The 57,671-nt window shown below is 40.8% G+C and carries 50 protein-coding genes (2 of these 50 running past the window's edge); 40 read left to right on the top strand and 10 right to left on the bottom strand.

Features of this window, described 5'->3' with window-relative positions; translation table 11 throughout:
- Both IGJ15_RS02310 and IGJ15_RS02315 read right to left on the bottom strand, forming a co-directional pair.
- A protein-coding gene (locus tag IGJ15_RS02310) for a rolling circle replication-associated protein (protein WP_430599247.1) crosses the window boundary here: on the bottom strand, positions 1-527 show its 5' portion. It extends 316 nt beyond the left edge of the window; only the first 527 of its 843 coding nucleotides appear in the window; the start codon lies at positions 525-527; its stop codon lies off the left edge, out of view.
- Positions 528-732: 205 nt separating this feature from the next.
- Positions 733-1,083, bottom strand: coding sequence for a hypothetical protein (locus IGJ15_RS02315; protein WP_430599248.1), 351 nt, complete (start codon positions 1,081-1,083; stop codon positions 733-735).
- 175 nt (positions 1,084-1,258) lie between these two features.
- Between IGJ15_RS02315 and IGJ15_RS02320 the strand changes: the two genes are divergently transcribed.
- The 11 genes from IGJ15_RS02320 to IGJ15_RS02370 all read left to right on the top strand — a co-directional run bounded on the left by IGJ15_RS02320 (position 1,259) and on the right by IGJ15_RS02370 (position 16,880).
- Positions 1,259-2,122, top strand: a complete 864-nt coding sequence (locus IGJ15_RS02320) for a helix-turn-helix domain-containing protein (RefSeq protein WP_231437929.1) — start codon at positions 1,259-1,261, stop codon at positions 2,120-2,122.
- A 527-nt stretch (positions 2,123-2,649) separates the two neighbouring features.
- Positions 2,650-5,304, top strand: a complete 2,655-nt coding sequence (locus tag IGJ15_RS02325) for a LysM peptidoglycan-binding domain-containing protein (RefSeq protein WP_430599249.1) — start codon at positions 2,650-2,652, stop codon at positions 5,302-5,304.
- A 1-nt stretch (position 5,305) separates the two neighbouring features.
- Positions 5,306-5,815, top strand: a complete 510-nt coding sequence (locus tag IGJ15_RS02330) for a hypothetical protein (protein WP_010709793.1) — start codon at positions 5,306-5,308, stop codon at positions 5,813-5,815.
- Positions 5,816-6,454: 639 nt separating this feature from the next.
- On the top strand, positions 6,455-7,078 hold the full coding sequence (locus tag IGJ15_RS02335) for a DUF3267 domain-containing protein (protein ID WP_010709792.1): 624 nt from the start codon (positions 6,455-6,457) through the stop codon (positions 7,076-7,078).
- A gap of 150 nt (positions 7,079-7,228) precedes the next feature.
- A complete protein-coding gene (locus IGJ15_RS02340) occupies positions 7,229-7,729 on the top strand; it encodes a hypothetical protein (RefSeq protein ID WP_430599250.1) in 501 nt (166 codons plus the stop codon).
- A 680-nt stretch (positions 7,730-8,409) separates the two neighbouring features.
- Positions 8,410-9,705, top strand: a complete 1,296-nt coding sequence (dcm, locus tag IGJ15_RS02345) for a DNA (cytosine-5-)-methyltransferase (RefSeq protein ID WP_430599251.1) — start codon at positions 8,410-8,412, stop codon at positions 9,703-9,705.
- Positions 9,706-9,816: 111 nt separating this feature from the next.
- Complete coding sequence (locus IGJ15_RS02350) at positions 9,817-10,647, top strand: Eco47II family restriction endonuclease (RefSeq protein WP_430599253.1); 831 nt, start codon at positions 9,817-9,819, stop codon at positions 10,645-10,647.
- Positions 10,648-11,169: 522 nt separating this feature from the next.
- Positions 11,170-13,242, top strand: coding sequence for an AAA family ATPase (locus tag IGJ15_RS02355; RefSeq protein WP_430599255.1), 2,073 nt, complete (start codon positions 11,170-11,172; stop codon positions 13,240-13,242).
- Entirely contained in the window at positions 13,235-15,103 is a 1,869-nt protein-coding gene (locus IGJ15_RS02360) for a UvrD-helicase domain-containing protein (RefSeq protein ID WP_430599257.1), read from the top strand. The genes IGJ15_RS02355 and IGJ15_RS02360 overlap by 8 nt, the downstream gene beginning before the upstream one ends.
- 677 nt (positions 15,104-15,780) lie before the next feature.
- A complete protein-coding gene (locus tag IGJ15_RS02365; protein ID WP_010749962.1) occupies positions 15,781-16,407 on the top strand; it encodes a restriction endonuclease in 627 nt (208 codons plus the stop codon).
- A gap of 227 nt (positions 16,408-16,634) precedes the next feature.
- A complete protein-coding gene (locus IGJ15_RS02370) occupies positions 16,635-16,880 on the top strand; it encodes a hypothetical protein (RefSeq protein ID WP_016608418.1) in 246 nt (81 codons plus the stop codon).
- 27 nt (positions 16,881-16,907) lie between these two features.
- On the opposite strand, the gene IGJ15_RS02375 is transcribed toward IGJ15_RS02370, so the two are convergent.
- A complete protein-coding gene (locus tag IGJ15_RS02375) occupies positions 16,908-17,681 on the bottom strand; it encodes a MurR/RpiR family transcriptional regulator (protein WP_010749961.1) in 774 nt (257 codons plus the stop codon).
- Between the two features lie 179 nt (positions 17,682-17,860).
- Here IGJ15_RS02375 and IGJ15_RS02380 point away from each other — a divergent pair, with 179 nt between their 5' ends.
- The 4 genes from IGJ15_RS02380 to IGJ15_RS02395 all read left to right on the top strand — a co-directional run bounded on the left by IGJ15_RS02380 (position 17,861) and on the right by IGJ15_RS02395 (position 22,495).
- Complete coding sequence (locus IGJ15_RS02380; RefSeq protein ID WP_430599258.1) at positions 17,861-19,432, top strand: alpha-glucoside-specific PTS transporter subunit IIBC; 1,572 nt, start codon at positions 17,861-17,863, stop codon at positions 19,430-19,432.
- 28 nt (positions 19,433-19,460) lie between these two features.
- Complete coding sequence (locus IGJ15_RS02385; RefSeq protein ID WP_010749959.1) at positions 19,461-20,792, top strand: 6-phospho-alpha-glucosidase; 1,332 nt, start codon at positions 19,461-19,463, stop codon at positions 20,790-20,792.
- Between the two features lie 64 nt (positions 20,793-20,856).
- The gene (locus tag IGJ15_RS02390) at positions 20,857-22,023 is read left to right on the top strand and encodes an MFS transporter (RefSeq protein WP_010749958.1); all 1,167 of its coding nucleotides are present in this window, start codon (positions 20,857-20,859) and stop codon (positions 22,021-22,023) included.
- A 13-nt stretch (positions 22,024-22,036) separates the two neighbouring features.
- On the top strand, positions 22,037-22,495 hold the full coding sequence (locus IGJ15_RS02395) for a PTS sugar transporter subunit IIA (protein ID WP_081116043.1): 459 nt from the start codon (positions 22,037-22,039) through the stop codon (positions 22,493-22,495).
- A gap of 55 nt (positions 22,496-22,550) precedes the next feature.
- On the opposite strand, the gene IGJ15_RS02400 is transcribed toward IGJ15_RS02395, so the two are convergent.
- From IGJ15_RS02400 to IGJ15_RS02410, 3 genes are read right to left on the bottom strand one after another with little or no spacing between them, the layout of a single operon-like run.
- A complete protein-coding gene (locus IGJ15_RS02400; RefSeq protein ID WP_005228413.1) occupies positions 22,551-23,324 on the bottom strand; it encodes an ABC transporter permease in 774 nt (257 codons plus the stop codon).
- A 5-nt stretch (positions 23,325-23,329) separates the two neighbouring features.
- Positions 23,330-24,133 (bottom strand): ABC transporter permease, encoded by an 804-nt coding sequence (locus IGJ15_RS02405; RefSeq protein ID WP_010749956.1) that lies wholly within the window; start codon positions 24,131-24,133, stop codon positions 23,330-23,332.
- On the bottom strand, positions 24,130-25,104 hold the full coding sequence (locus IGJ15_RS02410; protein ID WP_005234036.1) for an ABC transporter ATP-binding protein: 975 nt from the start codon (positions 25,102-25,104) through the stop codon (positions 24,130-24,132). Before IGJ15_RS02410 ends, IGJ15_RS02405 begins: the two co-directional genes overlap by 4 nt.
- Positions 25,105-25,500: 396 nt before the next feature.
- Here IGJ15_RS02410 and IGJ15_RS02415 point away from each other — a divergent pair, with 396 nt between their 5' ends.
- On the top strand, positions 25,501-26,169 hold the full coding sequence (locus tag IGJ15_RS02415) for a CPBP family intramembrane glutamic endopeptidase (RefSeq protein WP_010749955.1): 669 nt from the start codon (positions 25,501-25,503) through the stop codon (positions 26,167-26,169).
- Between the two features lie 47 nt (positions 26,170-26,216).
- On the opposite strand, the gene IGJ15_RS02420 is transcribed toward IGJ15_RS02415, so the two are convergent.
- Entirely contained in the window at positions 26,217-27,008 is a 792-nt protein-coding gene (locus IGJ15_RS02420; protein WP_010749954.1) for a helix-turn-helix domain-containing protein, read from the bottom strand.
- 235 nt (positions 27,009-27,243) lie between these two features.
- Between IGJ15_RS02420 and IGJ15_RS02425 the strand changes: the two genes are divergently transcribed.
- The 3 genes from IGJ15_RS02425 to IGJ15_RS02435 all read left to right on the top strand — a co-directional run bounded on the left by IGJ15_RS02425 (position 27,244) and on the right by IGJ15_RS02435 (position 30,032).
- The gene (locus IGJ15_RS02425; protein WP_010749953.1) at positions 27,244-28,257 is read left to right on the top strand and encodes an acyltransferase family protein; all 1,014 of its coding nucleotides are present in this window, start codon (positions 27,244-27,246) and stop codon (positions 28,255-28,257) included.
- Positions 28,258-28,435: 178 nt separating this feature from the next.
- The gene (locus tag IGJ15_RS02430; protein ID WP_081116047.1) at positions 28,436-29,500 is read left to right on the top strand and encodes a DUF1002 domain-containing protein; all 1,065 of its coding nucleotides are present in this window, start codon (positions 28,436-28,438) and stop codon (positions 29,498-29,500) included.
- Positions 29,501-29,660: 160 nt separating this feature from the next.
- Positions 29,661-30,032, top strand: coding sequence for a YccF domain-containing protein (locus IGJ15_RS02435; protein WP_010749951.1), 372 nt, complete (start codon positions 29,661-29,663; stop codon positions 30,030-30,032).
- Positions 30,033-30,277: 245 nt separating this feature from the next.
- Here the strand turns inward: IGJ15_RS02435 and IGJ15_RS02440 are convergent, their stop codons facing one another.
- A complete protein-coding gene (locus IGJ15_RS02440) occupies positions 30,278-31,129 on the bottom strand; it encodes a MurR/RpiR family transcriptional regulator (protein ID WP_005228428.1) in 852 nt (283 codons plus the stop codon).
- A 152-nt stretch (positions 31,130-31,281) separates the two neighbouring features.
- Here IGJ15_RS02440 and gnd point away from each other — a divergent pair, with 152 nt between their 5' ends.
- From gnd to IGJ15_RS02495, 11 genes are all read left to right on the top strand, one after another.
- Complete coding sequence (gene gnd / locus IGJ15_RS02445; RefSeq protein ID WP_005228429.1) at positions 31,282-32,181, top strand: phosphogluconate dehydrogenase (NAD(+)-dependent, decarboxylating); 900 nt, start codon at positions 31,282-31,284, stop codon at positions 32,179-32,181.
- Between the two features lie 11 nt (positions 32,182-32,192).
- Positions 32,193-33,194 carry a D-isomer specific 2-hydroxyacid dehydrogenase family protein gene (locus tag IGJ15_RS02450; protein ID WP_010749950.1) on the top strand — a complete coding sequence of 334 codons (1,002 nt, stop codon included), beginning with the start codon at positions 32,193-32,195 and terminating at the stop codon, positions 33,192-33,194.
- Between the two features lie 15 nt (positions 33,195-33,209).
- Complete coding sequence (locus tag IGJ15_RS02455) at positions 33,210-34,313, top strand: iron-containing alcohol dehydrogenase family protein (RefSeq protein ID WP_005228431.1); 1,104 nt, start codon at positions 33,210-33,212, stop codon at positions 34,311-34,313.
- 11 nt (positions 34,314-34,324) lie between these two features.
- Positions 34,325-35,158 (top strand): PTS mannose/fructose/sorbose/N-acetylgalactosamine transporter subunit IIC, encoded by an 834-nt coding sequence (locus IGJ15_RS02460; protein WP_005228432.1) that lies wholly within the window; start codon positions 34,325-34,327, stop codon positions 35,156-35,158.
- 19 nt (positions 35,159-35,177) lie between these two features.
- Entirely contained in the window at positions 35,178-36,035 is an 858-nt protein-coding gene (locus IGJ15_RS02465; protein WP_010749949.1) for a PTS system mannose/fructose/sorbose family transporter subunit IID, read from the top strand.
- An 18-nt stretch (positions 36,036-36,053) separates the two neighbouring features.
- A complete protein-coding gene (locus IGJ15_RS02470) occupies positions 36,054-36,560 on the top strand; it encodes a PTS system mannose/fructose/N-acetylgalactosamine-transporter subunit IIB (RefSeq protein WP_010749948.1) in 507 nt (168 codons plus the stop codon).
- 102 nt (positions 36,561-36,662) lie between these two features.
- Entirely contained in the window at positions 36,663-37,538 is an 876-nt protein-coding gene (locus tag IGJ15_RS02475; protein WP_010749947.1) for a hypothetical protein, read from the top strand.
- Between the two features lie 24 nt (positions 37,539-37,562).
- Positions 37,563-38,018: a PTS sugar transporter subunit IIA gene (locus IGJ15_RS02480; RefSeq protein ID WP_010749946.1), complete on the top strand. Its 456-nt coding sequence runs from the start codon at positions 37,563-37,565 to the stop codon at positions 38,016-38,018.
- 20 nt (positions 38,019-38,038) lie between these two features.
- Positions 38,039-39,136, top strand: coding sequence for a mannonate dehydratase (gene uxuA / locus IGJ15_RS02485; protein WP_010749945.1), 1,098 nt, complete (start codon positions 38,039-38,041; stop codon positions 39,134-39,136).
- Positions 39,133-39,750, top strand: a complete 618-nt coding sequence (locus IGJ15_RS02490) for a bifunctional 4-hydroxy-2-oxoglutarate aldolase/2-dehydro-3-deoxy-phosphogluconate aldolase (RefSeq protein WP_010749944.1) — start codon at positions 39,133-39,135, stop codon at positions 39,748-39,750. The genes uxuA and IGJ15_RS02490 overlap by 4 nt, the downstream gene beginning before the upstream one ends.
- A gap of 96 nt (positions 39,751-39,846) precedes the next feature.
- Entirely contained in the window at positions 39,847-40,569 is a 723-nt protein-coding gene (locus IGJ15_RS02495) for an HAD family hydrolase (RefSeq protein WP_010749943.1), read from the top strand.
- 206 nt (positions 40,570-40,775) lie between these two features.
- Here the strand turns inward: IGJ15_RS02495 and IGJ15_RS02500 are convergent, their stop codons facing one another.
- Positions 40,776-41,939: an ROK family transcriptional regulator gene (locus IGJ15_RS02500; protein ID WP_010749942.1), complete on the bottom strand. Its 1,164-nt coding sequence runs from the start codon at positions 41,937-41,939 to the stop codon at positions 40,776-40,778.
- A 250-nt stretch (positions 41,940-42,189) separates the two neighbouring features.
- On the opposite strand from IGJ15_RS02500, the gene xylB reads away from it, so the two are divergent.
- From xylB to IGJ15_RS02550, 10 genes are all read left to right on the top strand, one after another.
- Positions 42,190-43,686 carry a xylulokinase gene (gene xylB, locus IGJ15_RS02505; RefSeq protein ID WP_430599261.1) on the top strand — a complete coding sequence of 499 codons (1,497 nt, stop codon included), beginning with the start codon at positions 42,190-42,192 and terminating at the stop codon, positions 43,684-43,686.
- 117 nt (positions 43,687-43,803) lie between these two features.
- The gene (gene xylA / locus IGJ15_RS02510; RefSeq protein WP_008380597.1) at positions 43,804-45,111 is read left to right on the top strand and encodes a xylose isomerase; all 1,308 of its coding nucleotides are present in this window, start codon (positions 43,804-43,806) and stop codon (positions 45,109-45,111) included.
- 141 nt (positions 45,112-45,252) lie between these two features.
- Positions 45,253-46,719 (top strand): glycoside hydrolase family 1 protein, encoded by a 1,467-nt coding sequence (locus IGJ15_RS02515; RefSeq protein WP_010749940.1) that lies wholly within the window; start codon positions 45,253-45,255, stop codon positions 46,717-46,719.
- 36 nt (positions 46,720-46,755) lie between these two features.
- Entirely contained in the window at positions 46,756-48,162 is a 1,407-nt protein-coding gene (locus IGJ15_RS02520) for a response regulator (protein ID WP_010749939.1), read from the top strand.
- A 361-nt stretch (positions 48,163-48,523) separates the two neighbouring features.
- Positions 48,524-49,354, top strand: a complete 831-nt coding sequence (licT, locus tag IGJ15_RS02525; protein WP_010749938.1) for a BglG family transcription antiterminator LicT — start codon at positions 48,524-48,526, stop codon at positions 49,352-49,354.
- Between the two features lie 111 nt (positions 49,355-49,465).
- Positions 49,466-51,316 carry a beta-glucoside-specific PTS transporter subunit IIABC gene (locus IGJ15_RS02530; RefSeq protein WP_010749937.1) on the top strand — a complete coding sequence of 617 codons (1,851 nt, stop codon included), beginning with the start codon at positions 49,466-49,468 and terminating at the stop codon, positions 51,314-51,316.
- Between the two features lie 10 nt (positions 51,317-51,326).
- On the top strand, positions 51,327-52,754 hold the full coding sequence (locus tag IGJ15_RS02535) for a 6-phospho-beta-glucosidase (protein WP_010749936.1): 1,428 nt from the start codon (positions 51,327-51,329) through the stop codon (positions 52,752-52,754).
- A 144-nt stretch (positions 52,755-52,898) separates the two neighbouring features.
- Complete coding sequence (locus tag IGJ15_RS02540) at positions 52,899-53,798, top strand: ROK family protein (RefSeq protein ID WP_005228453.1); 900 nt, start codon at positions 52,899-52,901, stop codon at positions 53,796-53,798.
- Positions 53,795-56,065, top strand: a complete 2,271-nt coding sequence (gene yicI / locus IGJ15_RS02545) for an alpha-xylosidase (protein ID WP_430599263.1) — start codon at positions 53,795-53,797, stop codon at positions 56,063-56,065. The genes IGJ15_RS02540 and yicI overlap by 4 nt, the downstream gene beginning before the upstream one ends.
- Positions 56,066-57,529 carry a family 43 glycosylhydrolase gene (locus tag IGJ15_RS02550; RefSeq protein ID WP_430599264.1) on the top strand — a complete coding sequence of 488 codons (1,464 nt, stop codon included), beginning with the start codon at positions 56,066-56,068 and terminating at the stop codon, positions 57,527-57,529.
- Positions 57,530-57,587: 58 nt separating this feature from the next.
- Here IGJ15_RS02550 and IGJ15_RS02555 read toward each other — a convergent pair whose 3' ends face one another.
- Positions 57,588-57,671: the 3' portion of a sensor histidine kinase gene (locus tag IGJ15_RS02555; protein ID WP_010749933.1), read on the bottom strand. It continues 1,713 nt past the right edge of the window; the window shows 84 of its 1,797 coding nt (coding positions 1,714-1,797); the start codon falls outside the window, past its right edge — the gene reads right to left on this strand; the stop codon is at positions 57,588-57,590.

Consider the following 57,671-nt stretch of genomic DNA (forward strand, 5'->3'; position numbering starts at 1 on the left):
AATCCATGTCCCCAGATCGTGGTAAGACGATCGACAGAAAGAAAAGGGAAGTCAAATAAGATGATGTGGTAATGGATCGCACCTCGCTTTTGTTTTTCCCACGTGGCGAGATATTTAAGGTTTGCTTTTTTTGTATGATAGAGTTCGTAGTTTAGTCGCTTGATAAATTTTTTGAATTCATTATTCGCATAGGCAATGTCTTGTATGTTTTCTCTAAAAGTGAGGGTCAAAAATTTTGTCTGATCATCAAAGTTCATATCCACGAGTCGGGCGATTTCAAAACGCATGTTTTTGTAGTATTTTTGTTTTCGTTTTAAACTATCGTATTGTTCTTGAGCAGAGAGTTCGTCATAACTTCTTCTTGTTTCCGTGGGAATATCCTCTGTATAAAGCCAAGCTAATTCTTGTTTTCGTTTTGGATTTGGTTCTGTTTCTTCATTTCTTTTTTTAGGAGTAATGATGGTTTCATAATCATAAATTTCAAGGTACGTGGGAGTTTCAATGGTTTTCTGATTATACGCTTTCAATAATCCCCACTCCTTGGTGCGTATTCGATTGTCAAAGAACCAGTCATTTTCTCCTGATGTTGTTCTATAAATCAAGTTAAGGGGAAGGCCTGCGCGGCAGTCCTTCCAATCTATGGGTTTATTGGGCGGTCTTAACGGACAGAAACGGCTCTGTGGGCGCTGCCTCGCCGTTTCGTCCTAACCACCCAACAAACGCATAGGAAAATTAGTTTTGTGTAGTGACACCTTGTTTTTTGGGAATCAAAGTTGCCGTATCAGCGGTTGCCGATAACCCATAACTGACAAATTGTCCATTTGAGCGCCCCCAAGGTACGATCACCAAATTGGTAAATGTAACTATGGCTAAACCTTGTTGGGTAAGCTCTTCCGACGTGATCACAGGATGTTCAGATTTGACTTTGACACTGATTTTTTCGTAGCGAAGTTTTGGTAGGATACATTCGTAGCTCCAACCTAAAATTTCGCCCTCCTTTTGCCAGCGAGTGACATTGACGACTTGGTATTCTTTTTCGAGTGTTTCTTTCGGTAAACTGAGATCGGTAATTTTTATTGGCATCATAATTCTCCTTTTTATACGAAAGTTTATACGATTTGATTAAAAAATATAGATGGCCATCTACGATTTGTATTTTATACGAAAACTTATACGAGGTCAAGAGATTTTCCAAAAAAGATATACGATTTTTTATACGAGTGTTATAATGGAAAAAATGATAAGGAGGAATTTGAATATGTTTGGTTTAGTACAACCCGATAAAGTGAAGGTGGGCCAACGAATCAAAGAATTAAAAGACGAAATGTCACTCTCTTTTACAGAATTAGGGAATCGATTAGGGTTAAAAAAGCCGACGATCAGCTCCTACGTTCAAGGCTATGCGTTGGCTCCTATGAGTGTGATCAACCAATTATCTAGTATCAGCGGAAAACCTGTCGGCTGGTTTTATTTTGGGCATGTGGAAGACTATATTCGAGAGTATTTGTTTCTCATTGGTCAGAAACAAATAGTGGACGATCATCCTGAAATCATTGAGAAGATAAAACAAGAATTTTATACGGGCGAGTTCAAAAATCCTGCTTGGGAGAATGAGCTAGGCTATCCTTTGGAGGAATTTATCCAAGAATGTTTTGTAGAATATTCGAGTGAAATCATGAAAGACTATGTCGTAGAGATCACGAAAGAGGTCCTTGAAGGATCCAAAACGCTAAACAAACTATCATCAAAAGCAAAAGAAGAAGCTGTCACGATTCTTTCATCTGGAATCATTGACTACATCGAGATGAGTGGTGAGATCAAGTATGGGGAGAAAGATCGCATTGCGAAAATGGTGAAAGAATCCATAAAAACCTTTGATGTGAAACAAGACCTGACATTTAATGATTCTTATTTGATTGGAAAATTGATTAATATTCTTGGTACAGATGAAGATACAGAGCTGTTTCTTTCTTCTTTATCAATGATATTTACTGATAAGCATTTTTCCACTCGATTTGGTGGAGAAGAATTAGTCGAAATATTCCAATCGATGCGACCAGCGTTAATCAAACTCTATCGGGAGAAAACACCAGATGAATTTTATGATTGGTTTGAGAAGTAAAAGCAAAAAGGGAGTTACATTAATCGTTCATCACAGGACATTTTGAACTGCGGGCCTATTTAGATTTAGAAATCACTCCTATTGATTGCTTTAGTATAAATTCATCCTCAAATCACTAAATAGTGGGTACATTTTATACAAAGAGATTTTTACTATTGTTTATATGTGCATAAAGATTAGGAATAACTTGCCAAATTTGTACAAAGTTCACTAAATCAACTACTAATTATAGCGATTTAAATATAGGAGGAAACTCGTATACGAACATTTAGTGGTTTCGCTATAAAAGTTTTGAAAATCTTTTTTTAGGCGTTTGTATAATCTTTGCCTTTTGTAAGGGGAACACACTCTTTCGGTTTGATCATGTGACAAAATTGGAAGATGAATCTTGCTTTCTCGTTATTTATCATCGTTAAAAATGATGATATTATTTTTTTAACACCCGTGTATAAGTATCTTGATGATTGTTGTTAAAATATTTGTCGTTATTTTATTGGGTGTAAAAAAATAAGAGAGGAAGAAGCAGTATGTTGAAAAAAGTGTTTCGCTTCGGTATTTTTGCAAGTATATTGTTGGTAGTATCTTCGACTCTTGTGCCAAGTGTGGTCGCTGTGGCCGATTCGATGGAGTCTCAAGAAGCGATGGTATCTGACGGTAACAAGAAAGAGGATCTAACAAAACGCTCGGACGATTCATCAGATGGACAAACTGAAAAAGTAGAAGAAACAACTGAGGATAGGCAAACGATGGTATCAAGTAGTTTGGAAGGATCAAGCGATCGTACACAATCAAGTGATCTCATCCAGTCTAGCGAAGAAACTGGGCCAGAAGAAGTCGATGAGTCTACAGAAAAGTCTTCGGATCCTCAGGACCAAACGATTTCTCATGAAGAAGTAACGAAGGAAGCGGTTGATTCATCAACGAGTGATTCTGAAGGAACACAACCTTCTGAATCATTCGGTGGACATACCTCTCCAAGTATTGATGAACCTAGCGAAAAAATAGACGAACCAGTCTCTTCAAGCGAAGAAGCAGTTGTTTCACGGCGAAGCCGCCGAGATCTTTCCGCCGTTTCTTCAAATCAGCCAGAAGAGGAACCGGTGGTCGCTTTTGATGAAAAAGCCTTTGATGCCGCAATCGATCAATACATTGATCATGCAACAGAAGAAGAATTAGGGTTAGTCATAGATTCAAGCAATGAAAAAGAATTGGCCGATGCTTTAGAATATCTCTTGTTGAATCAATTGGATGAGTCCTTTGGTGTAGAAGAACTCGATGAACTAAAGAAGTTTCTTACTGCCGATGAGATTAAACGATTGGAAAATGAATCGTCGTTAGAGACATTTGAACAACTGCTTACGCAATACTATAATGATCGAGAACAGAAATTGGAAGAAGGAGCAGCATTTAGTGACTTCTTTCTAGCAAGTACCGATGAGGAAATCAATCGGATGTTAGAGGCAAAAGATGAACAAGCATTGGAACAAGTGATTTCTGAAATCAGTGCTTCTCGGAATAGTCAAACAAGCGGATCACGAAAAAAACGCGCCTTGCCTCTAGCCATTCCATTACTTGTCAAAGGTGCTGCATGGGTGATTGGACTAGGAACAGCTGCTTATTCAAGCCATAAAATATATACGACATTGGAAGCACGTCGTGCGGAAAAAAAACGAATGGTCGAACGTTGGCGTTATCATGAACAACAAGCACAAAAACGACATCAAGCCGCACAACAAGCCCACGCAAAAGCCGTTGCCCGTGCTAAACTACAAGCAGCAGCCCGCGCCAAAGCGCAAGCCACACAACGAGCTCGTGCCCAAGCCGCAGCAAAAGCGAGAAAACAAGCACAGAATTGGGCCAAACAACAAGCCGCCGCTCGAGCTCGCGCACAGGCGGCCGCAAGTGCACGAAGAAAGTCAAATGCGTCCTATGTTCCTCCGGTAACTCGTCCGAAACCAGTGATCAAAGCCAAACCCAAAGCACCTGCAAAACCTGTTGCCAAGCCAGTAACGAAACCAACTTCTCCAGCGAAACCGAAGCCAACGACGACCCCAAAAAATACGATGCATCAAGTACGTGCAGGAGAATCTGTTTGGTCTATTTCGCATAAGTATGGCATCAGTATGAATGACTTCATCAAATGGAACAAAATCAAAAATAATCTGATCCATCCTGGCCAGCAAGTCATCGTCAAACAACCAGCAAACACATCAAAGCCAGTGTCCAAACCTACGACAAAATCAAGTACGCCAGCCACTTACAAAGTAAAAGCAGGGGATTCGGTTTGGGGGATCTGCGAGAAGTATGGTTTATCCGTTTCAAAATTTGTCCAATGGAATAAGATCAAAAATAATACCATTCATCCAGGACAAGTGATGTATTTACAAGAACCGAAACCGGCATCAAAACCAGCACCAAAAACTTCTCCTACGACTAACACGACGTATACGGTAAAAGCAGGGGATTCGGTCTGGTTGATCGCTAATATGCATGGGATCAGTATGAATGATCTGGTGAAGTGGAATAAGATCAATAATAATACGATCCATCCGGGCCAAAAACTAACAGTCAAACAACCTGTTTCATCAGGAAAACCAACGACCAAAGTACCCACTTCCACAAATCCAGTGACCCACAAAGTCTCTTATGGCGAATCCTTATGGTTCATTAGTAGTAAATATGGTGTGACCGTCGATGAATTACGCAAACAAAATGGGCTCAAAGGCGATTTGATTCACCCGGGCCAAGTATTAGTCGTCAAAAAAGGTACGACCACGAGTCATTCAAACCCTGCAGGGAAAAGCGGAATCAGCTATACCGTAAAAGCAGGGGATTCTGTTTGGTTGATCGCCAATCGATACGGCGTGAGCATGGATGATCTAGTGAAATGGAATAGGATCAAAAATTATACGATACACCCAGGCCAAAATTTAATCATAAATAATATAACGAATAAAGAAGCACAAAAAAAAGCTGAGGAATTAGGATATATAAAAACAAATGAACGTTCGCATGGACAGCCTGTTTTCAAAAATACGAAACGGAAACCAAAATATATAACACCGGATGTTGACTCGCATAATGGTGGTACTTGGAAAGGAGCAGACAATGTTAAGGATTTGGGAAGTAAAGATACTAGAAGTGGGACTTATGATGAAGATCTAAATAGGATAGGTGATTAATATGAAATTTTTAAGAGTTTCAAAATATAACTGTAAGTTTAGAGATGAAAATGGAAAATATATCATAAACGAGTGGACATCATATAGTGATATCGGGAAAAAATTTGAAGGTGAAATATTTACGTTGGGTGATTATAAACTCGTAGAACTAAAATATATAAATACAGTATTAGAAATAGCTAAAATTTTAGATGTAAATAGTTTTTTGCTAACTCAGTTTGAGAAAAGTAGAGATATTGATACATTGACCGAGGATAATGAATTTTTAAAAAAAATGTATAACAATTTAAATAAAAATAAACAAATACAAATTGATAATATACCATTAGTTATGAAATTGCTTCTTAGGGAGTTTGTTTGGGGAAAATTAGTTAATGAGCAATTAGTTATTCATTTTGGTTATGATTATTATATATATATAGGTGTGAATAAAGAGAATATAGAAGATGTAGAACAAATAATAAAAAGACACGGTCTTTTTTATGAAGAGAAATCTACTTCCCCTTATTAAGTAAAATTGAACAGATTATCTTGATAGAGATTGTTACATCTTTTTTTGTGGTTAATCAATTTTAAGAACAGTCACAGTTATATATTTTGTCTGATTGACTATTAATAGATAAAAAAGAAAATCCCTTGTCAGCAGTTACGCTGATAAGGGATTTTAGTAGAGAACCATCCTCTACTTCCTCTTCCGTTAAATTCTGTTTATCCTCTTTAGAGGTATCTAAAAGGTTAATATGAGAATTCTCAGAAGATAATTAACTATAAAACCATTAGCCAAGTCAGCACCCAAACCTACACCTAAACCTACACCCAAACCAAGTACCCAGCCACTTACAAAGTAAAAGTGGGAGATTCGATTTGGGGATTTGTGAGAAGTATGGATTATCTGTCTCAAAATTTGTGCAATGGAAGTAAGATCAAAAACAATACAATCCATTTAGGCTAAAAATTGATGGTCAAGCAACTTATTTCATTAGGAAAACCAACGACAAAATTACAACTCCTGTGATTCATAAAGCCTCCTACGGCGAATTATTATGGCTCATTAGTAGTAAATATGGCGTAACTGTCGATGAATTACACAAGCAAAAATGAGGTGCCAAAAAATAATTAAAATAGAATAATTAATTCAAGAGGTGAGGAAATGTTTCAAATTTATTATATGGGAAAATATAAAGATGAATCCCAGCTAACAAAAGGTCAGCCGTACCCTTATCAAGCTACCCAATTTAAAGAAAGCGAGAATATAAATGAAATTTTTTTACAAGGACTATTACTTGGTTTACCGTTATTTTTAATCATGGTATTCATTGTAATTTATAGACTTTTTACAATGGACTATGTTCAGGATTGGAATTTTCATTGGTTTGCCATCATTGTATCTATTTTTTTGATGTATCCGCTGATAATTGTTCATGAGATCATTCATGCATTAGTTTTTCCAATAAATGCTCGTAAGGAAATTTGGAACTATCTTGATCAGGGGACAATGTTTGTTTATTGTGAAGAAAAGCTAAGTAGATTACGATTTATTGCCATGTGTTTAGCACCGGTAATTGTTCTGGGTATCCTACCATTTTTACTTTGGTACTTTATTGCCCCAATTCTTACTTTAGAATTTTCTGTTTGTTGGTTATTGATGAGTTTTAGTATGACAATCAGTGCAGTGGGTGATTTTGTCAATGTGTTCAATACTATTCGACAAGTACCAAAAGGTGCAAAAATCTTTAATTATGGTTTCCATAGTTTTTGGATTCAGGAGGATTAAAATGAATCCAAGGTATAAAAAAGTAATTGAAAGAAATGAATCGAGTGTACTTGAATTTTAAAAACAATTCAGTGTGAAAATATTGTTTTTTAAATAAAAATAAAAGATAAGATTAGTGGAAAGACAATTCAAGGGGAATATTTAGGTAAGGTGAAATTCCCGAAATCTAACACGAATAATAATAGTGGGAAACACTCAACTTTTGTAATTCATCCAATAATGGAAATTAACCAAAATATAAATCAGGATATCATAGATTTCAAAAATCAACTAAATGAGTTATATAGAGATGGAAAGTATGAGATTGTATTTATTTCTGCATTAAGAACTTTTGTTGAACTGATTGTAAATGATATTGTAAGCAAGTTAAGAGAGACACAGCATGAGAAATTAAGTGAAAACTATAAATTTATAAATAAGAAAGAAAATATCGAGACTAAGTTTTTAAATGTTATCTCAAATAGCAAAGAAAAAGCAGGAATAAGAGCAATTTATGAGCAAGCTGTTAATGATGGCAGATACAATGGTACAGTTAGATATTTAAATCTGTCCACTCACGCTGTTCAAGATATTATCAGCCTCAAACAGTTAAAAAGTGACTTTCCTATTATAAATTTCCTGTTTACTTATCTCTGTTTTTTAAGTAATTAAAATTTTGGAAATAGCGTTGTATCGAGTTCTATTAGAAAAAATTTTAATCTCATTCAAAATCCACTCAATCAAACAAGGAATTAAGAGGGCACATAAAATGTCTTATTTTTTGAAAAGAATAATATATTGGCGAGTATTTCTTGGGCATACTTTTGACCTTCTCAATCTACTTTTACTGAGTTACATTAGATTTTCTAATTCCTTAATAATCCCGTATCTAAACTGTTTTCTGACTATCAGCCACCACCAGAAAGCAATCCAGCCCTCAATAAATAATAAATAGAAAAGAGAAAATCTTACCAACAATCAATCTGGCAAGTTTTTTGGGGAATGTAGGTAGCATCTTTTCTTATCCTCTTCCTTAGTAATAATAATTCAAATGTACTTTTCGTTATAAATTTTTTATTTTTCATAAAAAACTTAGAAAACAATCTGACTGACCTTCGCCATTAATACAATTTGTGAAGGGAGGTTTTTCGAAGAAAGTTAGACTGTTTACTCAAATCTAAGATTATCTTGAATTTTTCTTAATATTATTGTGACAAGTTATTCTAATTTTTATAGAAAATTCAGCTTCTATAGCTTTTAGAAACCGTTTAATTTGAGAAATAAAATTATAGACAATAAGTTATGTTTAATATATAATGAACTTCAGTCGGGGTATCTAAGGAGATTGAACTATGAGATTGAATAAACAAAAAGTATTATTGAAAATGCAGAAATTAAACATTAAGACACAAAAAGAATTAGCTGAATTAGTAGGAATTTCTAAAAGTCAATTATCTAACATGTTTTCTGAAGAGTATGATCCGATTCGAACTAATGTGAGTAGGTTGGCAGATATTTTGAATATACCTGTACTGGAGCTTTTAGCAGAAGAAGATCCTACCTTAGTAGAGGTTCCTTTTGATAGGTATTTATATAAGCTTGATGAATTTACTGAAGTAAAAAATGTAAAACCTAAAAAACAATTTACAGTTTTAGAAACATTTGCTGGAGCTGGGGGACTTGCTTTAGGATTAGAAAAAGCGGGTTTAGAATCAGTTGGAGCAATTGAATGGGATAAACATGCGGCACAAACTTTAAGGAATAATAGAAGAAATTGGAATGTAATTGAAGGAGACATAGAAGAGATTTCAGAAAATTTAACTCAATTCCTTAATGTTGAAAAATTTGACATTTTGAGTGGAGGATACCCATGTCAGTCCTTCTCTTATGCTGGCCAACGTGAAGGATTCGCTGATACCCGAGGTACTCTTTTTTATCCATACAGTAGAATTATAAATGAATTTAAACCCAAAGTTTTTATTGCTGAAAATGTACGTGGATTGGTTAATCATGATCATGGAAAAACTTTAGAAACAATGTTAAAAGTATTTGAAAATGAGGGGTATACTGTTTATTGGAATATTTTGAATTCGTGGAACTATGACGTTGCGCAGAAACGTGAGCGAATTGTAATCATTGGAATAAGAAATGATCTAATTAAAAGGCAGAAAATTCACTTTGCATTTCCTAAGGCTCAAACATATAAGCCTGTTTTAAAAGATGTTTTGAAAGATGTTCCTGATAGTGAAAGTATGGAATATAGTGAAAAGAAAAAAAAGGTCATGGACTTAGTTCCTCCGGGAGGTTGTTGGGTAGATTTACCTGAAGAAGTAGCAAAGGAATATTTAGGCAAAAGCTGGTTTTCTGGCGGTGGAAAACGAGGTATGGCGAGACGTATTTCTTGGAATGAACCATGTTTAACTTTAACAACTTCTCCAAGTCAAAAACAAACTGAAAGATGCCACCCTAGTGAAACTAGACCCTTTACTACGAGAGAATATGCTAGAATCCAATCTTTTCCTGATAACTGGAATTTTTCCGGAGGAACAGGAGCGATATATAAACAAATTGGTAATGCTGTACCTGTCAATATGGCAGAGTATATTGGAAAAGCTGTAGTAAACTATTTAAACCAATTCACTGACTGATATTTAAAGGGATTATCATATTTGATAATCCTTTTTTTCTTTGTTAAGGGCCCACAGGAACCACTTGTTGAGTTAATATAAAAGTAATAATGATTTTGGAGGGAAAATGAAATGGCTAATACCTATTTATCATTTATTTCAGACGAGGATTTATTTGAATGCATAGAATTTCTTTATTTGGAATATGAAAAGGCTTTACAAGGAATTGATTATCAAAAGTTCTTTAAAAATAGAATTGATACTTTTAAAATGACTTTTGATACCGCAATAAATAATTTGAATGAGCAAAGTTGGCTTGCAGCAGAGTTACAGAGGCAGGTTGAAAAAACTATTACCAATCATGTAGGAACATTTCATGAAAAACTTATTGGTAAAATTGAAGGATTTAACAATTATCCAGTTGGTCAAAGTTATGATGTTGCTAACGATGATAAAACAATTTTTGCAGAAATAAAAAATAAACATAACACTGTCACTGGAACCCATGTACTGAGCTTGTTTGAAAAAATAAAAAGATATGCTGATGCTTTTCCTGATGCTACTTGTTACTATGTCCGAATCATAGACACAAAAAGTAGAAATGAAATTTGGAAATTTAGAAGTGGAGCTAGTGAACCAAAACCACTGTATAGTCATCCTAGAATTAGGATTATTTCGGGAGACAAATTTTATGAGTTAGTTACCGGGAAGCAAACTGCCTTTCAAGAATTATGCGAAATTATGCCTAAAGCTTTGCAAAATTGGATTAGTACCAGAAACGCTAGACAAGGCTCTAGCATGGGACTTTTTGCAGATCTTTATCAACAGTCACAAAATAACAAAAGAACACTCTTTGAAGAGATAATTTATATCAATTACCCTCTGTCAAAATACATTGGATTTTCATCTGATGGATTAGAAGATATCGATGATGCTCAGTTATCCTCATTAGAGGAGCTATAAAAGCGATTATAAATCTTCATTTTTATGAAAAGTAATTATTTTAGTAGCTGATGGATGTGGATTTATAATCATTTCCCATTCATATTATGCTATATGGGAGAATCAGCTCGCTAGTAATTGACGCCATTAATTTAGAATAATTTGAAAGTCAATAGAAATTTTTCTTAATTATATCTATCTAAATCATTGCGATTAAAGCATCACAAAGATGCTTGAAAAAAATGGTTGGGTTAATCACTAGATATTAAGAAATCACATAAATCATCTTAGTTATTTCGTATTGAATAGTATACTGGTTTCTATCTTTCAAATACCATCAGAAAATACTGCAGCTCTCAATTATAAGCAAATACTATAATATAAGGAAAACATTGTTGAATTAACGATTAGCAGACTCTATTTTCGGAATGAAGATTTTTTGCTTCATTTAACCTCTACTAAATGCGTTGTGATTATTTTAAATAATCCTATTTAATTCAAGGATGGAATTTAAATGTTGACATATATATAGGAGAAAAGCACATGAAGCTAAAAAAAATGATTCTTAAAAATTTTCGTTCAATTAGTGACGATGAACAAGTAATTGATTTTGAAAATTTGACTATGCTTATTGGAAATAATAGTGTAGGGAAAACTGCTGCTTTATCAGCACTTAACAAATTATTTTCTAATATTCCCAATGAGCGTGTATTAAAACGTTCAGATTTTCATTTACCAAAAGGTATTCAACCTGAAGATTTTAAGAAACAAGATTTAGTAATTGAAGCAATTTTTGAATTTGAGGAGTTGCTTGACGAAAAAAATGAATCTAGCCCCGCAATTCCCATTTTTTTTGAAAGTTTTATCGTAGAAGGTCCTGATTCATTGCCTAAGCTACGTATCAGGTTAGAGGCAAGTTGGGAAGATGGTAATACAATTGACGGTACTATTGAAAGTAATATTTATTTTATTACTTGTCCAGAGTCAAGTGAAGTTTCTGATGCTAACAAAAAAAATGCATCTAGGCATGATTTGAATAAAATAAGATTAATATATGTACCTGCAGTAAGAGATCCTGGTAAGCAATTAAAAAATGTTTCTGGTAGTATGATTCACCAAGTAATGAATAGCGTCAATTGGAAGGATGAGACAAGAGAAAATGTAAAAAAAAATATAGATAAGATAAATGAAGATTTTTCTGTTGAAAGCGGAGTTAATATAATAAAAAAAGCAATTCAGAAGGAGTGGCATGAGTACCAGTCCGATACAAGGTATACAAAGGCTGAATTAAAATTTAATGCTACAACAATTGATACCGCAGTAAAGAATACGGAGGTCTTATTTTCTCCAACTGAGACAGGAAGAGAATATTCTATCGATGAGATGGGTGACGGGATGAGGTCGTTATTTTATATGTCTCTGGTAGATAGTATTTTAGATGTTGAAGTGAAAATAAATGAAGAAATGGTTAAGGGAGTAGATTTATCTTTTACAAAAGAACCCCCTGTATTGACTATTGTTGCTGTTGAGGAACCAGAAAATCATATTTCTCCACACATTCTCGGGAAATTAGTAAATAAACTAAGAGATATATCAAAAAAAGAAAATGCACAAACTATTATTACTTCTCACTCAACAGCAATTGTAAAAAGGATAAATCCAGAAGAAATTCGACATTTCCGAATGGACTATGGAACGTTATCAACATCGATTAAGAAACTGACTTTACCTGATGACGATACTAATTCTGAACAGTATAAGTACGTAAAGGAAGCTGTAAAAGCATACCCTGAAATATATTTTGCTAAGTTAGTTATTTTTGGAGAAGGTGATAGTGAGGAAATATTACTACCTAAATTTTTTGAGGCAGATGGATCTGGTCTTGATAGTTCTGGAGTATCCATTGTTCCTTTGGGCGGACGCCATGTGAATCATTTTTGGAGGCTAGTTGCTGATTTGGGTATTCCTCATATTACTTTATTAGATCTTGATCGTGAACGTGAAGGCGGTGGTTGGGGTAGAATAAAATACGTCTTAAAACAACTAATAAAGTTTGGAATACCAAAAGAACAACTTCTAGTACTTAGTGATGGAAGCATACTTAACGATGAACAGCTTAATGAATTACATAAGCTAGATGGTACAAAAATCGAAGTTATGGATTCTTGGTTAAGACAACTTGAATATTATAATGTGTTTTTTTCTGCACCTTTAGACATCGATTTTATGATGTTGGAAAGTTACGGTCAGCATTACATTTCAACTATTTCAGATAGAGAAGGACCCCGAATAAAATTAAATGAGGTCACAAAAAAAGTTGTTGATTTGAAAGATTCAGAAAAAGAGCTATATAAATTTAAACAAAGAATTGCTCATGATGTCGGGAAAACTTTAAAGAGTGATGAGGCTATCGGAATTACCTACAATGATACTCAGAAAGAATTAATGATTTGGTATAATTATTTTTTTCTAAATCGTGGAAAGCCAAGTACTCATATCGCCGTTCTTTCTCAAATTTCCGGTGCTAAGTTAGTCGAACAATCTCCGGGAGTCCTGACCAGAATGATGTCCGCTGCAAAAAAAATTATTTCAGAGCAGAGGGGAAATTATGAGTAACTATACGGATATTTCAGAATGGGTTCCTACTGCTGGATTAACTTTGGAGCCCAATGCTATTGAGGCAGTAAAAAAAGAAGGAAACATTCTTGTTGTTGCGGGACCTGGGGCAGGTAAAACAGAATTACTTGCCCAAAAGGCTGGTTATCTATTTTCGACTAATTTATGTCCCACACCAAAAAAAATTTTGGCAATAAGCTTTAAAAAAGATTCTGCAGAAAACTTAAAAGAACGTATTGAAAAGAGGTACGGTAGAAAGTATGGGAATCGATTTACTTCTTTGACTTATGATGCTTTTGCCAAAAGGATGTTAGATCAATTTTACATGGCTTTACCTGAAGAAAGTCGACCCTTTACAGATTATAGTGTAGGTGATAGCGAAGCAATTAAAACTGCTTTTTTTGAATGCGGATTTCAGAACAAAGAAAACATGAGCGATTATGAATTAAATAAATATTTTGACACTTTTTTAGCATCTGCCTCCTTTCCTATGAAGAAATCTAGCATAATTGAAAAGCTTTGGAGCAAATTATTAAAAGGAAGCGAGACAGTTTCTCCTTCTTTGACTTTCAAAATGATTTCCTTACTCTCGACTTATATTTTTCAATCGAATATTCTCTTGACTAAAAGTCTAAGAAAAACATACTCACATGTCTTTCTTGATGAATTTCAAGATACGACTGATATTCAGTATAAATTAGTTAAAACGTGTTTTCAAAATTCCCAATCACATATTACTGCTGTCGGTGATAACAAGCAAAGAATAATGGTTTGGGCTGGTGCTAGACTTACAGTCTTCCAAGATTTCCAAAAAGATTTTTCATCATCAAGAATTGACTTGATGATGAATCATAGATCAGCTCCAAGACTTGTGGAATTACAAAAAATGATGTATAAGGTATTAAGTGAAGACCCTATGACGATTAGCACTTCTGAACGGTGGCGGGAAGGAGACGGCGAAATTGACCTATTATTAACAGATAATGACGATAAAGAAGCCGAGTATATTACAAAAAATATTTATAGAAAAATACAAAATGGAATTAAACCGAGAGATATTTGTATTTTGGTGAAGCAAACTCCCAAAAATTATGTAGAAAAAATAATTGATAAATTAAAAGAATATGATATAAGTGCGAGGATAGAGATTGAATATCAAGATTTGTTGAAAGAATTTATCACTAAATTGATTATTAGTTTTATTAAGTTAGCGATTAATCGTCAATCCCCTGATGAACGAGAGTATGTAATAGATACAATAATGACTTTAAAAGGGATTGGAGATAGTAATTCAGAAACTATATATGATTTAGAACAAAAAAAGCTATCAAGTATTCTTGATGAAGTACGAGAAAATCTAATATCTGTTAGCTCTCGAAATGATTTGAAAAATATTTTTTCAAATATTTTAATATATTTTGATGTTCAAAAACTAAAAAGTATGAACCCTGCTTATTCACAAGGAACTTTTTTTGAAAGATTAGTTGAACGCGTGGAAGAACTATTATGGAATGAATATGAACAGATTTTTAATTGGGAAAAGGCCATAAAAAATTTTATGGGAGAAAATTCAGTTTCTATTATGACAATACACAAAAGTAAAGGTCTAGAGTATGAAGCAATTTATTTTATTGGACTTGAAGATAGTGCGTTCTGGACATTTAGAAATCAACCAGAAGAAGATCGGCGTGCTTTTTTTGTGGCAATTTCTCGTGCAAAGGAATTTTTAACTTTTACTTTTTGCAAACATAGATCAGGTACAAGATTTCCGAACCAGAGTCATAAAAATATCAATGAATTTTTTCAGTTGCTTCAACAGCCTGGAAATGCCCGAATAATAGATTTGACCCGGAAAGATTAAAAAGTGATATACTGGCGAGTATTTTTTGACCATACTTTTGACCTTCTCAATCAACTTTTACTGAGTTTCAATAGATTTTGTAATTCCCCAAAAATCCTGCAGGTACGTTGTTTTCTACCTGTCAGGTTCTACCAGAAAGCAAGACAATTCTCAATACGGTCTCAAAGACACAAACGCTGCAGAATAAGACAAATAACTGCAAATGTTGTTTCGACAACATTTCAGAGGTTTCCCTTTTACGAGGGAAACCTTTTTTGTTTTTATAGGTAATAGACACGCAACTGCTAAAGCGAAAGAAACCATTCAGAATCTGTTACAAGTAAAGTAAGAGGACTCAATAGATCAGTAAGACAAGAATGTGGAAATTAGCACTATAACGAATCCTATCTAAAAATTTTCTTAAATGAAGCAGTGATCAAGAGTGATTTGTTTTAACCTTCGATTGTTATTGAATATTCAAGCTTCAATTGACTTTTAGCTTAAATAAAATTATCATTAAATTAATAATATCCCTATATAAGTTTATTATTTTGACTTATTTCACCGAATTCAAACGATTTTTTGAGAAAAGTAGATTTTTCCTCTCTTAAGAACCAGTTTTATTCTACATAATTAAAGACCACTTACTAGCTAAGCTTTAACTAATCACATCCAAAACAATCAAGAAAGGAAGAGACATGTTTTCATTTAAGAAAAAGAAGGAAGTTATTAATTTACCAGAACTAAGCAACTTTAATGAACGTACATACCCGAAAAAATTGAAAAAGATTGTGGCTCAATTAGAAACCTGTAAATCTGAGGATTTGAATTATATTGCTGAATGTATTTTACAAAAGATGGGATATACCGTCCAAAACATCGATGGTTACAAAGATGGTGGTATTGATGTGTATGCTTTTTCTAATAATAAAAAGGCAATAGCGGTCCAATGTAAAGCTTGGAATCCGCAAAAGACAACGGAGCGGATCAGTAAGCCACTCGTTGCCGCATTTAAATGGATTTTTCCAGACAAAGGGTTTCCCAATGGGCTTTTCATCACTACACATTTTTTTACAGATCAAGCATTAGAAATAGCCGGTGATAATCTACTGTTGGTTGACAGAAAAAAGCTGATTGAGCTGCTTGCGCATTTTTATCCAGAAATGATCAGTGAGTTATTTTATTATAAAACCTTGACTGAATTAGAAGAATGCAAGAGTTGTAAAAATGGGAAGAAGTTGAAACTTTATAATAAGAAGAAACGCAACTATTACTATATCTGTGAAACATGTGGAGAGTATAGCTCGTTTAATTATTCATCATGAAAAAAAACAAGAGAAAAGCGTAATGAATGAACGGATATCCGTTATTCATTACGCTTTTTTCGCGACTTATGTCACAGTCATTTTTTTTCTCAAATTAATTTTAACAAATGTGTCCTATACGTCGGGTGTAATGACTAAAACAGCCTCGTTTGTTTCGGTAGGTTCGTAGCCAGCTTCCCGTGTTTTTGACGACTTAAAGTGTATTTGAATAGAAGAAAACGTAAGAAATGGCAATCAAGCAAACCAACAATAAACCAGAGAGTGACAGAAAAAGCAGCATGATTCGTTTCTTCTTCAATCCAAGTACAAGTATCACTACATTCAATAGAAAGAAAACAAGTAAAATCGCTAAATATTCCATAACTGGTCCTCTTTTACGTTTTTATTTATCTTACCAGAGATTGGCTGCTTTTCCTAGCAGAAATTGGCTGAAAATGGCTTATTCAAGCGTCTTTCAAAATACTGTAAGTTAAATGAATTAAGGAAAACCAAGAGAACTTTTATGGCTCTGAGACGCTTGCGGCTTGTTTTTGCCAAGCATCATATTTTAACAATAAGTACTCGATCACAAAGAAAAGTGTGGCGGTCGTTTCAAAGGGAGCGATCGCATTTTCGGTTGACTGGATCTCTGGATTTAAAAAGAAAATCGTTTCAGAACAGAGTTTAGAAACCGTTGAGTTTCTCAGCTTCGTGATCCCGATCGTGTTGATGTTGCGCTGTTTCAGTTGCTTTGCTAGTTTGACAACGGTGGGTGACTCACCATTTAAAGTAATCAAAATCACTAAATCATCTGGCTCGATGATGCGATAAAATTGTTCATTGACTGAGATCGCACCAAAATCGTAGACAAGTAGTCCATTAGGCAAAAATAAGAGTTTCATATAATTGGAAACAAGGTTTTGAATGTCCCCTGAACCATAGACAAAGATTCGTTTGGCATGAGCCATCATCTTGCACAATGCTGTAAAATCTTTCTTTTTTAAATTTTCAATCGTTTGAATATGATTGTCGAGAATTTCGCCTTCAATCTCAGAGAGTAGGGCATTTTCTTGTTGTACCTCGTTCTTTAAATGGTATTTGAATTCTGAAAAGCCATCAAAGCCGATTTTTTGACAAAAGCGCATAATCGTCGTCCTAGAAACGATGCACTCCTTGGCTAAATCATTGATGGACATTGCCAAGCAGTGCTTTTTGTGAGTTGTGATGTAGGACCAGATCAAAAAGTCATTCTCGGTTAATCTTGACTGGTAGGTAGTGATACGGTCTTGCAGCATAGGCTATCTCCTCATTTTATCTCTCCATTGATTCTGTGTGACAATTCACATTTTATGTGAAAAAAACCTTTCAAATGTGAGAAACTTTTAAACAACGGAAAAGGGTTTCATAGCATCATTTTAATAGTAAAATGAGAATCAGTAAAGCGCTTAACTAAAAACGTGAAGGACGAAAAACTATGATGAAAAAAATACAAAGGTTCGGCGGAGCGATGCTGGCACCGGTCATGCTGTTTTCCTTTTTTGGGATCGTTATCGGCTTTTCTCTGCTGTTTTCGAATCAAACGATCATGGGGGACATCGCAGCACCGGATACCCTCTGGTTCAAATTTTGGAATGTGATTGCAGCAGGAGGCTGGACACCCTTCTTCCAATTGCCACTTCTATTTGTAGTAGGGCTGCCGATCAGTCTAGCTAAAAAATACGCCGCCCGCGCTACGATGGAAGCACTCGTTACTTATATCGCTTTTAATTATTTTGTAAATGCAATTTTAACTTTGTGGCCAGAATCATTTGCGGTGGATTTAGCTCAAGGGGCAACTGCTGGTTCTGGGTTGACATCGATTGCGGGAATCATCACCTTAGATACCGGCATGATGGGCGGCTTGCTGATTTCGGGAATCGTTGTCTATCTCCACAATCGCTTTTATGAAAAAGAATTGCCAGAAATGCTGTCGAATTTCAGTGGCTCAGTCTTTGTAACCATGATTTACTTTTTTGCCATGGTTCCTTTGGCAGTACTCATGTGTTTTGTCTGGCCAGTTATCCAAGAGGGAATGAGAAGCATGCAAGGCTTTTTCATTGAATCAGGAAACTTCGGTGTCTTTATTTATCAGTTCTTGCAAAAAATACTGATTCCAACAGGCTTGCATCTCTTTGTTTATGCACCGTTTGCCTATGACAGTGCGGTTGTCGAAGGGGGAATGGCCGTTTATTGGGCCTCCCACATTGGCGAGTTCCAAACTACTGCGTTTTCGCTGAAAGAGCTCTATCCGTTTGGCGGTTTCTCACTATCAGGAATGTCGAAAGTCTTTGGAACGGCAGGTCTGAGTTTAGCGATGATCCAAGCGGCTCGGCCTGATAAAAAGAAAAAAGTGATCGCATTGATTGCACCGGCAGCATTGACGGCTATTTTGACCGGAATCACTGAACCAATCGAGTTTACTTTCTTGTTTGTTGCACCAGCATTATGGTTTGTTCATGCTTTACTGGATGCTTCGATCGCCACAATCTCCTATGCTTTCGGGGTTGTCGGGGACTTTGGCGGCGGATTGATCAACTGGTTAGGTCTAAATTGGCTGCCCTTGTGGAAATTTCACAGTTCAACTTATATTACCCAAATCATTATCGGGCTGATTTTTACCGCTATCTGGTATTTTGTGTTCTCCTTTATGATCAAGAAGTTCAACTTAAAAACGCCTGGACGTGAGGATGATACTGCAGCAATGCAGTTGTATACAAAAGCAGATTATGACAACAAAAAGCAAGATGAAAAATTACCAAAACATGTGCGGCAAGCACAGGCCTATATGCACTTGGTAGGTGGAAAAGACAATGTCATTGATGTAACGAATTGTGCGACACGCCTGCGTTTGACTGTTAAGGATGCCGCCAAAGTTGCAGATAGTACGCAGTTTCAAGAAGCAGGTGCCTCAGGACTGGTCAACCCGGGAAATGGCGGCATTCAAATCATTGTAGGATTAACGGTACCAACGGTTAGAGAATCATTCGAAGAACTAATGGCCGAATAAAACAGAATCACAAGGAGGAACAAGTACCATGAGTAAGAAAAAAAGTTCAATTTTAATTGCAGGTGGCGGAAGTACCTATACACCATCGCTGGTTATGATGTTATTAGAAAGTCAAGAGCGCTTTCCAGTTAGAAAAATCAAATTCTATGACAACGATGAAAAGCGTCAAGAAACCGTAGCAAAAGCTTGTGCAATCATTATTGCTGAGCGAGCGCCAGAAGTGCAGTTCGAATATTCAACCGATCCAAAGGAAGCTTTTACGGATGTGGATATCGTGATGGCACAGCTTCGTGTCGGCAAATATGCTATGCGGGAACAAGATGAGAAAATTCCTTTCAGGCATAATGTTGTCGGACAAGAGACCTGCGGACCTGGTGGTTTAGCTTATGGCCTGCGCTCGATTGGACCGATCTTAGAACTAGTCGACTACATGGAAAAATACTCGCCAGATGCCTGGCTTTTGAACTATTCTAACCCAGCAGCAGTCGTTGCCGAAGCGACCAGAAGATTCCGACCAAATTCAAGAATCATCAATATTTGTGATATGCCAGTTTGTTTGGAAGATATCATGGCGCGAGTGATTGGGTTGAAGGATCGGAAAGAATTTGAGACGAGCTATTTCGGCTTGAATCATTTTGGTTGGTGGACCAGCATCAAAGACCATGACGGCAATGACTTAATGCCACAAATCAGTGCGCATGTTCAAAAGTACGGCTACACCGAACAAACACAAAAAGGCCAGCATAAAGAAAGCAGTTGGCTGGAAACGATGTGGGCGGCTAAAGATCTGCACGAAATTGAACCAGAATTTTTATCGAATACCTATCTGAAATATTATTTGATGGCTGATGAAACGGTGGCTCATGCGGACAAAGAGTATACCCGTGCCAATGAGATTATTGACGGACGAGAGAAGTATGTGTTTGATGAATGCCGACGAATCGTTGCAAACAACACAGCAGTTGATACAACATTTGCCTCAAACGAACATGCGTCCTTTATTACAGACCTTGCTTGCGCACTAACCTTTAATACGAAAGAACGCATGATTCTTATTGTTGAAAACAACGGCGCAATTGCCAACTTTGCCCATGATGCAATGGTGGAACTACCTTGTCTAGTTGGAAAAGATGGCTACGAAGTCTTGTCGATCGGTGATATTCCAACATTCCAAAAGGGATTGATGGAGCAGCAGATCGCATCTGAAAAATTGGCAGTTGATGCTTGGGAACAAGAGTCTTACCAAAAATTATGGCAGTCCTTTACTATGAACAAAACTGTACCAAGTGCGAAAGTCGCCAAAGAAATATTAGATGAAATGATTGTGGCGAACGAACCATATTGGCCAGAACTAAAATAGGTCCAGCAGGTAAAAGGAAAGGGATCGGCTGAAGGAATTTCCTTCAGCCGATCATAAACAAAGAATGGAAATCAAACACAAATTTCAAGTAATCTATTTTGTTCAATATGCAACGATGGCGATTTTGATGACACAAATCGTTCCTTTTTTAACTGAGCAAGGCTATGATGCGCTTGAAAGAGGCTGGTTTTTAGCCTCCTACAGCATCACGACAATTCTTTTTCAGTTAGTGATCGGCTATTATTCGGACAAGAGCAAACGATTAAAACGTATTTCGATGCTTCTGATGATCTTTCTGGTTTTCTTCTCCATTAGTTTTTATTGGTTAGGAAAAGACCACTGGCTGATCCATCTTCTGGTATTGGCTATTGCGGGTGGATTAGCCAATACAACAGCAACGGTGCTCGATAACTGGGTATTATCGGAGTCCAGTACTTCAAAAAGAATTGCTTCAATCAAAGCAAACGGCTCTTTAGGGTGGAGTATGATGAGTGTCTGCGTGCCATTCTTTTTATTTTCCAATAATTATCGCTGGTTTAGTTTGCCGCTGCTCCTCTTTTTGCTTATCAATTATACATTTTCACGAACGATCCCAGAGAAAAACGCCTTACCGCAAAAGCAAGGAACAGCAACAAACAGCGGTGTCTCGCTGGCAGACATTCTTCTGTTATGCAAAGACCGACGCTTTTTGGTTTATACGGGACTGTTCTTTCTCTTGTACTTGACAATCGTTGCGAACAATACGGTCGTTATCGACAAGCTGATTACAATGGAAAGAGGCAGTGAATTTGTTGGTCTGAAATGGTCGATCCAATCCTTTTGTGAAATTCCAGCGTACCTTTTGCTGAATCGCATGATTGCTAAATGGAAAAATGAGCGCTTGATTTTGATTGCAGGCATATTTTTAACCTTACAATTTTTTGTCTATTGGCTTGCTAGTAGCCCATTCTTACTTTTGGCAGCCAGTTTTCTGCAGTTTTTCACTGTACCGGCATTTACCATCGGCAGTCGAATGATTATCAGTGCTATTACACCGCCAGCTGTTTTTTCTTCTGGACAACTGATATCGATCAGTGTGTACATTGGTGCGGCATCGTTTCTTTCGCCATTAGCTGGCGGCTTTCTTTCGCAGGTGCTGTCCCTCGATACTGCCATCTTTATCTTTGGTTTATTGCCCTTCGTAGCTTTTCTTATCTATTCTAGCTGTCAGAGAACACTGTCGGCAATCTAAGGAGGAATTACGGATGCTTTTTAAAAGAAAAATAGAAATTTGTGCACCGGCAACAGGCCGACTGCTACCGATCGAAGAAGTACCAGATGAGGTATTTTCGTCTAAAATGATGGGAAATGGATTTGCCGTTTCTCATCATCACGGAAAAATCTATGCACCAGCAGCCGGGACGGTTCGAACGATTTTTCCAACACAGCATGCCTTAGCCGTTGAGTTGGTGGATGGCCGTTCCCTTTTGATCCATATGGGAATTGAAACAGTGGCGTTAGCAGGGGAGCCCTTCACGATCGCGGTCCAAGAAAACCAGTCAGTCACGACAGGTGAGTTGCTGGCAGAAATGGATGTAGCAGCAGTTGAGGAAATGGGCAAAGAGACCATGGTGATCGTTGTCTTCATGGAGGAACAAGGCGGGAATTGCCTGCGAACAGATGGCGATATTCAGCAAGGAGAGGCTGTTTTTCACTTGAAATAACCGAATAAAAAAGGAGCGCATTCTCTTAGTTTCAAAGAGAGGCGCTCCTTTTTCTTTACGAACCCGTAGAAATATAATTCTTCAAACCTACTCGCCAAAAGAAGAAGGCGGGAAAGGCAAAGAGTAGACAAACCAAGGGTGATAAGATCCACCAAGGATTAGTTACGCGACCAATGACATACAGAAACGGATAATACTGAAACCAAGCCATCGGCACGACGTAGGTCAATAAACGCAAGACGTGTTTTCCGTAGATACTGAAGGGGTAGCGGCCGAACTCGCGGGCACCATCGGTAAAAATATTCATAAATTCAAGTCCTTGGATCGTAAAGAAGGAAATGGCGGCATACACTAAGAACAATAGGGCGAAAAAGAGGGCGCCGCAGACGATCATCAGAAAAAGAGTCAGGACATTTCCAAAATGCCAAGCAATTCCACTATTAGGAATCGCATAAGCAAACAACAGCAAGGCTTGAATAAAACGGCCGAGACGCGAGAATTCCATTTTGGAAGCTAAGACTTGAAAAATCAAGGAGCGAGGGCGCACGAGTGCTCGATCGAACTCGCCATTACTGATCATTTGCGGAAAAAGATCGAACCCGCGAAAGAAGCATTCCGCAATCGAAAAGGCAAACAAAACCGTTGCAAAGGAAAGTAGGACTTCCTCAAAGGTAAAGCCATCCACTTGATGAAACCGGGTAAACATAAACCAAATGCCTAAAAAAGCAGTAAAGGAGCCTAGAAATTGTCCCAAAGCGGTTAACACAAAGGAAACTTTATACTGCATCTGACTTTTGAGATGGATACAAAAATAATGCCAATAAACCATATTCCTTAACCTCCTTGCACAACGACACGTTTGAGCGCCTGCTGCAGCCAAATTTTTCCGATCACGATCAAAAGTACGAGCCAAAAGGCTTGTAAGAGCAATGCTGAAACCAGCGCCAAGTCAGTCAGATCCCCGTTGTAAATTCGCAGCGGGACGTTTTGCATGGAAGCAAAAGGCAGTAGTTCCACGAATTGGCGAAAAGGCTGCGGAAAGAAAGGCAGAGGAATGACCCCACCAGCTAAAAATTCACCGATGGAGCTGATGACGACCCGCACCCCGATGGAGGATAATGTATAAAAAGTCGAGATGTAGACCAGCTGCGACATAGCGATCACTACACCTAAACTCAGCGCCATGGACAAAAGAAACAAGAACAAGGCAACGATGTTTGCTGGCAGAATTAAACGATAAGGTGCTGGCAGTAAAAAGGCAATCACAAAAATCGGTCCGCAACGCAAGACGGCTTTTGCTAAGCGATTGGCAGCCGATTGGCAAAACCAGCGATTGTATAGATCCATCGGCCGCACAAGTTCATAGGCAATCGACCCTGTGGTGATGGTGTTGAAAATTTCTGCCTCAAAGAACCACAACATAAATAAAGACAAGAAGGCTTGCTGGAGCCAAACATAGGAGACGGTTTGTTGAAAGGTCATGGGAAAGGCACTAGGATCTGCTTGGTAAAAGGCGTGGAATGCCAGAATTTCCATCAAGCCCCAAGCTAGTTGCGTAGCCATCCCGGCAATCGCCGCCGAGCGGTATTGCAAGGTGTTGATAAAGCGGATGCGGAAAAATGCCTGATACTTCCTCATATCTGATACTCCTGATACAGCTTGGCGACCATTTCTTCGGCGGTGATACTGGCAACGGCCAAATCGGTGATCTCGACTTGATTGCTGAGCAGACTGAGCAGCTGAGCGACTGACACTTCTTTGGGATCAAGTTTCAGAACAAGGCGACCAACGTCTTTTTGAAGCAGCTGGACGTTTTCTGGCAGATGAGGTTCATTCCCTTGATAGTCGATCTCCAGCGTTTTGACATCAGAAAAACGATGCTTTAGTTCATCGAGGCGACCATCCAGCAAAATTTGCCCTTTGCCGATTAACAGAATTCGCTGTGTCAGCGCCTCGATATCTTGCATATCGTGGGTCGTCAGGATGACTGTGGTGCCTTTTTCTTGGTTTCTTTTTTTAATAAACTGACGCACGGCAATCTTTGATACAGCATCTAAACCGATGGTGGGTTCATCAAGAAATAAGATTTTGGGGTCATGGAGTAAGGAGGCGGCGATCTCACAGCGCATACGCTGACCGAGACTCAAGGACCGAGCAGGGGTTTTTAAGATCTCACCTAAATCTAGTAAGGTGACTAATTCTTCTAGGTTGCGCTGATAACTAGCAGCGTCGACTTTGTAAATATCACGGATCAAATCAAAGCTGTCATTGACGGGGACATCCCACCAGAGTTGACTGCGCTGCCCGAAGACGACGCCGATGTCTTTGACATGTTGAATACGTTCTTGCCAAGGCGTACGACCATTGATGTGACAAATGCCTTGATCAGGGGTCAAAATCCCGCACATGATTTTTATGGTGGTACTTTTTCCAGCACCATTAGGCCCGATGTAGCCAACCATTTCGCCTTCATTGATGGTAAAGCTGATGTCTTGCAACGCATGGACGGTGGTGGTTTCACGAGAAAGAAAGGCTTTGGCTGCTTGGCGAAAGCCGCTTTTTCGCTTGGATACTTGGAAGGTCTTGCTGAGGTGTTCTACTTGGATCATTTGGATTCACTCACTTTCTTTTGACAAACGCGACAAAAAGAGCATTCGAAATCGAATACTCGCAACGAGTTGGTCCAAACGAACATGGTTGGGGCAGCGGTTCGTCAGCCAAACAAAAGTAGGAACAGTGTAGCATAAGAGAGCGCTTTTTTCAAATACTACTTATATTTTTTTGAGAGCAGCGAAAGAAAAAACGTGGTTTGTTGGATAAAATACGCAAAATAACTGTTTTTATTTTTTATTTGTTGTAAATACTGAGGAAACTCAGTATCATTAGAAACAAGCCGATAGCGGCTAAGCAGTTTCTGGATATATGGGGAACCAAGTGATGGGCTGTGTCATGGTTTGTCGTAACCCAATCCTGCAAAATGCAATGAGCAAACGATGGAGGAGAGCATGAAAGCAGTAAAGAACTTATTTATTTTGATTGGCTTATTCTTACTAAGTCAAGTAGGGATGACCGTATTCAGTGTGGTAAAAATCTATTATTTGGAAGCCGGAGAACCGAGGATTCCTGCGATGATGAGCTATGGGTTGATTGCCTTGCTTTTGGCAAACATTGGCCTACTGATGTATTTGGCTCGGAAGCTAGGACTTGCCACCTTTGACTTTGGCTGGTCAACGAAGCGCAACTGGCTATGGATCATCGGTGGTTTTGTTTTAGGTCGAGTCGTTGCTGTTGGTGGTACCATGTATCTGCAGTATATATCGGATCAAGAGGCGACCGCGAATGATGCATTGTTAGGGGAACTGTTTACAGGCGAAAATCCGCTTTTGATCTTCCTATTGATCGCTGTGGCGGCGCCAATCATGGAAGAAATCGTTTTCCGTGGTGGGTTTATCGGCCTTTTATTCAAGAAATACCCGATAGTCGGGATCATTTCAAGTGTAGCCGTTTTTAGTATCATCCATTCCGTCACCAATCTGGTCGAGTTTTTGATTTATGGTGCTATGGGACTGATAATGGCGTTGATTTATGTAAAAACTAAGCGTCTAGAAACAGCCATCGCCATGCATTTTCTCAATAACGCCTTGGCGGCGATCGCAATGATCTTGCTAGGATAAGAAAGTCAGCAAAAACCACCAAATCAAAACGATTCGGTGGTTTTTGTTTACTCTGGCAGCTGTCCTTGTTCAAAGGGCAATTGCGCCAGTTCTTCTGCAGTAAAGAGGAGGTCGCCTTCATCTTCGATAGAAAATGCGACACCAGCTGCTGATTTTTGATAGACGCGCGCTTTATTCATATTACGAAGATAAAGATCCTTGCCTGCATTTAATTCTGGTGCAGCTAAATTGTCTTCGCGATTACTGCGAATGACGATTTTGCTTGTTTGCGTGCCAAAATGAAAACCGCGATGACCAAAAGCCGTTAATTGACTGGCATTTTCGCTGCTGTATTCTTTATAACCCGACAGACGGCCCGTTTTTACCAGCGGCCGATCGATCGTATAAGTGATCAAGTATTCCGTATCTTCAGGCAGCTGAATCACTTGTCCGGTTTCCTGATTCGTTATCTCAGTGGCAGGCAAGTGGTACTTTTTAATAGAAGTGATCGCTAGGTCTTCTTTTGTGAAAAAGACTGGATCGATCCAAAATCCTGCCAGCAAAATCGTACTTAAGCTAATACTGAGAACAGTCAAAAGGGCGATCAATACGAGGCCAATTCGTTTGCGGTGGGTGGTCAGATTGAGTTCTTGGACCATCTGTTTGTCTTCTTTTAATAAATAGTCCAAGGTCAATTCAAAATAGTTGCTCAACTTGACTACTTGATCTAGATCAGGATAGCTCTTGCCGTTTTCCCATTTTGAAATCAGTTGCCGAGTGACAAAAAATTCCTGCGCCAATTGTTCTTGCGTGAGATTTCGTTTGGTGCGTTCTTCTTTAATAATTTTCCCAATATCCATGTGTCTGTTTTGCCTCCATCATTCTTCTTATATATTATAGCAAACTCTTTTCTATGCGAACGAGGATCTATGAAATTAACGATGCAACAAAGGGTAACATCCTTTATTTATCAATGTTTCTACTTGTTGCACTGTCTTTCTATTCTGGAAGCTTTCAGTGCTGGTCATAAAAAGAAAGGGCCAGTAAAGTGAAGGATGTTTGATCAAATTTGACAGAGAAAGGAGAAACGATTGAATGAAGACAAAACAACCTATGGTTCCAATTGGCTACATCCAATTCATCGCTTCCTTACTGGTGATTCTCGTTCACTGTGGTCGACTGGCAGAAAACAACGGGCTTCATTTTTTGTTAAAGAGTCTCTTATGTCGTTTGGCAGTTCCTTTTTTTCTGCTGCTGAATGGCTATTTTTTTCAAAAGAGTACCTGTTCATGGCAGCAATGGTGCAAACGACAACTCAAGCTTTACTTGCGTTGGTCGATCGTGTATCTTCCCTTAGGCTGGTTTTATTTAGGGCAGCAAAATCTTGCTGATTCATTACGGGTCATCGGTTTGGCTACTGGCTTTTTTACAGTAGGGGTCTGGTACCATCTTTGGTATTTTCCAGCGTTGCTCTTTGGCATGTGGTTAGTACGAAAAACTCGCTTTCTTGGCTATCGGCGGCAGTTTTTACTGGCGATCAGTTTGTATGTGATTGGCTGTCTTGAAACGTACAGCAGTTATTTAAGTGGACCTTTATTGGTATGCTATCAAAGCTATCGGACACTATTTTTTACAACGAGAAACGGACTCTTTTATGGGTTTTTATTTTTACTGTGTGGGGTTTGTTTAAGAGAACACCAAAAACACCCTTTTTTTACGAAGCATCTTGGCAGAAAACTCGCGGTCTCTCTTTGCTTATTAGGCATTGAAGGTCGACTGGTGTATCTCAATCAGGGGGACGATAAGAATTTCATGCTGTTTTTTGTGCCGACGACTCTTTTTTTCCTTGCTTGGCTGATCAAGCAGCAACCCCCAAAGCGGACTTGGCAAGCAAAACAAGCAGCTGAGGCTAGTCGATTGATCTTTCTGAGTCACCCGCTGTTTCTAGAAACCGGGAAGGTCTTTTTTTCACTCGCAGGGTTTCCGTTGTTCTTTTATACGATAGCATTAACGGGAGCCTTTCTTGGTTTGAGGAAAGTGGGCAGCCGTTTGAAATCCTATACTGTTGGTTTTGCTAAAAAAACAGTTGATGAAAAGAAAAGCGTCTAAAGTATTGCTGTACCAAGGATAATACCAAAGTACGCCTTTTTTAAATAGCAGTAGAGTTCTAAGTTTTTCTTCATTTCAGACCCTAGACGTAGGCTTTGCAAGAAAACCTATAGTACAATTACAGCAGTAAGAGGGAAAAAATCCCTGAAAAAGAGATCAACACTTGGAGGATATAGTGATGAAAAAACAGACTCGAAAACCAGCGATGATTTTAGCGACTCTCTTGGTATCTAGCCAAGTTTTATTAGCAGCACCACAAGTTTTTGCTGACGAAACCAATTCAACGACCAGCAGTTCCACTGCAACGAGCAATTCTACCGCAACGACAGCCACTACCGATAGTCAAACAAGTACTTCTGACAGCAGTTCAGATCGTTTGCAAGTCAATGCCGTGGCGATCGGAAATGCCTTGACGAAAGCACAAGAAGACTACACACTTGAACGTCTGGGCATTCAAGGCGAAACACCGATTTATACGACAAACGGTGCTGACTTGATGAAATACATTCCCGATGGTGGCTTTACCGCAGATTGGGCGGTCTATAGCTCGGTCAGAATGCAGACGCTAGAAAGCGGGGCAGGAATCACTGTCGATATCGCGACACCAGATAACATTACCCGCATCACCGCAGCCCAGTATCAAAATGCGGCGCTGACGGCAGGGATCACTGATGCGAAGTTAACGGTTGCTTCTGCTGTACCGATCGACGGTTCCGGTGCGTTAGCTGGGGTTTACAAAATCGTTGAAGAATCAGGCGGCGTCATCAATCAGAATCGAGTAGCTGTAGCTCAAGATGAGATGGATGTGCTTTCTACGATCACCGAAGAGAACAAAGACAAAGAAGGCTATTCCGATGAAGCTTTGAATGCTGCGCAAGAACAAGCGAAAACCGATTTGGCTGCTCAAACCGCAGATGGTACGGAATTGACTCAAGCAGACATTCAAGAGACAGTAGAAAAAGCCTTGAAGGACAACGGACTTGAAGGAATCGTTACGGAAAATCAAATTTCTGAATTGACCTCTTTAATGAGCGACATGCGAGACAACAATATCTTCGATGACTTCATCAAAGAATTGGATCTGTCAGAAGCTCGCAAGCAAATCGAAGAAACCTCTAAGGGCCTTTGGGAAAATATCAAGAGCTTCTTTAGCGGCATCTGGTCTTCGATCACCGGTGTCTTCGGCAATGACTCAAATGAATCAAATAACAGCAGCGAATCAACCGTTGATTCTGGACAATAAGCATTTTACAAAATAACGTATTTCGCTTGTATTAAGAAAAAAGAGAAGCGCGCAGGGGAAGGTGCAGGGACGCTAGTGCACATCTGAGTGCTAACGATGTCCTCTGCTTTCTTTGCTAAAACAGGAGCAGTCTTTATTAAAAAAGAAGGAGGGTAATCAGATGAATTTTTTAGGCAACGTGATTTGGTTTGTCTTTGGCGGTTTAATCGGTGCGATCTCATGGTTTTTGGCTGGGTGTTTATGGTGTATCACCATCATCGGCATTCCCATTGGTCTGCAATGTTTTAAGTTTGCGACTTTGTCATTAGCACCATTTGGGAAAGACATCGTTTACCGTGGCGGTGGCGTGTCCGTGATTCTCAATATTTTATGGTTGATTTTTTCTGGTATACCACTGGCTTTAGGACATTTAGCTAGCGCAGTCATTCTAGCCATCACGATCATCGGCATTCCATTTGCGGCGCAATCATTGAAAATGGCGCGCTTAGCGTTGATGCCCTTTGGAGCAGAGATTGTGTCTAGTCGTTATTGATTTACCTAAAAAAAGATAGTCTTAAAAAACCACATTACAGAGCGGATAGCTTTGTGATGTGGTTTTTTTGCGAGAGTAAGGGACAAGATTTTTGGCAGGCTCAGCGCATTTGAGATTCAGAACTGAAAAAGTTGATAAGAAACCAAAGAAGAGTACAGAAAAAAGCACAAGTTTTTTTGCATATCAACTGTGATTCACAAAAGAATTAGCGAAACGCAGAAAAATCTAAGTTTTTTCTTCCCTTCTCAGGGTTCTTTGATTTTTGAAATGGAGCGCCGAATTTTGGCAATCGATTGTTGTGCTTTGTCTCGATTAATAAACATTAAGATGACATAGAGGGAATCCATGATGCTCAGTTGAGCGATTCTGGATGCCAATGCCTCTGAGCGAAACTCAGTTTCTTCGGAAATAGAGATGAAAACCACGTCGCCGAGTTTGGCTAAAGGGGAAGCAGCATGGCTAGTAATGACGATAATTTTGGCACCATTGTTTTTGGCAACTTGAGCTAGTTCAATGGTTTCTCTTGATTTTCCAGTATGAGAGATAAAAATGCCGCAATCATCTGGCGTCAACAATGAAGCCTCCATCAGTTGGATGTGATAATCACTGCTGTGAAAAACAGTGATCGGCGAGCGCAAAAATTTGTGATAGGCATCGGTTGCCACGATCTCTGAACCACCAACGCCGAAGAAAAAAAGTCGTTTAGATTGATTGATCATTGCAGCAGCAAGCTTTAAATCTTCTTCTTTCAAAAGATTTTTGGTATCAGTCAATGTGGTCATATTGGAATCAAATACTTTTTGAGCCATAGTCAATTCATTATCAGACTTCTGGATATTTTCATGGATCGAAATGGCAGAAAAATCATTTTCCTGCATCAGCATTGCCATTTTGAAGTCTTTAAATCCGTTGTAACCGAGTTTTTTTGTGAATTGAAAAAAGGTCGAATCAGCGATGCCTAATTCATTGGATAAATCACTGATTGAACTGTGGCTGACTTTACTAGGATTTTCCAAAATGTAGTCGGCAATCGCTTGTTCTTTGAGACTTAAGTCTTTATAAAGCGTTTTTATTTGCAGGCGAATCGAAACAGTCAAAGACGGTTACCTCCTTTATATGAACATTATTATCTTTGTATTGTTACGTTACCTCTTTTAAAGAAAAAAAGCAAATAAAAATTATTTTTATTTTTTATATTTACAAAAAAATATTTTTTTGTATAATGAAAGTATGAAATGGAGGCGCTGTTATGGAGATAGGAATTATCGGACTTGGAAAAATGGGATTGAACTTGGCCCTCAATTTAAAAGATCAAGGTTATCAAGTAAAAGGGCTGGATCTTTCGATACATGCGCAGAAAACAGCGCAAGAAGCTGGAATTACACTCTATCAAACGCTAGCTGATTTGACGAATTCTTTTAGCGGCCGACGGGTTTTATGGTTGATGCTTCCTGCGGGAACTGTGACTGAGGGGATTCTTGAAGAACTATGGCCCCTTGTATCAGCGAAAGACATCGTGATTGAAGGCGGAAATTCTAATTACAAAGATTCGATTCGCCGAGCAGCCTGGTTTAAAGAAAAAGAGGTGCATTACTTTGATTGTGGGACTTCTGGTGGGGTTTCCGGAGCTAGAAAAGATGCATGTTTGATGATTGGCGGGAATGAAATCGCTTTTTCAGAGGTGGAATCTTTGTTTGCAGATGTGGCTGTTTTAGGAGGCTACCTTTATGCAGGGGAATCAGGAAGCGGTCATTTTCTAAAGATGGTCCATAACGGTATCGAATACGGAATGATGCAAGCCATTGGTGAAGGCTTTCAATTGATTGAACAAAGTGCCTATGACTTTGATTTGGCTTCCGTCGCAGAGGTATGGAATCATGGATCGGTTATTCGCAGCTGGCTGATGGAAATCGCAGCGGCCCAATTTAATGAGAGCCCTAAGTTGGAGGAATATCGCGGGGTTGTTGCAGCTTCTGGTGAAGCTAGGTGGACAGTGGAAACGGCTTTGGAGATGAATGTTGCTGTACCGACGATCGCTATGAGTTTGTTTATGAGAAATTTGTCCCAAGAAGAAGACAGTTTCTCAGCAAAAGTCGTCTCTGCGCTAAGGAATGGTTTTGGTGGTCACGAGATTGTTGCAAAAGAATAAGGAGGAAGAATATGGAACAGTTTAAGATCGCTATAGTGAATTCCAGCAGCTTTGGAAAAATCTTTCCGCAACATATCGAGCGGTTGAAAGCAATCGGAACTGTCAGTCATTTCACGTTCGATAGCGAAATCAATGGGAAAGAATTGGCAGAAAAGCTTAAGGGATACAACATCATTATAGCAAGTGTTACCCCATTTTTTACCAAAGAGTTTTTTGAGTATAAAGATGAATTGCTACTGATCACACGCCACGGGATCGGCTATAACAATATTGATTTAGAAGCAGCGAAGGACCACCAAACGATTGTTTCGATCATTCCAGCTTTGGTCGAGCGAGATGCAGTAGCAGAAAATAATGTGACCAATCTATTGGCGCTTCTGCGCTGTACAGTTGAATCGAATACAAAAGTCCGCGAAGATCAATGGGAAAAACGAGCGAACTTTGTCGGACGGGCTTTATTTAACAAGACGGTAGGGGTGATCGGTGTCGGCAATACTGGAAGTTGTGTAGTAGAAATATTGAGAAATGGTTTCCGCTGCGAGGTTTTGGCATACGATCCATATAAGTCCGCTTTGCATATTCAAAGCTATGGCGGAAAAAAAGTCGAGCTAGACGAGCTGCTAGCAAAATCAGATATTATTTGTCTATGTGCTAACTTGACGGAGGAAAATTATCATATGATTTCCTTTGAAGAAATTTCAAAAATGAAAGATCAAGTATATCTCTCCAATAGTGCCCGTGGCGCACTTTTGAATGAAGAGGCAATTGTAAGCGGATTAAAAAGTGGGAAAATCGCTGGTCTTGCCACCGATGTCTTAGAGGAAGAGCCTGGTCATAAAGATCATCCGTATTTAGCTTTTGAAAATGTAGTTATGACACCGCATACATCGGCTTATACTATGGAATGCTTAGAAGAGATGGGAAACAAATGTGTAACGGATATTGAACGAATCGTTAAGGGGCTGCTGCCAGACCGTGCTGTTCAAGCGGAAAGTCGGTTTTTGGCTGTATAAAGGAGAGTGAAACTCGTGCTAACGGATTTAAAAGTAAAGGTTGGACCGCAAGTTTATCGTTACCATGAAGGCGCGATCGACTATGTGCCGGAAGTATTAAAAGAGTACAAAGTAAAACGACTGCTGCTCGTACATGGAACGGTTTCATGGGAAAAAGCAAAACCCAAATTACTCTTTTTAGAAGATGCGCATTTGGAAATTTTTTATCATCGCTACACGGGAGAATGCAGCTATTATGGCGCTGGGCTGATTGCTGATCTTGTTGAAGAACTGGCGATCGATTTTATTCTGGGGGTTGGCGGCGGGAAGTTAGCCGACTTAGTGGGATATGCAGCACATGTAGTCAATCGACCCTTTGGACTGATCCCAACATTGGCCAGTAATTGTGCACCATGGACACCCTTGTCTGTCATGTATAAAGAGTCGGGAGAATCTGAAGGAAAGTCGGAACACTATTTAAGACAGGCTGCTTTTTTGATTACCGATCCGACGTTAGTGATCGATGCACCAGTCTCCTACTTCATCGCCGGTTTAGCAGATACGTTGGCAAAGTGGATTGAATCGGAAGCAATCTTAGCCCAACCACATTTGAAAAATGAGCCCTTCTTGCAAATGGCAGGCTATACAGCAAAATTATGCGAAACAGCTATTTTGACACAATCGAAACAAGCGATTGAAGATATGAAGCGGCAGGAAGTGACAGACGCCTTTTGTCACTTGTCGGAGATCGTTATTGCAGTTGCTGGAATGGTAGGCGGGCTAGGCGATAAATATGCCCGCAATGCAGCGGCGCATGCGATGCATGATGCCATCAGTAAATATCTGCCTGAAAGTCATCGTTTTCTTCACGGGGAAAAGGTTGCCTATGGGATGTTTTATCAATTAGCCCTTGAAGAAAAATGGACGGTCATCGATCAGTTGATCCCCTTTTATCAAGAATTGCACTTACCAATGAGTTTACATCAAATGGGTATTTTTCCTGAAGATGCACAAGTCATCGATCAGTTGGTGCAGTTCATAGATTCGAAAGAAAAAGTACACTTGATTCCAGTCTTAATCACCAAAGAACGCTTGAAAGAAGCTGTTCTTGATTTAGAAAACTATTTGAAAGAAGTTTAGGAGGAGGAAAAATGGATACATTAAGTGTTACACAAAGTTTACTGATTGCGCTATGGGTTGCAGCAGTCATGTCTCGTTGGCTCGGCGGAGGCGCCACACTGACTTTACGTTTTTCACCATTGATGACGGGATTAGTTGTCGGACTGGTGATGGGAAATGTGGCTCAAGCCATGATCGTTACTGCCGCTTTACAAATGATTTACATGGGGGTATTTTCTCCTGGCGGATCCATGCCAGCGGAACCTTCAATTGCTGCGGCGATTGCCGTACCGGTAGCTTTGCTAGGAAATCTGCAACCAGAAGCAGCGATTGCTGTTGCCGTTCCTGTTGGGTTGCTAGGGAGTTATTTGTATCAGTTCCGTTTCTTTATCAATACCTTCTTAGGAAAGTATACGGATAAAGCAGTAGAAGATCTTAATGCCAAGGCCATGACGCGTTCAATTATTTTATACCCAACGCTGGCTTCATTTATTTTATTTGTTCCGCTGGTATTTATTGCACTTTATTTAGGCGCTCCGCTGATTGCTGATGTCATCAATGCTCTTGAGGGGACAGTCGTTATTCATATTTTAGAAGTAGTCGGCGGCGGATTGGCAGCGATCGGGATTGCAACTACCGTCTATGTGATCGGTCGAAAAGATTATATGGTCTTTTTCTTCTTGGCCTATTTCATGAGTGTAGTTTTCAGTTCGCTGGAAATTACCATGGTCACCTATGCGATTTTTGGCATTTTGATCGCGTTGATTTTTGTTCAGTCACAAAAAGGAAAATTGGTCCCAGCCCCAGAAACGAATACAGCATCACCATCCTTTGATGATGACGATGACTATGATGACGGGTTCTAATCGATAAGGAGGAGCAGTAATGACCGAAACAATTCAAAAAGCGCAAGGCGCACCAGAAGAAATCACGAAGAAAGATGTCACAAAAGCATACCTAAGATGGCATTTCGCCAATGAGATCCCGCATTCATTTGAACGGTATTTATCACCCTCGCTTTTATACGCCATGATGCCGATTTTGCGCAAACTTTACAAAGACGATGAGGCACTGAAAGCTGCCTACAAACGCCAACTGCTGTTTTTCAATACCCAACTGAGTTGGGGGGGCGGAGTCATCACTGGATTAATGTCTTCGATGGAACAGCAGCGAGCCGAAGAAGAGTATGAGAAAAAAGAAATTTTGATGCAAGATGATTTGATGTACAACACGAAAGCTGGTTTGATGGGTGCTTTAGCAGGAATCGGGGATGCCATCGACTCAGGAACCGTTCAATATATCTTTATTGCGATTGCTGTTCCTTGGGCACAGCAAGGAAGTCCACTAGGTGCGTTGTTCCCATTCATTTGCTTTGCACTGTATCAAGTTTCTCTAGGAATGTTTTTCGCCTGTCAAGCATTTTCGATGGGGCGCAATGCAACTGGTTTGATGCAGAGTACAGGCGTCCAAACCGCAATTGAAACACTGTCGGTTCTCGGTTTGTTTATGATGGGGGTTCTGGCTGGAAACTATGTCAAAGTCAGTTCTTCGCTACAGTTTGATATTTCTGGACGAGAATTTATTATCCAAGATATCCTTGATCAGATTGTACCAGGGATTTTGCCGTTAGCAGTTGTAATGGGCATCTACTGGTTCTATACAAAGAAAGGATTAAAAGTCACGCAAGCATTACTATGGCTGACCTTGATTCTGATTATTTTAGCCGGTGTCGGTATTTTATAAGAAAAGGAAGTGGAAAAAATGGGTGTAGTAAATTTAGCACGAGTAGATGAACGATTGATCCATGGGCAGGTCATGATGACCTTGTCACAAAAAAGCGGAGTCAACTCGATTTTTGTAGTGGATGAGGTAGTAGCTAAGGATAAGTTCATGCGGGAATTATACAAAAATGCCGGTAGCCGCACAGGGCAAAAAACGATCGTCGTTACACCAGAAAAAGCCAAATTTTACTGGGATGAATACAACTTCAAAGATTACAACTGTATTTTGATCGCTAAAACCATCAGTGTGATGTACGACTTAGTCAAACACGGCGTGCCAATGAAAGAATTGAACATAGGCGGTATCGCCCAAAAAGATCCCGAGAAAGATCTCTTGGTAACAAAATCTGTTTATTTAAATCAAGCTGATGCGCAAAAACTCAAAGAAATGAACGAAGCGTACGGTGTGGAATCAATCTATTTTCAAGCAACACCTTCTGCACCGAAATCAACCCTTAAAGATGTGTTGAAGCAGTTCAATTTGTAATCATTGAGCGCGTTCGTCATCTGTTGAAGAGGAAGGCGGAGGATCTTATAAAAATAGAGTTCCTCCTTCCTTGTGAGTAATTTGTGAATAGGAGAATTCACCATGAATCAAACAGAAACATTTCGTGATTGGCTTTTTCGTTATCGGTATGTCTACCGATCGCGTTCCACGGATAAAAGCAAACAAAGATTTTTGAAGGCACTCATCGCAGATATCATCCCGTTTCGCAAAGATCTTCAGGTGATCGAGTATGATCACACGAAAAAAAACGCCTCACGCAATTTGTATGTTGGCGATCTGACCAAAGCAAAACGGATCATCTGCACATATTATGATACACCGCCACAGCATTTCGGCGATTACCATTTTTTTGATCGGCAGGAGCAAGGCCGTAAAACAAATCAATTTATTCTGACTGCTTCAGCAGTGATGATTCTTTTAGGGCTGTTGGGAACTTGGCTTTATATCCACTTTGCTTCAGGGAGATTTCCCTTGCTGTCTTGGCAAACAGCACTTTTTGCTTCAGGGGTCGGTATTTATTTTCTGCTATTAAATCGCGTAAGCCGCGGGGCAGGATTTCAGCAAAATCTAACCCGCAATACCTCCTCTATCTTAGCGCTGCTGTCCTTGATCAGTCAAAACAGTCAAACAGCGACGGCCTTCGCATTTCTTGATGAAGGAAGTTACGGAGAACGCGGGTTGGAAGTGTTACGTGATTCAGTAAGGCCGAATGCGAAGATTTATTATTTAGATTCTATTGGTGCCGATGCTCCGATTCGAGCTATCGGCAAGCAATTCAATGAAGGGCAACTGCAGCAGTTGGCGATCGAACACAGTAGTGAAGCAATAGGCAGTATTAACTATTTATTTTGTGCAGAAAAGCAGCAGGATCAGACGTATGTGCTGCCTAGAAAACAATTAAAGCAAAAAGAGCTGAATCTGAGGAATATGCAAAAAGTTCTTGCGTTATTTGGTTAGGAAGCTAAAAAGGAGGAATAACATTTGTTAGGAATCGTATTGGCAACTCACGGACAGCTGAGTACTGGTTTTAAAGATGCTGCAGAGGTGATCATGGGCAGTGTCGAAAATATTGCGGTCGTTAATTTGAACCACGGAGAGGATATTCAACTTCTGGGAAACAAAATCCATGAAGCGATTCATGAAACAGATCAAGGGGACGGTGTCTTGGTGTTTGCTGATCTATTGAGTGCGAGTCCCTACAATCAGTCGGTTGTAACGATCAATCAATTAGAAGAACCACTTCAGGAAAAGACGTATGTGATCGGCGGAGTGAATCTACCGATGGTATTAGAAGCAATCAATCATCAATTTTTGGCGACACCGATTGAACAGGCGGTGGCAGCAGTGATCCAGCAAGGAGAAAACAGTGTAGCGCTTTGGCACAATTCTTCAGCAGATGATAGTAGCGAAGAAACTGATGAGGACGATGATTTTTAAAAACGAAAGGATGACAGCAAATGCAATGGGGGTTTCGATGGTACGGGGAAGGGGATACGATCCCGTTAACGAATATTCGACAAATTCCAGGAATGCACGGCATTGTAGGAACACTTCTGAATAAAATGCCCGGAGATGTATGGGAGGTTTCCGAAATCAACGCACTAAAAGCATCAATTGAAAAAGAGCATCTTTCGCTATTAGGGATTGAGAGTGTCGCGATCCACGATGCGATCAAAGCTGGAACAGAGGAACGGGATCACTACATCGATCAATATATTCAAACGATTCGGAATTTAGCAGCTTGTGATGTACATATGATCTGCTATAGCTTCAAACCGATCTTCGGCTGGGCAAAAACAAATCTATTTTATCAAAACGAGGATGGCAGCTTCTCTTTGCTCTATGATCAAGCCGTTGTGGATGATATGGAACCTAGTGAGATGTATACGCTGATCCATAGCCAATCAAAAGGCTTTAAATTACCAGGTTGGGAAGAAGAACGACTGAAAAAGTTCCAGCGTTTGATGGCAACTTATGAAGGGGTCACTCAAGAGATCCTCTTTGATAACTTAAGCTATTTCTTAAAGCGGATCATTCCTGTGTGTGAAGAAGTAGATGTGAAAATGGCGATCCATCCGGACGATCCACCTTGGGAAATTTTTGGTTTGCCACGGATCACCAAAAATTTAGAGGACTTGAAAAAAATCATGGCCATCGTGGATTCGCCTTATAATGGGGTGACGTTGTGCACCGGTTCGTTAGGTGCCGATCCAGAAAACGACATGGTGGAGATCGTTCATGGCTTAAAAGGCCGCATCAACTTTGTTCATTTTCGCAATGTGTTGTTTATGGGGGAACGCAAATTTAAAGAATCTGCCCATCTTTCCACTGAAGGATCGTTAGATATGTATGCCATTATGAAAGCCTTGGTTGAGGTCGGTTTTGATGGTGTCATCCGTCCTGATCACGGGCGGACGATCTGGGGGGAAGTGGCGATGCCAGGCTATGGTCTGTATGATCGCGCGATTGGTATCAGTTATCTTCAAGGGCTTCATGAAGCCGTCTTGAAAGAACAAATGCAATCGAGGGGAACGAAGGGAGGAGAGAGCGTATGACACTCTATGAACAATTGGCAAAAACAAGGGTGTTGCCTCTTTACACTGCAACAGACCTTACCTATTTGCCAGTAGTAGAATCACTGCTGATTGAGCATGAACTGTATTTTATTGAAGTGACCTTCCGCAGTGACCTTGCTTTAGAAGCGATTGAAAAACTCTCTCAATCGGGCAAATTGATCGTAGGCGCAGGCACGGTCCGCACCTTAGAACAAGCGAAAGCAGCGGTTGAGAAAGGGGCGCGCTTTATTGTTTCCCCTGCTCTTGTACCTGATGTGGTGGAATTTTGTCTTGCCGAAAACATTCCAGTGTTTCCAGGGACAGCTACGCCAAATGACATTCAACGGGCAATGGATTATGGCTTATCAGTTGTGAAATTTTTCCCTGCGGATATCTACGGGGGCTTGCCGGCAATCAAAGCCCTCAGTGGTCCGTTTTATGATATTCGATTTGTCCCAACTGGCGGAATCAACCTCGAAAATATGCAAGACTATTTATCTGATCCGCAAGTGCTAGCAGTTGGCGGCTCCTTCATTCTTTCAGAATCACTAGTAAAAGAAGGTCGGGAAAAGGCTGACAGCCATTTGGCGCATGTAAAATCATTGCTAAGTTGAGCAGTCAGCTGTAAATAAACAAGGTGAAGCAATGGGTTCCAGAGGATTTTGGTACCATTGCTTTTTTATTCGCAGAAAAGTAAAGGAGGCTATAGGATGAAAAAGATAAAACTGGTGATTTTTGATATGGACGGTTTGATGTTTGAAACAGGTCGTCTAGCTTACCGCGCTTATTTAAGAGCCGCGGAGGAATATGATTTTGAAGTTTGCCAAGAAGTTTATTATTACCTGACTGGCAGAACGGAAGCAGATATTCGTAAAGGGATGCAGGAACTTTATGGCAGTACGGTACCAACGGATCGATGGCGAGAAGCGATGAATCTTCAGAAAGAAGTGATTTTAGCTGAAGAAAAACGGGTATTCAAAAAGCCCGGCCTTCTTGAACTGTTGGAAGCATTAAAAAAACAGGATTGCTTGATGGCCGTGGCATCCTCTTCATCGAAAGAAAAAATCAAGGCGTACTTTGAAATGGAACAGATGCCAGATTGGTTTGATACAGTGGTTTCTGGGGATCAAGTGCGAAAGGGCAAACCTGATCCAGAAATCTTTCTAACAGCTTGCCAACAATTAAGCGTAAAGCCTGAAGAAGCCTTGGTATTAGAAGATTCTCTAGCTGGCATAAAAGCCGCAAAACAAGCCGAAATCCCAGCTTTTCTGATTGCGGATGATTTGAGTGCTTTGCCAGTCAAGAAAAATGGGAAGTATCCTTTGCTTAAACAGCCAAAACTTGAGCAAGAAGTAGCTGCACAGGTGAAAACTTTTTCTGATCTGACGGAAGTTAAAGACTGGCTAGTCGTGAATCATTTTTCTTGGGATTGATCAAATCGTACGGATTTTCCTGCATAGCATCTCGCAAAAACAGGTAGTCAGCGATCAATAAGTTTTTGGATGACTTTTTTCTATTGAAGTATAGAATTGGTATTATAACTGTCGCAGGATTCAAAGAATAGCGAAAGTTCTTTACTGTGAAAAGAGAAAACGCTGGACTGCTCCTTCAGTCCAGCGTTTATTTAGCGTATCAGTTGCTACAAATCAAGTGCCGCAAAGCGCAAATCGTTGATATTCAAGAAATGTTTCGCCACTAAAACGTTGCCGCCAAACAGCGGGGCCTGATCGCCTAATCGACTGTTTTTGATCTTCGTGTTTTTGGTGAACTGGCTGGTCAATTTTTGTTGCAGCGCCAGTAATAAATCAGGAATTTTGCGATAGACCGAGCTGTTGATATAGACTTCTTCGGGATCAGAAAAAGTGATGACATTGTTTAGCCCAATACTAAGAAACTCAACATTTTGTTGCGCCAATTCGACTGCTGACTTTTCTCCGACATGGTAGGCTTGTGCAAAGGTATCCGAATTAACGAACGCAGTTTTTGTATAGTGACTGTAGGTGTCAAACAAGACTTTGTTCGAGGCATATTGCTCTAAGCAGCCTCGATTGCCGCAAGGACACAAGTTGCCGTGAGGAAAGAGCGTAGAATGGCCAACTTCCCCCGCCATGCCGTGAGTACCGGTTTGTAGCTGCCCATCAACGATGATTCCGACACCGATCCCACTATGGACGCTGACGCTCAGTAAATTCGTGGAATCAGAAGAAAAACAGTACTCGCCTAAAGCCGTCAGATTGGCTTCGTTCTCTATATAGACCGCCGTATTGTATTTTTGGCTCAAAGGGGCGATCAAATCAAAGTGTTCCAAGTCGTAGTAGGGGGCAAAGGTGATCGTCTGATTGTGAACGATGCCGTGGATCGCCAAACAGATTCCTACTAATCCATGAGTGGTTTGCGGCATTTGCGGCCAAAATTCTTTCATCATAGAATCGATCGTCGCCAGTACATTTTCTTTGGTGATCAATTCATGGGAATGATCGGCGGAGGCGATCATCTCGCCATTGATATAAGAGAGCATTCCACGAACATAGTTATAGCCGATGTCAAAGGTAACAGCTAAGCTACTGCGGTGGTTGAATTGCAATTGAATCGGTTTGCGACCACCGATCGAAGTGGAATCCCCAATGCCGACTTCGCGCACGAAGTCCGTGTCGATCAGTTTTTTGGTTATTTGAGAAACAGACGCTTTATTGAGATGGGTCAAATTTGACACTTCCGCTCGTGACACATTTTCATTGTCAATGATCGTCTTCAATACAGCCGCTTCATTTTGTTCGCGTATGCCCATTTTATTGATAATCATGTATTCTCCTCTTCGTAGATGTGATTAGTGTTAGTTTACCGTGCAAATTAATATTGTGCAAGCTGAAGAATAAAGAAAAGACGCAGAATGTAGGAGCAGCAGTTTGAGAAGGAAAAACCATGAAAGATTCGTTGAAAGCGCTTGACAGGAATGCGAGAATCGTTTACTATCCAATTAGTTAGTTTTGAATGCTAATTAACCGATTAAGGGTCAATGGTTAACTGCTTCAAACAGAGGAAGGAGAGAAGAGATGGCTTATTTTTTGGGGTTGGATCTAGGAACAAGTGCGTTAAAAGGCTTAGTTTTTGATCAAACCGGGGAACTCCAAGGAACAGCAAGTGCTGACTATCCATTGTCATCCCCTAGACCGGGGTTCAGTGAGCAAGAGCCGGTGCATTGGCAAGAGGCGGCAGATAAGGTGATCAAAACCTTGATCCAGCAGCTTCCAACGCTGCAAAAGGAATTGATCGGCGTCAGCTTTTCTGGGCAAATGCATAGTCTTGTTTTATTGGATGAAGAAAACCGAGTCATTCGTCCGGCAATATTATGGAATGACGTTCGAACCACCAAACAATGCCAAGCGATCATGGCATCCTTTGGAGAGGAAATAAAAGCAATCACCAAGAATGTTGCTTTGGAAGGGTTCACCTTACCAAAAATTTTATGGGTCCAAGAACACGAGCCTGAACATTGGCAACAAGTTCGTCACATGATGCTGCCAAAAGACTACTTGGCTTTTTGGCTGACTGGGAACTATTCGATGGATTATTCCGATGCAGCGGGTACGTTACTGCTGGATATCGAAAAGAAGTGCTGGTCTGAAGCCATTCTAGAAAAATTCGCAATCGCATCGGATTTACTGCCGCCGCTTTTTGAATCAGCAGCGCCTGTGGGGCAAATGCGAAAAGAGCTGCAAGAAGCCTTTGGGTTTGAACAAGAGGTGACGATCTATGCAGGTGGCGCAGACAATGCCTGTGCTGCATTAGGTTCAGGGATCATCGCCGAAGGTGTCGGCATGGTGTCGATTGGCACGAGTGGTGTGTTCTTATCCTTTGAAGAAGCGCAAGAGGTTGATTATCAAGGAGATCTACACCTTTTCCGTCATGCGATCAAAGACAAGTTGTATTCAATGGGGGTCACGTTAGCCGCTGGAAATTCCTTAAGCTGGTATCGTGATACGTTTGCCCCCAACCAATCGTTTCAGGAATTGCTTTCAGCGATCAGTGAGGTAAACCCAGGGGCAGAAGGCCTGCTGTTTACGCCTTATATCGTGGGCGAACGCACACCGCATACCGACAGCCAAATCAGGGGTAGTTTTATCGGCATCGACACACGGCATCGCGAAAAGCATTTCAGTCGTGCCGTCTTAGAAGGGATCACCTTCTCTTTGAAAGATTCCCAAATGATCATGGAAGAACGGGCACAGCGGAAATTCACCCAGATCGTTTCTGTGGGGGGCGGTGCGAAAAATGCCGAATGGCTGCAAATGCAAGCCGATATTTTTAATGCAGAAATGCTGACTTTGTCTACTGAGCAAGGTCCAGGTATGGGCGCAGCAATGCTGGCAGCAATCGGCAGTGGCATTTATCCAGATGCAGCTGCCTGTGTTAACGCCTTTGTCAAATACGGCAAGGCCATTGCACCGATTCCTGAAAATGTCGCCAAATACCAAGAAATCTATGCGATCTACCGCACCGTCTACCAACAAACCGCACCTGTCTGCCATGCATTGGCGCAAATCGAGTAGCGTAATGGCAGCAGGCAATCTACTTGATCAAAGCGAGGAATCGTTTTTGGTTCTAAATGATTGGAAACAAGTAAGTTAGTTTATTACACTAAAAAACATAAAATGGAGGCAACAACAATGACTTATTTCCCAGAGATCGAAAAAATCCGCTACGAAGGTCCTAAAACAGACAATATGTTTGCATTTCGCCACTACGATGCCGAAGAAGTTGTTTTAGGCAAGAAAATGAAAGATCATCTACGTTTTGCAATCGCCTATTGGCATACGATGACGCAAGACGGTTCTGATCCTTTTGGCGCACCTGTCAACAAACGGACGTGGATTGGTGACACCGAAATGGAAACGGCGAAAAATCGAGTAGAAGCCTTCTTCGAGATTTGCGAAAAATTAGGGGCAGAGTTCTTCTGTTTCCATGATGTAGACGTGGCACCTGCAGGAGAAACGTTAGAAGAATTTTTCCAAAACTTAGACGAAATCACCGATTTGATCAAAGAAAAAATGGAACAAACGGGGATCAAACTATTATGGAATACAGCAAATATGTTCTCACATCCTCGTTTCAATAACGGCGCTGCTTCCACCAATAATGCGGAAGTTTATGCGTATGCGGCAGCCCAAGTCAAAAAAGGCTTAGACATCTCGAAAAAATTAGGCGGCGAAAACTATGTCTTCTGGGGTGGCCGTGAAGGCTATGAAACCTTGTTGAATACAGACATGAAATTTGAACAAGACAACATCGCCCGTCTATTCAAAATGGCGATCGCTTATGGCGAAAAAATCGGTCATAAACCTCAGTTCTTATTAGAGCCGAAACCAAAAGAACCATCAAAACATCAATATGATTTTGATGCAGCGACAACGATGGCCTTCATTCAGCACTACGGCTTAGAAGGAGATTTTAAATTAAACCTAGAAGCCAATCATGCAACATTAGCTGGTCATACCTTTGAACATGAAATCGCTGTTGCCCGCAGCTATAACGCATTAGGCTCACTGGATGCCAACCAAGGAGATATGCTGTTAGGATGGGATACGGATGAATTCCCAACCAACGTCTTTGACTCGACACTTGCTTTATACGAAGTCTTAGAAAACGGCGGCATCGCACCGGGAGGAATCAATTTCGATTCTAAAGTCCGTCGTTCGTCATTTGAAATGGAAGATCTGTTGTTAGCCCACATCGCTGGTATGGATACGTATGCCAGAGCGTTGAAAGCAGCAGCGAAACTAAAAGAAGACCGCTTCTTAGACGAGTTGAAGGAAAAACGGTATGCTTCTTTCCAAGAAGGCATCGGAGCGAAGATCGTTGCTGATGAGGAAAACTTAGAAACACTGACAGATTACGCATTGGCTCATGATCAAATCGAATTAGAATCCAGCCACATTGAATATGTGAAATCTCGTTTGAATGATTACCTGTTTTAATAAGAAACGACTGTCGTTCTGAGGAGCGGCAGTTTTTTCACCTAAAAAATATCTTTTGGCAATTGTTACGAATCAACCAAATTATGATACGATAAAATGTAACCGATTTATTTCGGTTTAGGAAATGAAGGAGGCAACTTGATGTTTCACACAAACTTAGATCCTTTCCCAGAAAACTTCTTATGGGGGGCAGCTTCGGCGGCCTATCAAATTGAAGGAGCATGGGCAGAAGACGGCAAAGGTCCGTCGATTTGGGACACCTATGCCCAAATTCCTGGCAATACTTTTGAGGAAACCAACGGCAAAGTGGCGATCGATCATTACCATCGGTACAAAGAAGATGTTGCTTTGATGAAGCAAATGGGCTTGAAAGCCTATCGCTTCAGCGTGGCGTGGTCGCGAATCTTGCCTGATGGCGAAGGCGCGATCAATGAAGCGGGTGTGGCGTTTTACGAAAAGCTGGTGGACGAATTGCTTCGGCAAGGAGTAGAGCCGATTTTGACGCTGTATCATTGGGACCTTCCCCAGGCTTTGCAAGACAAATATCAAGGATGGGAAGGCCGAGAAACAGCAGAAGCATTTGAACGGTATTGCCGGATCCTTTTTGAACGCCTAGGAAAGAAAGTCACCTATTGGGTCACCATGAATGAACAAAATGTCTTCACTTCTCTTGGGTACCGTTGGGCGGCACATCCGCCGGGCTTGAAGGACTTAAAACGGATGTATGCAGCCAATCATATCATCAACCTTGCCAATGCTAAGGCGATCAATTTGTTCCATGAGCTGGTTCCTCAGGGCAAGATCGGTCCAAGTTTTGGCTATGGACCGATGTATCCGTTTAGCTGTGACCCAGAAGATGTGCTAGCAGCAGAAAATGGCGAAGCCTTCAACAACGCATGGTTTTTAGATGTCTATTGCAAAGGCGAATACCCGAAATTTGTGTACAAGCAATTAGCCAAAGTTGGCTTGGCTCCTGAAGTCACTCCAGAAGATCAAGCACTATTAAAACAGGCAAAACCTGATTTCTTAGGAATCAATTACTATCACGGTGGGACGGCCCAGCAAAACAATTTGCAAAAGCAGTCAGCTGAAAAGAAAGAATTTTCTAAAGTCGATCCGTATTTGATGCAAGCGGCAGCTGGTGAGTTCTCACCCGAAGAAACCATGTTTGCGACAGCAGAAAATCCTCACTTGAAAAAAACAGATTGGGGCTGGGAGATCGATCCCGTTGGTTTCCGTGTAGCCTTGCGGCGCATCCAAGCCAATTATGACTTGCCGATTTTTATTACTGAAAATGGGTTAGGCGCTATCGATCAATTGACAGAAGACAAACAGATCCATGACCCATATCGCATCACCTATTTGCAGGAACATCTGGTGGAACTGCAAAAGGCCATCACGGATGGGGTTGAGCTGATCGGCTATTGTGCTTGGTCCTTTACAGATCTACTGAGTTGGTTGAATGGATACAAAAAACGCTATGGGTTTGTTTATGTTGATCGCGACAATCAAAGCGAACGTCAGTTGGCGCGCATCCCGAAAGATAGTTTTTATTGGTATCAAGAGGTGATTCGCACCAACGGGGCAAGTTTGACAAGTGAAACATGATGTAACGAAGGAGTAGCTGAAAATGGAGGTTGGAAAATGCGTAAAGTGTTGATCGTTGACGATGAAGCATCGATCCGAAATGGGCTACCTCTGATCATCGATTGGGAACGTCTGGGGTATCAAATCGTCGGGTCGGCGGAAAACGGCGAAGCTGGCTTGGCAATGATCCGCGAATTGAAGCCAGATGTTGTGATCGCTGATATCCGTATGCCGGGAAAAAATGGTCTTGAGATGGTGCAAGCAGCATCGGAGGAAGGGCTTTTGTTTTTTGCCATTATTTTATCCGGCTACTCAGATTTTGACTATGCCAAGCAAGCTTTGCAACTGGGCGCTGTGACCTATTTGCTGAAACCAGTTGACGAAGAAGAGCTGATCGGTATTTTGACGAAAATCGATCAAAAAGCCAAGACCGATCAGCAGAAAAATCAGAAGAGTCAGTTGATGGAGAAATTGTTTGGCGGGGATCAAACGGGAATCAAAGACGCACAAGCCATCAAGCTATTGCGTCTTTCCGAGGAGGCAGATGCCCAAAAGCTGGTTGAGAAATTGCAGGAGCAAGTGGCGCAAGTCGTCACCTTGATCCATCGGCATCATCGGTATTTGGTTCTGTTGAACGAGGAACGCTTTCCTGACGAGGCGATCGATGCGTGGTGCCGTAAAAAAATGGCTCACCATGAAATCTTGATCTCCCGCTGGTTTGCGGCGCAAGATAACTTGAAGCCATTGATGATCGATATCCAGACATTAAGTAAATTGATTTTCTTATTTCCCAATCAAGTCATTTCTCACCATGTTTTGGATACGACGCAAGAAGCAGAAGAACGAAGCGATTTGCGTGAAGAATTAGTTAAGGCGATTTTGGCAAACAATCCGTTAGAACAGCCGTTATCCCGCTATTATCAAACCTTTTATCATTCATTGGCATTGGAAGAAGAGATCAAATGGCAAATCAATGGTGACATCGAATGGCTGCAGCATCAAATCAGTGAAAAAGTAGCCTTAGCAATCGAATGGTCGACAGACGAAGTACATCAGCAGATTTTTCTCGCCCAGACGTTTCCAATGCTGCAAGAGGTGATCACCGCAAAACTAGCTGACTTGCAAGCAACAGTCGCCAGCAGTTTGAACCAAATCGATATCATTGCAGAATTGATCCAATACACGAAAAAGCATTATCAAGAAGATTTGACCTTGAAAAAAATCGGGGAACGTTTCAATTACAATAGTGCCTATCTAGGCAAGAAGTTTCGCAAAGAAACTGGGAAAAATTATTTGGCGTTCTTGGATGAAGTACGAATGGAAAAAGCGGTGGAAATCTTACGTCATTCCAATCTAATGGTCTACGAAGTTGCTGAATTGGTGGGCTACAGCAATGTTGATTATTTCTACAAAAAGTTCAAACAATACCATCAGGTTTCACCGAATGAGTTTCGGAAAACATAAGAAAATTCGCTGATACATGAGCAGCTATTTTTCAGGAAAACAGTCCATCGCATAGGCAATGAAAAGAGAAATTTGTGAAAAGAAAAAGCGGCATTACAGGTTCGCATGGCGGCAGCAAGAGACAACACGTCTTTTTTTGTCGCCATTTTTTGAATAATCTCGTCAGAAGCTCATACAAGAAAATGCTTTAAAAAAGCTATTGACGTCGTTTTCATTTTGAAGTATAGTAAGTGCATCGGATCGTTACTGATAATGCAGGCGTGACCACAGGTATGAGATTTTCTCCATTCGTTTGTTTTGGAAAAAGATCATAGCTAGTTGGTGACGTTATTTTTTTGTTTTATTTTAGGAGGTGTTGACCATGGAAATCGTCAAAGTATTTAATAATAATGCTTCATTAGTCCTGAACGACAATCACCAAGAAGAAGTTGTGATGGGGAGTGGCATCGGCTTTGGTTTGAAGCCAGGCGACACTGTCGATCAAAAGAAAATAGAAAAGCGATTCATCATTAACGACCAAAAAAGCATTGCAGATTTGGAACAGCTGCTTAAACGGATTGAATATCGTGATCTGCAACTGGCCAGCGATATTTTAAAATTGTTTGAGGAAGCGTTTCAATGCGAAAGCAATCCTGCACTGCTAGTGGCACTTGCAGACCATATCGGTTTTGCTCTGACGAGAGCAAGAGAAGGGATGAAAATTCAAACACCCCTAGAATGGGAATTAAAGCAGGTGTACCCGAAAGAATATGAAATTGGTCTTCAAGCGGTTGAGCTGATGCAAAAGCGAACACATCTGAATATTCCGCAAGATGAGGCTGCTTTTATTACGCTGCATTTCGTGAATTTTTTAGGCGATAACAACGGAATGGAAGAAACAATGCTGATTTCCAAAGTCATGAAAGATATTTTGACGATCATCAATTATCATTATGGCAAAGAATTCAGACAAGACTCTATTTATTTTTCCCGATTCATCACTCACATTCGCTACTTTGTTAAACGACAGATGAGCAATGAGCTACCAGCTCAACCAGCGTCTAGTTTATTAGATGTGATTCAACTGAAATATCCGTTGGATTATGAGTGTGCTATGAAAATCAAGCAATTTCTGGAAAATAGGTATCAGTGGGAAATCACTGAAGATGAAGTGTTGTATTTAACCTTACATTTAAATCGATTGGCATCTTAACGGATCGTTACTGGTAAAGCAGGCGTGACCTAGAGTGAGCACTCAAACGAGTCTTTTGTTTGAGGTGTCTTCTAGATCACGCTTTTTATTATACGCAAAAGGAGAATAACTATGAAATTTGAAAACGAAAGTGCCGCGATCATTCGCTTGATCGGTGGTGAAAAAAATATCGATAGCTTGGTTCATTGTGCAACGAGATTGCGTTTTGGCTTGAAGGATGACGCCAAGGCCAATAAAGGGGAACTTCAAAAACTACCCTATGTGATGTCCGTTGTACAAAGTGGAGGACAATATCAAGTCGTAATCGGCAGCAATGTATCAGATTACTATGCGACGATCTCAGCTATGGCTGGGTTATCAGATCAAGAAACAGGTTCTTCGAAAAAAACAGGTTTTAATTTGAACGCCGTATTTGAAATTATCTCAGGTGCTTTTTCTCCTTTAATTCCTGCTCTAGCAGGTTCGGGGATGCTAAAAGCACTGCTGACGGTTTTGACCCAATTTAATTGGTTATCAGCAGAATCTTCTACTTATATCATTTTGAGTGCCGCGAGTAATGCAATATTTTATTTTTTACCGATTTTCTTAGGGATCACGTTGTCGAAAAGATTAGGTGCCAACATGTACGTTGGCGGCGTGATTGGTGCAGCATTGTTGGAACCTCAGTTTACTGGGTTGATTGGCGTGGAAAATACAAATTTCTTAGGGATACCAGTTCAAGCCGTGGACTATGCCACAACCCTATTTCCGATTTTTGCGGCTATTTTCATTTATCAATTTGTAGATAAATTTTTGAAAAAGATTATTTATAAAGACATTCAATTGTTTGCCGTACCAATGCTTAGTTTGATGATCATGATTCCATTGACCGTTATCCTTTTTGGTCCATTCGGCACCTTTTTCGGGGATCTTTTATCAGGAAGTGTAATGTGGTTATTTGAAAAAAGCCGAATCCTTTCAGGTATCGTTTTAGGGGGCGGGATGACCTTCATGGTTATGTTTGGTTTGCACTGGGGCTTTACACCTGTAACGTTAGATAATCTGACAAGATTAGGTGGAGACCCCATTGAAGGAATGGCATTGGCCGCTGTTTTTGCTCAAATCGGGATTGCAGTTGGCTTCTTCTTACGAGCGAAAAAACATTCGAAAATGCGGGCTTTGGCAGGCCCAGTTGCATTGACTGGCTTCTTTGCCGGCGTGACAGAGCCCATCGTCTATGGGATTATTCTTCGTTACAAAAGACTTTTGCCGATCGTAGCTATTTCCGGTGGTTTAGGCGGAGCAGTGTTAGGCGCTTTTGGTGTGACGATGAATGCGTATGTTTTCCATAATATTTTTTCCTTACCTGTTTACAGTCCTTTGGTGGGTTATCTGATCGGAATCACCGTTTCATTGTTGTCAGGAGCTCTACTGGCTTATTTCTTCGGCGTGAAGGAAAGTGAACTAACAGAATTTGAAGCAGAGCCTGAATCAGAGGTAGAAAGTATCTTAACCAATGCAGCAACTCCGATTTATTCACCGGTAAAAGGACAAGTGATGCCTTTAGCAGAAGTGGAAGACGATGTCTTCGCCAGCGGAATCGCTGGACAAGGAATTGCGGTCATCCCCGATGAAGGAATCATTCGGGCACCTTTTGCAGGTACTGTTGTTGCTGTTTTCCCTTCTAAGCATGCGATTGGTATCAAATCTGATCAAGGGGTTGAATTATTGATCCATGTCGGATTGAATACCGTGAATCTAAATGGTGAGTTTTTTGATGTTAACGTCGAAAATGGTGCGACAATTGCACGAGGAGATCGTTTGTTGACCTTTGACCGGCAGGCGATTCTGGATAAAGGCTATCAATTATCGACACCCGTGATCGTTACAAATTGTGGACCAGATACAGTAATCGAGTACGAAACAACGGCCGGAACAATTGAAGCAGAAGGGATTCTGTTTACCGTAAACAACGAAGGATAGGAGTTTGAAAATGAAAGAAAACTTTTTATGGGGCGGTGCGATCTCCGCTCATCAAGTGGAAGGTGCTTGGCAAGAAGGCGGGAAAGGGATCAGTATTGCCGATGTGATGACAGCAGGAACGAAAGACCGGCCTCGGAAAATTACCAACACAATCTTGCCTGAGGAATATTACCCGAATCATGAAGGCATTGATTTTTACCATCGTTACCCGGAAGATATCAAACTTTTTGCGGAAATGGGTTTCAAAGCTTTGCGAATCAGTATCGCATGGACACGAATTTTTCCTTTAGGAGATGAACAACTACCGAACGAAGAAGGGCTGTATTTTTACGATCAGGTCTTTGACGAGATGCAAAAATATGGAATAGAACCTGTTGTGACGTTGTCTCATTTCGAGATGCCCTATCATTTAGTTGAAACCTATGGGGCTTGGCGCAACAGAAAGATGATCGGATTTTTTGAACGTTTTGCGCAAACTGTAATGGAACGCTACAAAGAAAAAGTGCGGTATTGGCTAACATTTAACGAGATCAACAATCAGCGGATCATCGATAATCCAATTTACAGTTTTACCAATTCTGGTGTGATCTTTGACGAGGATGAGGAGAAACTAGCAGGCATGTACCAAGCCGCTCACTATCAGTTTGTTGCTTCAGCTCGGGTCGTCACAGCTGCGAAAAAAATCAATCCTGAGTTTCAAATTGGCTGCTGTTTAGCTGCCACACCTAATTACCCGCTGACTTCTGATCCTCGTGATCAATTGTTAGCACAACAAGAAGATAATAATCAACTCTATTTCACAGATGTACATGTCCGTGGACACTACCCAAAAAGAATTCTCAATGAATGGCAGAAAAAAGGGTACACGATCGATGTGACAGAAGCCGATCTTGATGATTTGGCAAACGGCACCGTTGATTATATCGGTATTACTTATTATTTAAGCAATACAGTATCTACCCGCTCAGATGCAAACTATCTACATGATCCTTTGTTGGGCAGCAGTGTGCTAACAACGAATCCTTATGCAACGATGACGGAATGGGGCTGGACGATTGACCACATGGGATTGCGCTATATGCTGAATCTCTTGCAGGACCGTTATGAACTGCCGATTTTTATTGTGGAAAATGGCTTTGGTTTTAATGACCAAATGACAGAAACCGGCATTCATGATCCCGAACGGATTGACTATTTAGCTGAACACATCAAACAAATGATGCTTGCCATCGAGGAAGACGGCATTGATGTGATTGGGTATACAGCATGGGGCTGTATTGATCTCATCTCATTTACTACAGGTGAAATGCGAAAAAGATATGGGTTCATCTATGTAGACCGTGACAATGAAGGGAATGGTTCGCTTGATCGAATCAAGAAAGATTCTTTTGATTGGTATAAGGAAGTCATTGCTTCAAATGGAGCAATGCTTAAATAAAAAAGAAGTATCCTATTGCCTATCGGAGACAGAAAAAAGCTAATTTTTATAGTAAGAAAGTCTATTCTAAGAAGTAGGCTTTCTTTTTTTTCTTTTATATAATTTAAATGAAACTGTAAGCGCTTTTCGAACGGAGGAGGAGAAATGACAGATGTACGCCTGTGCTTTGATGTAGGGGGGACCTATATCAAATTCGGGGTTTTTACGGAGAAGAATCAATGGCTGGACCGAGGCAAAATCAAAACCCCGAGTAATACGCGGGATGAATTTTTTGCTGCCTTAGCTGCCAAAATAAAAGAAGTCGAGCAAGTGCATGTCATCGAAGGGATCGGGCTGAGTTTTCCTGGTTTCATTGATTCAGTCAATGGCCGAGCGATCATGGCGGGGGCGTTGGCTCCTTTACACGGCTGTGCTGTTGTACAAGAGCTGCAGCAGCGTTTAAACAAGTCCTATCCGATCTGGATCGAAAATGATGCGAAATGTGCTGCTTTAGCAGAACTTTCTACCGGCAATGCTGCTGACGTACAAGATTTTGTCATGATCACATTAGGCACCGGTATTGGTGGCGCGCTCGTTCATCAGCGCCAGTTGATTCACGGACATGGGTTTCGGGCAGGAGAATTCGGAATGATGATCACTGATTTTCAAGCATCTTCTTTTGCGACCCTCCATGATCTAGCTTCAACGAGAGGACTGATTGCTGCCTATCGGCGGGCAAAAGCGATTCCTGAATCAGAGGAGATTTTAGGCGAAACCATCATGCAACAGCGGTCGAGTGATCCTGAAACGCAGGAGATCCTGAAACAGTGGGCACGTTATGTCGCACTTGCGATTTACAACCTAGCTGTCACGATGAATCCCGAAAAAATACTGATCGGCGGCGGCATCAGCCAACACCCTGATCTATTAGCTATAATCAAACAAGCAATCAATGAGAACCCCCATTGGCCAGATTTCCAAGTGCCGATCGAGACTTGTCGTTACTATAATGATTCTGGTCTGTTAGGGGCGTTGACATTGATCCAACAAGGAGGAAAAAAATGAAATTTTCAGATGGCGGTTGGTTATTTCGTGAAGGATTTGATGTGAAATTTGCGGTGCATGTCTACGATGCCCGTAAAGAAGAAAACAAATTGGTTTTATATCTGCCTTATAGCTATGTCGGACATAAAGGGGCAACGCTGGATGGCGGATTGTTAACGATGGAAGTCACTACCCCTAGAAGCAATATCATTGGGATCACCCTCTATAACTATAAAGGGGTCCAAGCCAAAGCCCCCGATTTTGAATTGATGACAGAAGCGATCACTCCTGATATTTCAGAAGACGAGCAATCATATGTTTTTCGCTCGGGAGACTTGCAAGTCGTAATCACCAAAGAGGAAAATGTGACAGCTTCGTTTTATTACAAAGAACAGCTGATTACCCAAAGCAAGCCTCGCAGCAAAGCCTTAGTGATCGATCCGCAAGCAAATACCCATATCAGCGAACAGTTGACCCTGGATGTGGGAGAAACGATCTATGGTTTAGGGGAACGCTTTACAAATTTCGTGAAGAACGGCCAGAGTGTTGATATCTGGAATGCCGACGGGGGCACTGGTACAGAGCAAGCTTATAAAAATATTCCTTTTTATGTAAGTAATAAAGGGTATGGCGTCTTTGTCAATTCACCAGATCGGGTGCAATTCGAAGTGGGGAGTGAAAAAGTTTCGCGTGTTCAATTCAGCAATCCAGGACAATCGCTGCAGTACTTTGTGATTGCCGGCGATGAGTTAAAACAAGTGATTCAGCGCTACACTGATTTGACGGGGAAACCGTCGTTGCCGCCTGCGTGGTCCTTTGGTTTGTGGCTAAGTACCTCGTTCTTGACGGATTATGATGAACAAACCGTGACGTCTTTTGTAGACGGTATGGCAGAACGTGATATCCCTCTTGAGGTCTTTCATTTTGACTGCTTATGGATGAAAGAATACGAGTGGTGCAACTTCACATGGGATGAACGAACTTTCCCAGAACCTGAAAAAATGCTGCAGCGCTTGAAAGCCAAAGGATTGAAAATCTGTGTCTGGATCAATCCTTACATTGGGCAAAAATCACCCTTGTTTGATGAAGGGATGGCCAATGGCTACTTTTTGAAACGCGCCAATGGAGATGTCTGGCAATGGGACAAATGGCAAGCCGGTTTGGCGGTCGTCGACTTCACCAACCCTGAAGCGATCGCTTGGTACAACAGCAAGCTGCGTGCCTTATTAGACATGGGGGTGGATTGCTTCAAAACGGATTTTGGTGAACGGATTCCCACCGATGCGGTGTACTATGATGGCTCTGATCCAGAAAAAATGCACAATTATTACGCCTATCTATACAATAAGGTCGTCTTTGACTTGCTGAAAGAAGTCAAGGGAGCAGAAGAAGCCATCGTTTTTGCGCGGGCAGCTTCGGTTGGTTCACAACGCTTGCCTGTACACTGGGGCGGCGACAGTACCTCAGATTATCCATCGATGGCAGAGTCGCTGCGGGCAGGTCTGTCCTTTGGGTTAGGCGGCTTTGGGTATTGGAGCCACGATATCTCAGGGTTTGAAGCTGGCTCAACTCCAGACCTCTACAAGCGCTGGACACAATTTGGTCTGCTGTCTTCCCATAGCCGTTACCATGGCAGCTGGGAATACAAAGTGCCATGGGTCTATGACGACGAAGCCGTGGCGGTAGCTAAAGCCTTTACCAAGTTAAAACTGTCCTTGATGCCTTACTTGCAAGCCCAATCGGTGCTAACCGCTCAAACGGGGATTCCGATGATGCGGGCAATGGTCTTAGAGTTTCCTGAAGACGAGATAACCCATCATTTGGATCGCCAATACATGCTGGGGGAACACCTTTTAGTGGCGCCCATTTTTAATGATCAAGGAACAGTCTCCTTTTACGTACCGAAAACGAAGGGGCATTGGATCGACTATTTATCTGGCAAAGCATACGAGGGCGGACGCTGGTACCAAGAAACCTATGACTATTTCCACTTGCCACTGTTAGTCCGACCAAATCAAGTCATTATCGAAGGCCATGAACAAACCAAAGCAGTCTATGACTATGCCCAACATCCAACGATCCATCTTTTTGATCCGCAAGACAAGACCGCTGCCGCTATCTATGATCACCATGGTGAGTGGATTGGTGAGGTGGCTGTCGAAAGAGTCGATCAAGAACTGATCGTCAAGCTGACTGGCATCCAGCAAGCATTCTTGCAGATACACACGACTGCTGGAAAAACGAGCCATGAGCTGACGGCTGACCAAACCACGATAAAGGAGTTCTAGATGCCCATGCGAACCATCACGAATCCAATTTTACCTGGATTTCATCCAGATCCCAGTATTTGCCGTGTCGGTGAAGACTTTTATCTGGTGACGAGTACCTTTGAATATTTTCCTGGATTACCAATCTATCACAGTAAAAACTTGGCAGACTGGCAGCTGATTGGCCATGGACTTTCGCGACCTGAGCAGTTGCAGCTACCGACGAAAAACCCCAATGCTTTTGGTCTGTATGCCCCAACCTTGGGTTTCATCAAGGACCGCTTTTACCTCGTTTGCACCAATGTTGGCGCAAACGAAGGAGGAGAAGGCAATTTTCTGATTTGGACGGATGACATCGCTGGTGAATGGTCTGACCCGATTTGGCTGGACACCCCTGGGATCGACCCAACAATTTTCGCAGATGACGATGGACAGACCTATTACTTAGGCACCCATAAGGAGATCTATCTGCGGACGATCGATTTGGCTTCTGGAGATCTAGGCCCGCGGCAAAACATTTGGACGGGCAGCGGAGCGGCTGATCCAGAAGGCCCCCACTTGTATAAAAAAGACGGTTATTACTACCTGTTGATCTCCGAAGGCGGAACGTCCTATGGGCATATGCTGACCATGGCCCGCAGCCGTTCCTTGACGGGACCCTATGAAGCATGCCCCAACAATCCAGTGATGACCAATCGCAGTACGAATCTGCCGCTGCAAGCCGCAGGGCATGCGGATCTCGTGCAAGATACTAAAGGCAACTGGTGGGCAGTCTGTCTAGCAGTACGCCCCATCAGCTATCCTTTGAGGCATTTGTTAGGGCGGGAAACATGCCTGCTGCCAGTAGACTGGTCAAACCCATGGCCGGAGTTTGGCGAAGAAGGTCATTTACCAGAAAGCATTCAGGTAGACACAGCGGCGGCACCAAAGGAAACACAAAAGAAGAGCAGCAAGCCTGATTACGTGACTTTATTCGAATGGGACCCGACGTTGATTGAAGAAGAGCCGCATGGCTTCTTGCTGCATCCTAATCAGACGGGTCTGTCTGATCAAGGCAAACTTGCGGCTGTGTTCCAACGGCAAACCGCCTTTGATCAACAATTTCAAGCAACCTTTGATTGTCGGCAACTAACGGATGGACAAGCGGGATTGACGGTTTTCTTAAATGCCACCCATCACTATGAGGGCTACTTGGAAAAAACGGCGTCCAGTCAGCAGCTAGTTTTCCGCCGACAAATCGGTTCCCTATGGAAAGTGGAAAAGAAACTGACTTATGCAGCAGATACAGTCACCTTGCAGCTGAGCGCCGATAAAGAAACTTATCGTTTTTCTGTTGTTGATGAGCAAGGACAAGCACAGCCTTTAGGTAGGGGAGAAACAAAATATCTGACTACTGAAGTTGGTGGTGTCTTTACTGGGATCATGGTAGGCTGCTATGCCAGCGCCTCTTCATCCCAACAAACCGTTCATGTGCGGGATTTCTAATCAATCAAAAGCCCCCCTTCGATTCCTGTTTCAGAAATCGAAGGGGGGCTTTGCTGTTTTAGTGAGGAGAAGATGAATCTTGGCTTAGATCGTGGATCCGCAAGGTGACTTGTGTGCCGCTGCCCAACACACTCTCGATCGT

The sequence above is a fragment of the Enterococcus sp. AZ079 genome, assembly GCF_050547255.1.
GTDB lineage: Bacteria > Bacillota > Bacilli > Lactobacillales > Enterococcaceae > Enterococcus_D > Enterococcus_D casseliflavus.

What these genes read in the sequence shown, in the direction of transcription:
- IGJ15_RS02315 (WP_430599248.1), bottom strand. Translation starts at nt 1,083, where the DNA reads ATGCCAATAAAAATTACCGATCTCAGTTTACCGAAAGAAACACTCGAA.
- IGJ15_RS02320 (WP_231437929.1), top strand. Translation starts at nt 1,259, where the DNA reads ATGTTTGGTTTAGTACAACCCGATAAAGTGAAGGTGGGCCAACGAATC.
- IGJ15_RS02325 (WP_430599249.1), top strand. Translation starts at nt 2,650, where the DNA reads ATGTTGAAAAAAGTGTTTCGCTTCGGTATTTTTGCAAGTATATTGTTG.
- IGJ15_RS02330 (WP_010709793.1), top strand. Translation starts at nt 5,306, where the DNA reads ATGAAATTTTTAAGAGTTTCAAAATATAACTGTAAGTTTAGAGATGAA.
- IGJ15_RS02335 (WP_010709792.1), top strand. Translation starts at nt 6,455, where the DNA reads ATGTTTCAAATTTATTATATGGGAAAATATAAAGATGAATCCCAGCTA.
- dcm (WP_430599251.1), top strand. Translation starts at nt 8,410, where the DNA reads ATGAGATTGAATAAACAAAAAGTATTATTGAAAATGCAGAAATTAAAC.
- IGJ15_RS02350 (WP_430599253.1), top strand. Translation starts at nt 9,817, where the DNA reads ATGGCTAATACCTATTTATCATTTATTTCAGACGAGGATTTATTTGAA.
- IGJ15_RS02355 (WP_430599255.1), top strand. Translation starts at nt 11,170, where the DNA reads ATGAAGCTAAAAAAAATGATTCTTAAAAATTTTCGTTCAATTAGTGAC.
- IGJ15_RS02360 (WP_430599257.1), top strand. Translation starts at nt 13,235, where the DNA reads ATGAGTAACTATACGGATATTTCAGAATGGGTTCCTACTGCTGGATTA.
- IGJ15_RS02365 (WP_010749962.1), top strand. Translation starts at nt 15,781, where the DNA reads ATGTTTTCATTTAAGAAAAAGAAGGAAGTTATTAATTTACCAGAACTA.
- IGJ15_RS02370 (WP_016608418.1), top strand. Translation starts at nt 16,635, where the DNA reads ATGGCAATCAAGCAAACCAACAATAAACCAGAGAGTGACAGAAAAAGC.
- IGJ15_RS02375 (WP_010749961.1), bottom strand. Translation starts at nt 17,681, where the DNA reads ATGCTGCAAGACCGTATCACTACCTACCAGTCAAGATTAACCGAGAAT.
- IGJ15_RS02380 (WP_430599258.1), top strand. Translation starts at nt 17,861, where the DNA reads ATGATGAAAAAAATACAAAGGTTCGGCGGAGCGATGCTGGCACCGGTC.
- IGJ15_RS02385 (WP_010749959.1), top strand. Translation starts at nt 19,461, where the DNA reads ATGAGTAAGAAAAAAAGTTCAATTTTAATTGCAGGTGGCGGAAGTACC.
- IGJ15_RS02390 (WP_010749958.1), top strand. Translation starts at nt 20,857, where the DNA reads ATGGAAATCAAACACAAATTTCAAGTAATCTATTTTGTTCAATATGCA.
- IGJ15_RS02395 (WP_081116043.1), top strand. Translation starts at nt 22,037, where the DNA reads ATGCTTTTTAAAAGAAAAATAGAAATTTGTGCACCGGCAACAGGCCGA.
- IGJ15_RS02400 (WP_005228413.1), bottom strand. Translation starts at nt 23,324, where the DNA reads ATGGTTTATTGGCATTATTTTTGTATCCATCTCAAAAGTCAGATGCAG.
- IGJ15_RS02405 (WP_010749956.1), bottom strand. Translation starts at nt 24,133, where the DNA reads ATGAGGAAGTATCAGGCATTTTTCCGCATCCGCTTTATCAACACCTTG.
- IGJ15_RS02410 (WP_005234036.1), bottom strand. Translation starts at nt 25,104, where the DNA reads ATGATCCAAGTAGAACACCTCAGCAAGACCTTCCAAGTATCCAAGCGA.
- IGJ15_RS02415 (WP_010749955.1), top strand. Translation starts at nt 25,501, where the DNA reads ATGAAAGCAGTAAAGAACTTATTTATTTTGATTGGCTTATTCTTACTA.
- IGJ15_RS02420 (WP_010749954.1), bottom strand. Translation starts at nt 27,008, where the DNA reads ATGGATATTGGGAAAATTATTAAAGAAGAACGCACCAAACGAAATCTC.
- IGJ15_RS02425 (WP_010749953.1), top strand. Translation starts at nt 27,244, where the DNA reads ATGAAGACAAAACAACCTATGGTTCCAATTGGCTACATCCAATTCATC.
- IGJ15_RS02430 (WP_081116047.1), top strand. Translation starts at nt 28,436, where the DNA reads ATGAAAAAACAGACTCGAAAACCAGCGATGATTTTAGCGACTCTCTTG.
- IGJ15_RS02435 (WP_010749951.1), top strand. Translation starts at nt 29,661, where the DNA reads ATGAATTTTTTAGGCAACGTGATTTGGTTTGTCTTTGGCGGTTTAATC.
- gnd (WP_005228429.1), top strand. Translation starts at nt 31,282, where the DNA reads ATGGAGATAGGAATTATCGGACTTGGAAAAATGGGATTGAACTTGGCC.
- IGJ15_RS02450 (WP_010749950.1), top strand. Translation starts at nt 32,193, where the DNA reads ATGGAACAGTTTAAGATCGCTATAGTGAATTCCAGCAGCTTTGGAAAA.
- IGJ15_RS02460 (WP_005228432.1), top strand. Translation starts at nt 34,325, where the DNA reads ATGGATACATTAAGTGTTACACAAAGTTTACTGATTGCGCTATGGGTT.
- IGJ15_RS02465 (WP_010749949.1), top strand. Translation starts at nt 35,178, where the DNA reads ATGACCGAAACAATTCAAAAAGCGCAAGGCGCACCAGAAGAAATCACG.
- IGJ15_RS02470 (WP_010749948.1), top strand. Translation starts at nt 36,054, where the DNA reads ATGGGTGTAGTAAATTTAGCACGAGTAGATGAACGATTGATCCATGGG.
- IGJ15_RS02475 (WP_010749947.1), top strand. Translation starts at nt 36,663, where the DNA reads ATGAATCAAACAGAAACATTTCGTGATTGGCTTTTTCGTTATCGGTAT.
- uxuA (WP_010749945.1), top strand. Translation starts at nt 38,039, where the DNA reads ATGCAATGGGGGTTTCGATGGTACGGGGAAGGGGATACGATCCCGTTA.
- IGJ15_RS02490 (WP_010749944.1), top strand. Translation starts at nt 39,133, where the DNA reads ATGACACTCTATGAACAATTGGCAAAAACAAGGGTGTTGCCTCTTTAC.
- IGJ15_RS02495 (WP_010749943.1), top strand. Translation starts at nt 39,847, where the DNA reads ATGAAAAAGATAAAACTGGTGATTTTTGATATGGACGGTTTGATGTTT.
- IGJ15_RS02500 (WP_010749942.1), bottom strand. Translation starts at nt 41,939, where the DNA reads ATGATTATCAATAAAATGGGCATACGCGAACAAAATGAAGCGGCTGTA.
- xylB (WP_430599261.1), top strand. Translation starts at nt 42,190, where the DNA reads ATGGCTTATTTTTTGGGGTTGGATCTAGGAACAAGTGCGTTAAAAGGC.
- xylA (WP_008380597.1), top strand. Translation starts at nt 43,804, where the DNA reads ATGACTTATTTCCCAGAGATCGAAAAAATCCGCTACGAAGGTCCTAAA.
- IGJ15_RS02515 (WP_010749940.1), top strand. Translation starts at nt 45,253, where the DNA reads ATGTTTCACACAAACTTAGATCCTTTCCCAGAAAACTTCTTATGGGGG.
- IGJ15_RS02520 (WP_010749939.1), top strand. Translation starts at nt 46,756, where the DNA reads ATGCGTAAAGTGTTGATCGTTGACGATGAAGCATCGATCCGAAATGGG.
- licT (WP_010749938.1), top strand. Translation starts at nt 48,524, where the DNA reads ATGGAAATCGTCAAAGTATTTAATAATAATGCTTCATTAGTCCTGAAC.
- IGJ15_RS02530 (WP_010749937.1), top strand. Translation starts at nt 49,466, where the DNA reads ATGAAATTTGAAAACGAAAGTGCCGCGATCATTCGCTTGATCGGTGGT.
- IGJ15_RS02535 (WP_010749936.1), top strand. Translation starts at nt 51,327, where the DNA reads ATGAAAGAAAACTTTTTATGGGGCGGTGCGATCTCCGCTCATCAAGTG.
- IGJ15_RS02540 (WP_005228453.1), top strand. Translation starts at nt 52,899, where the DNA reads ATGACAGATGTACGCCTGTGCTTTGATGTAGGGGGGACCTATATCAAA.
- yicI (WP_430599263.1), top strand. Translation starts at nt 53,795, where the DNA reads ATGAAATTTTCAGATGGCGGTTGGTTATTTCGTGAAGGATTTGATGTG.
- IGJ15_RS02550 (WP_430599264.1), top strand. Translation starts at nt 56,066, where the DNA reads ATGCCCATGCGAACCATCACGAATCCAATTTTACCTGGATTTCATCCA.